50 protein-coding genes and 1 riboswitch (2 of these 51 running past the window's edge) are annotated in these 56,126 nt (G+C 73.0%); of the genes, 16 read left to right on the top strand and 34 right to left on the bottom strand.

Going from position 1 to position 56,126, the window contains the following annotated elements; translation table 11 throughout:
* The 3 genes from IF02_RS0108340 to IF02_RS0108330 form a co-directional block, all read right to left on the bottom strand.
* A protein-coding gene (locus IF02_RS0108340) for an ABC transporter substrate-binding protein (RefSeq protein ID WP_030154877.1) crosses the window boundary here: on the bottom strand, positions 1-1,439 show its 5' portion. The gene continues 124 nt to the left of window position 1, outside the view; the window shows 1,439 of its 1,563 coding nt (coding positions 1-1,439); it begins with the start codon at positions 1,437-1,439; its stop codon lies beyond the left edge, outside the window.
* Positions 1,440-1,579: 140 nt separating this feature from the next.
* A complete protein-coding gene (locus IF02_RS0108335; protein WP_030154875.1) occupies positions 1,580-2,986 on the bottom strand; it encodes a metallophosphoesterase in 1,407 nt (468 codons plus the stop codon).
* A 5-nt stretch (positions 2,987-2,991) separates the two neighbouring features.
* The gene (locus IF02_RS0108330) at positions 2,992-3,252 is read right to left on the bottom strand and encodes an SCO4848 family membrane protein (RefSeq protein WP_030154873.1); all 261 of its coding nucleotides are present in this window, start codon (positions 3,250-3,252) and stop codon (positions 2,992-2,994) included.
* 121 nt (positions 3,253-3,373) lie between these two features.
* Between IF02_RS0108330 and IF02_RS0108325 the strand changes: the two genes are divergently transcribed.
* Positions 3,374-4,624: a D-alanyl-D-alanine carboxypeptidase family protein gene (locus tag IF02_RS0108325; RefSeq protein ID WP_234318129.1), complete on the top strand. Its 1,251-nt coding sequence runs from the start codon at positions 3,374-3,376 to the stop codon at positions 4,622-4,624.
* Here the strand turns inward: IF02_RS0108325 and IF02_RS0108320 are convergent.
* From IF02_RS0108320 to glyA, 4 genes are all read right to left on the bottom strand, one after another.
* Complete coding sequence (locus IF02_RS0108320) at positions 4,621-5,559, bottom strand: YihY/virulence factor BrkB family protein (RefSeq protein ID WP_030154869.1); 939 nt, start codon at positions 5,557-5,559, stop codon at positions 4,621-4,623. The genes IF02_RS0108325 and IF02_RS0108320 overlap by 4 nt on opposite strands.
* A gap of 166 nt (positions 5,560-5,725) precedes the next feature.
* Positions 5,726-6,346: a 2'-5' RNA ligase family protein gene (locus IF02_RS0108315; protein WP_037835791.1), complete on the bottom strand. Its 621-nt coding sequence runs from the start codon at positions 6,344-6,346 to the stop codon at positions 5,726-5,728.
* 98 nt (positions 6,347-6,444) lie between these two features.
* Positions 6,445-7,458, bottom strand: a complete 1,014-nt coding sequence (gene trpS / locus IF02_RS0108310; RefSeq protein ID WP_030154865.1) for a tryptophan--tRNA ligase — start codon at positions 7,456-7,458, stop codon at positions 6,445-6,447.
* Positions 7,459-7,572: 114 nt separating this feature from the next.
* The gene (glyA, locus tag IF02_RS0108305; protein WP_030154863.1) at positions 7,573-8,841 is read right to left on the bottom strand and encodes a serine hydroxymethyltransferase; all 1,269 of its coding nucleotides are present in this window, start codon (positions 8,839-8,841) and stop codon (positions 7,573-7,575) included.
* Between the two features lie 35 nt (positions 8,842-8,876).
* A riboswitch (ZMP/ZTP riboswitch) is annotated at positions 8,877-8,967 on the bottom strand.
* A gap of 159 nt (positions 8,968-9,126) precedes the next feature.
* On the opposite strand from glyA, the gene rocD reads away from it, so the two are divergent.
* Complete coding sequence (gene rocD, locus IF02_RS0108300; RefSeq protein ID WP_030154861.1) at positions 9,127-10,335, top strand: ornithine--oxo-acid transaminase; 1,209 nt, start codon at positions 9,127-9,129, stop codon at positions 10,333-10,335.
* A 42-nt stretch (positions 10,336-10,377) separates the two neighbouring features.
* Here rocD and IF02_RS0108295 read toward each other — a convergent pair whose 3' ends face one another.
* A complete protein-coding gene (locus IF02_RS0108295; protein ID WP_030154859.1) occupies positions 10,378-11,571 on the bottom strand; it encodes a glutathionylspermidine synthase family protein in 1,194 nt (397 codons plus the stop codon).
* Positions 11,572-11,577: 6 nt separating this feature from the next.
* A complete protein-coding gene (locus IF02_RS0108290) occupies positions 11,578-11,913 on the bottom strand; it encodes a hypothetical protein (RefSeq protein WP_051695981.1) in 336 nt (111 codons plus the stop codon).
* A gap of 97 nt (positions 11,914-12,010) precedes the next feature.
* Between IF02_RS0108290 and IF02_RS0108285 the strand changes: the two genes are divergently transcribed.
* Positions 12,011-12,859: a hypothetical protein gene (locus IF02_RS0108285; protein WP_030154856.1), complete on the top strand. Its 849-nt coding sequence runs from the start codon at positions 12,011-12,013 to the stop codon at positions 12,857-12,859.
* 82 nt (positions 12,860-12,941) lie between these two features.
* Here the strand turns inward: IF02_RS0108285 and IF02_RS0108280 are convergent, their stop codons facing one another.
* A complete protein-coding gene (locus tag IF02_RS0108280; RefSeq protein WP_037835788.1) occupies positions 12,942-14,393 on the bottom strand; it encodes a PLP-dependent aminotransferase family protein in 1,452 nt (483 codons plus the stop codon).
* A gap of 46 nt (positions 14,394-14,439) precedes the next feature.
* Between IF02_RS0108280 and IF02_RS0108275 the strand changes: the two genes are divergently transcribed.
* Positions 14,440-14,943: a carboxymuconolactone decarboxylase family protein gene (locus IF02_RS0108275; RefSeq protein WP_030154852.1), complete on the top strand. Its 504-nt coding sequence runs from the start codon at positions 14,440-14,442 to the stop codon at positions 14,941-14,943.
* 45 nt (positions 14,944-14,988) lie between these two features.
* Here the strand turns inward: IF02_RS0108275 and IF02_RS0108270 are convergent, their stop codons facing one another.
* The 6 genes from IF02_RS0108270 to IF02_RS0108245 form a co-directional block, all read right to left on the bottom strand.
* Positions 14,989-15,783, bottom strand: coding sequence for a hypothetical protein (locus IF02_RS0108270; RefSeq protein ID WP_030154850.1), 795 nt, complete (start codon positions 15,781-15,783; stop codon positions 14,989-14,991).
* A gap of 3 nt (positions 15,784-15,786) precedes the next feature.
* On the bottom strand, positions 15,787-16,191 hold the full coding sequence (locus IF02_RS0108265; RefSeq protein WP_037835786.1) for a hypothetical protein: 405 nt from the start codon (positions 16,189-16,191) through the stop codon (positions 15,787-15,789).
* Positions 16,181-17,938, bottom strand: a complete 1,758-nt coding sequence (locus tag IF02_RS0108260) for a hypothetical protein (RefSeq protein ID WP_158708470.1) — start codon at positions 17,936-17,938, stop codon at positions 16,181-16,183. The genes IF02_RS0108265 and IF02_RS0108260 overlap by 11 nt, the downstream gene beginning before the upstream one ends.
* Positions 17,939-18,125: 187 nt before the next feature.
* The gene (locus IF02_RS0108255; RefSeq protein WP_030154844.1) at positions 18,126-19,115 is read right to left on the bottom strand and encodes a malate dehydrogenase; all 990 of its coding nucleotides are present in this window, start codon (positions 19,113-19,115) and stop codon (positions 18,126-18,128) included.
* A 292-nt stretch (positions 19,116-19,407) separates the two neighbouring features.
* A complete protein-coding gene (locus tag IF02_RS0108250) occupies positions 19,408-19,923 on the bottom strand; it encodes a DUF3017 domain-containing protein (protein WP_030154843.1) in 516 nt (171 codons plus the stop codon).
* Positions 19,913-20,776 (bottom strand): bifunctional methylenetetrahydrofolate dehydrogenase/methenyltetrahydrofolate cyclohydrolase, encoded by an 864-nt coding sequence (locus IF02_RS0108245; RefSeq protein WP_030154841.1) that lies wholly within the window; start codon positions 20,774-20,776, stop codon positions 19,913-19,915. The genes IF02_RS0108250 and IF02_RS0108245 overlap by 11 nt, the downstream gene beginning before the upstream one ends.
* Before the next feature lie 259 nt (positions 20,777-21,035).
* On the opposite strand from IF02_RS0108245, the gene IF02_RS0108240 reads away from it, so the two are divergent.
* A complete protein-coding gene (locus IF02_RS0108240; RefSeq protein ID WP_030154839.1) occupies positions 21,036-21,680 on the top strand; it encodes a hypothetical protein in 645 nt (214 codons plus the stop codon).
* 87 nt (positions 21,681-21,767) lie between these two features.
* On the opposite strand, the gene purH is transcribed toward IF02_RS0108240, so the two are convergent.
* Together purH and purN are read right to left on the bottom strand one after the other, a co-directional pair.
* The gene (gene purH / locus IF02_RS0108235; RefSeq protein ID WP_030154838.1) at positions 21,768-23,357 is read right to left on the bottom strand and encodes a bifunctional phosphoribosylaminoimidazolecarboxamide formyltransferase/IMP cyclohydrolase; all 1,590 of its coding nucleotides are present in this window, start codon (positions 23,355-23,357) and stop codon (positions 21,768-21,770) included.
* Positions 23,354-23,977 carry a phosphoribosylglycinamide formyltransferase gene (gene purN, locus IF02_RS0108230; protein ID WP_030154836.1) on the bottom strand — a complete coding sequence of 208 codons (624 nt, stop codon included), beginning with the start codon at positions 23,975-23,977 and terminating at the stop codon, positions 23,354-23,356. Before purN ends, purH begins: the two co-directional genes overlap by 4 nt.
* Positions 23,978-24,289: 312 nt before the next feature.
* On the opposite strand from purN, the gene IF02_RS0108225 reads away from it, so the two are divergent.
* A complete protein-coding gene (locus tag IF02_RS0108225) occupies positions 24,290-24,922 on the top strand; it encodes a hypothetical protein (protein WP_030154833.1) in 633 nt (210 codons plus the stop codon).
* Positions 24,923-24,932: 10 nt separating this feature from the next.
* Here the strand turns inward: IF02_RS0108225 and IF02_RS35405 are convergent, their stop codons facing one another.
* Positions 24,933-26,588: a DUF6350 family protein gene (locus tag IF02_RS35405; protein ID WP_158708469.1), complete on the bottom strand. Its 1,656-nt coding sequence runs from the start codon at positions 26,586-26,588 to the stop codon at positions 24,933-24,935.
* A gap of 123 nt (positions 26,589-26,711) precedes the next feature.
* Here IF02_RS35405 and IF02_RS0108215 point away from each other — a divergent pair, with 123 nt between their 5' ends.
* Positions 26,712-28,427: a helix-turn-helix domain-containing protein gene (locus IF02_RS0108215; protein ID WP_030154830.1), complete on the top strand. Its 1,716-nt coding sequence runs from the start codon at positions 26,712-26,714 to the stop codon at positions 28,425-28,427.
* A gap of 123 nt (positions 28,428-28,550) precedes the next feature.
* On the opposite strand, the gene sucD is transcribed toward IF02_RS0108215, so the two are convergent.
* The 5 genes from sucD to IF02_RS0108190 form a co-directional block, all read right to left on the bottom strand.
* Positions 28,551-29,441, bottom strand: a complete 891-nt coding sequence (gene sucD, locus IF02_RS0108210) for a succinate--CoA ligase subunit alpha (RefSeq protein WP_030154828.1) — start codon at positions 29,439-29,441, stop codon at positions 28,551-28,553.
* A 21-nt stretch (positions 29,442-29,462) separates the two neighbouring features.
* A complete protein-coding gene (gene sucC / locus IF02_RS0108205; RefSeq protein ID WP_030154827.1) occupies positions 29,463-30,641 on the bottom strand; it encodes an ADP-forming succinate--CoA ligase subunit beta in 1,179 nt (392 codons plus the stop codon).
* A 351-nt stretch (positions 30,642-30,992) separates the two neighbouring features.
* Positions 30,993-32,141 (bottom strand): VWA domain-containing protein, encoded by a 1,149-nt coding sequence (locus tag IF02_RS0108200; RefSeq protein WP_030154825.1) that lies wholly within the window; start codon positions 32,139-32,141, stop codon positions 30,993-30,995.
* 100 nt (positions 32,142-32,241) lie between these two features.
* Positions 32,242-34,584, bottom strand: a complete 2,343-nt coding sequence (locus IF02_RS0108195; protein ID WP_037835785.1) for a DUF5682 family protein — start codon at positions 34,582-34,584, stop codon at positions 32,242-32,244.
* Positions 34,581-35,687 (bottom strand): ATP-binding protein, encoded by a 1,107-nt coding sequence (locus tag IF02_RS0108190; protein WP_030154821.1) that lies wholly within the window; start codon positions 35,685-35,687, stop codon positions 34,581-34,583. Before IF02_RS0108190 ends, IF02_RS0108195 begins: the two co-directional genes overlap by 4 nt.
* Before the next feature lie 134 nt (positions 35,688-35,821).
* On the opposite strand from IF02_RS0108190, the gene IF02_RS0108185 reads away from it, so the two are divergent.
* Positions 35,822-37,183 (top strand): SWIM zinc finger family protein, encoded by a 1,362-nt coding sequence (locus tag IF02_RS0108185; protein ID WP_030154819.1) that lies wholly within the window; start codon positions 35,822-35,824, stop codon positions 37,181-37,183.
* A 220-nt stretch (positions 37,184-37,403) separates the two neighbouring features.
* Entirely contained in the window at positions 37,404-39,005 is a 1,602-nt protein-coding gene (locus IF02_RS0108180; protein ID WP_037835782.1) for a DUF5691 domain-containing protein, read from the top strand.
* A gap of 54 nt (positions 39,006-39,059) precedes the next feature.
* On the opposite strand, the gene IF02_RS0108175 is transcribed toward IF02_RS0108180, so the two are convergent.
* Complete coding sequence (locus tag IF02_RS0108175) at positions 39,060-39,464, bottom strand: cobalamin B12-binding domain-containing protein (protein WP_030154817.1); 405 nt, start codon at positions 39,462-39,464, stop codon at positions 39,060-39,062.
* 233 nt (positions 39,465-39,697) lie between these two features.
* Between IF02_RS0108175 and IF02_RS0108170 the strand changes: the two genes are divergently transcribed.
* Entirely contained in the window at positions 39,698-40,483 is a 786-nt protein-coding gene (locus tag IF02_RS0108170) for an esterase/lipase family protein (protein ID WP_030154816.1), read from the top strand.
* Between the two features lie 78 nt (positions 40,484-40,561).
* Positions 40,562-42,262 carry a M23 family metallopeptidase gene (locus IF02_RS0108165; RefSeq protein ID WP_199809194.1) on the top strand — a complete coding sequence of 567 codons (1,701 nt, stop codon included), beginning with the start codon at positions 40,562-40,564 and terminating at the stop codon, positions 42,260-42,262.
* A gap of 83 nt (positions 42,263-42,345) precedes the next feature.
* Here the strand turns inward: IF02_RS0108165 and pcrA are convergent, their stop codons facing one another.
* Together pcrA and IF02_RS0108155 are read right to left on the bottom strand one after the other, a co-directional pair.
* A complete protein-coding gene (pcrA, locus tag IF02_RS0108160) occupies positions 42,346-44,838 on the bottom strand; it encodes a DNA helicase PcrA (RefSeq protein ID WP_030154814.1) in 2,493 nt (830 codons plus the stop codon).
* The gene (locus IF02_RS0108155; protein WP_030154813.1) at positions 44,822-45,169 is read right to left on the bottom strand and encodes an ArsR/SmtB family transcription factor; all 348 of its coding nucleotides are present in this window, start codon (positions 45,167-45,169) and stop codon (positions 44,822-44,824) included. Before IF02_RS0108155 ends, pcrA begins: the two co-directional genes overlap by 17 nt.
* A gap of 127 nt (positions 45,170-45,296) precedes the next feature.
* Here IF02_RS0108155 and IF02_RS0108150 point away from each other — a divergent pair, with 127 nt between their 5' ends.
* From IF02_RS0108150 to IF02_RS0108140, 3 genes are all read left to right on the top strand, one after another.
* Positions 45,297-46,253, top strand: a complete 957-nt coding sequence (locus IF02_RS0108150) for an alpha/beta fold hydrolase (protein WP_030154811.1) — start codon at positions 45,297-45,299, stop codon at positions 46,251-46,253.
* A gap of 26 nt (positions 46,254-46,279) precedes the next feature.
* Positions 46,280-46,633 (top strand): hypothetical protein, encoded by a 354-nt coding sequence (locus IF02_RS0108145; protein WP_030154809.1) that lies wholly within the window; start codon positions 46,280-46,282, stop codon positions 46,631-46,633.
* Between the two features lie 148 nt (positions 46,634-46,781).
* Positions 46,782-47,834, top strand: a complete 1,053-nt coding sequence (locus IF02_RS0108140) for a C40 family peptidase (protein WP_030154808.1) — start codon at positions 46,782-46,784, stop codon at positions 47,832-47,834.
* A gap of 51 nt (positions 47,835-47,885) precedes the next feature.
* Here the strand turns inward: IF02_RS0108140 and IF02_RS0108135 are convergent, their stop codons facing one another.
* The 3 genes from IF02_RS0108135 to IF02_RS0108125 are packed head-to-tail and all read right to left on the bottom strand — an operon-like array spanning position 47,886 to position 51,046.
* On the bottom strand, positions 47,886-48,998 hold the full coding sequence (locus IF02_RS0108135; protein WP_030154806.1) for an alpha/beta hydrolase: 1,113 nt from the start codon (positions 48,996-48,998) through the stop codon (positions 47,886-47,888).
* A 60-nt stretch (positions 48,999-49,058) separates the two neighbouring features.
* Positions 49,059-49,754, bottom strand: coding sequence for a LuxR C-terminal-related transcriptional regulator (locus IF02_RS0108130; RefSeq protein ID WP_030154804.1), 696 nt, complete (start codon positions 49,752-49,754; stop codon positions 49,059-49,061).
* Positions 49,751-51,046, bottom strand: coding sequence for an ATP-binding protein (locus IF02_RS0108125; protein WP_030154803.1), 1,296 nt, complete (start codon positions 51,044-51,046; stop codon positions 49,751-49,753). The genes IF02_RS0108130 and IF02_RS0108125 overlap by 4 nt, the downstream gene beginning before the upstream one ends.
* Positions 51,047-51,177: 131 nt before the next feature.
* On the opposite strand from IF02_RS0108125, the gene IF02_RS0108120 reads away from it, so the two are divergent.
* Both IF02_RS0108120 and IF02_RS0108115 read left to right on the top strand, forming a co-directional pair.
* Complete coding sequence (locus IF02_RS0108120) at positions 51,178-52,539, top strand: PspC domain-containing protein (protein WP_078621956.1); 1,362 nt, start codon at positions 51,178-51,180, stop codon at positions 52,537-52,539.
* Complete coding sequence (locus tag IF02_RS0108115; protein WP_037835781.1) at positions 52,526-52,750, top strand: hypothetical protein; 225 nt, start codon at positions 52,526-52,528, stop codon at positions 52,748-52,750. The genes IF02_RS0108120 and IF02_RS0108115 overlap by 14 nt, the downstream gene beginning before the upstream one ends.
* Here IF02_RS0108115 and IF02_RS0108110 read toward each other — a convergent pair.
* The 4 genes from IF02_RS0108110 to guaA form a co-directional block, all read right to left on the bottom strand.
* Entirely contained in the window at positions 52,696-53,244 is a 549-nt protein-coding gene (locus IF02_RS0108110) for a TQO small subunit DoxD (RefSeq protein ID WP_030154797.1), read from the bottom strand. The two genes, IF02_RS0108115 and IF02_RS0108110, sit on opposite strands and share 55 nt — an antisense overlap.
* A gap of 19 nt (positions 53,245-53,263) precedes the next feature.
* Positions 53,264-54,514: a hypothetical protein gene (locus tag IF02_RS0108105; RefSeq protein ID WP_420708111.1), complete on the bottom strand. Its 1,251-nt coding sequence runs from the start codon at positions 54,512-54,514 to the stop codon at positions 53,264-53,266.
* Between the two features lie 153 nt (positions 54,515-54,667).
* The gene (locus IF02_RS0108100) at positions 54,668-55,438 is read right to left on the bottom strand and encodes a class II aldolase/adducin family protein (protein WP_030154793.1); all 771 of its coding nucleotides are present in this window, start codon (positions 55,436-55,438) and stop codon (positions 54,668-54,670) included.
* A 150-nt stretch (positions 55,439-55,588) separates the two neighbouring features.
* On the bottom strand, positions 55,589-56,126 hold the end of the coding sequence (gene guaA / locus IF02_RS0108095; RefSeq protein WP_030154791.1) for a glutamine-hydrolyzing GMP synthase. Its footprint extends 1,055 nt past the window's final position; the window shows 538 of its 1,593 coding nt (coding positions 1,056-1,593); its start codon lies off the right edge, out of view; the stop codon is at positions 55,589-55,591.

Here is a 56,126-nt window from a genome sequence, read left to right as displayed (position 1 = left end):
TGCTGGGAGACCAGCTTCTGGAGCTCGCGGAATTCGGCGGCGGCCTGGCCGCGGTCCGAGAAGGACTGGGTCCGGGCGATGAGCTCGTCGACGGCCTTGTCGGAGAAGCCGTTGTTCATGCTGGAGTCGGCGCCGACGAGCGGGGCGAGGAAGTTGTCCGCGTCCGGGAAGTCGGCGATCCAGCCGATGGTGTAGGCGTCGAACTCCCCGGCCGCGTAGGCCTTCTGGAAGTCGGCCCACTGGTCGACGGCCTTGATCTTGATCTGGAAGAGCCCGGTGGCCGTGAGCTGCTTCGCGATCTCGTCGGCCTCCGCGACGTTCGGGCCGCGCGTGTTGACACCGAGGGTGAGGGAGACCGGGGCGGTGATCCCGGCGTCCTTGAGCAGCTTCTTCGCGGTGGCGCCGTTGGGCGCCGGGTACGTGTCGAAGAACGGGGTGCTGTGCGAGGAGATGCCGGCCGGGACGAGGGAGTAGAGCGGGGTCACCGTGCCGTGGTGGATCTCGGCGGCCACCTTGGAGCGGTCGATGACGGCGGCGATCGCCTGGCGCACGGCGAGCGGGGCGGTCGTCGAGCCGGGGCGGACGTTGAAGACCATGCTGCGGGTCTCGGAGCCGCCGGAGGCCTGGTACTTGGTGTCCTTCAGGCCCGGGTTGAGCCCGGCGAGCACCTCGGGCGGCATGTCGCGGTGGGCGACCTCGATCTGGTGGTCGCTCCAGGCCTGGTTGAGCTGGGCGGAGTCCTTGTAGTACCGGACGGTGACGGCCGTCTTGGCGGGCTGCTTGGACTGGCCGCGGTAGGCCGGGTTCGGCTTGAGCTCGGCGCTGGTGCCGGCCCGGTACGCGCCGAGGGTGAAGGGGCCGGAGCCGTCGACCTTGCCGTCCTCGCGGAGGGTCTTCGCCGGGTACTTCTCCTTGTCGACGATCGAGGCGGCACCCGTCGCGATCTTGAAGGGGAAGGTGGCGTCGGGCGCGGAGAGCGTGAAGGTGACGGTGCGGCCCTCCGCCTTGACCGACTGCAGGGTGTTGAAGAGGGGCGCCGGACCCTGGTCGGAGTTGATCGCCTTGATCCGGTCGAAGGAGTGCTTGACGTCTTCGGCGGTGACGGCGCGCCCGTTCGAGAACTTCAGGTCGGGGCGGAGCTCGCACTGGTAGGTGGTGAGCTGCGCGCCCGTGAACTTGCAGGCGGAGGCCGCGTCCGGCACCGGGGTGTCGGAGCCGGTCTTGATGGACAGCAGCGACTGGTAGACGTTGCTGAACAGGGCCCAGGAGCCGGCGTCGTACGCCCCGGCGGGGTCGAGGGACGAGACCACGTCGCTCGTCCCGACCCGCAGGGCGGTCCCGCTGCCGCGGCCCTCCTCCGGGAGCAGCTGCCAGGCGCCGACACCGGCCACGCCGATCACCAGCCCGGCAGCGATGACCTTCGAGCGGACAGACTTCACCCTTGACCCCACCCCACCCATGGAAATGCCATGATTTGACTCGCCCACCGGATCCCCATGTCCGATTAACGGACATCCCATCATGGAAATTCGGCCTCGGGAAGGCCGATTCACGGCGGGTCGTTACCGGTTGCGCCCGGTCAGGCCTGGTATGAGGCGAGTTCTACGACCGTGATGTCGGACGGGGCCCCGACCCGGACCGGCGGCCCCCAGGCGCCGGCGCCGCGCGAGACGTAGAGCTGGGTGTCGCCGTAGCGCTCCAGCCCGGCGACGGTGGGGTTGGCGAGCTCGGCGAGGTAGGTGCCGGGCCAGAGCTGGCCGCCGTGGGTGTGGCCGGAGAGCTGGAGGTCGACGCCGTGGCGGACGGCGTCGTGGATGACGATCGGCTGGTGGGCCATGAGTACGGCGGTGCGGGCCGGGTCGCGGTCGCCGAGCGCGGCCGTGAAGTCCGGACCGTGGCCCTCCGTCTCACCCTGGACGTCGTTGACGCCGGCGAGGTCGAAGTACGGGAGGGGGCGGCGGGCGTTCTCCAGCGGGGTGAGGCCGAGCTCGCGGACGTGGTCGATCCACTGCTGGGCGCCGGAGAAGTACTCGTGGTTGCCGGTGACGAAGTACGAGCCGTGGCGGGCGGAGAGCCGGCGCAGGGGCTCGGCGGCGCTGCCGAGGTCGTGGACGCTGCCGTCCACGAGGTCGCCGACGACGGCGATGAGGTCGGGCTGGGTGCGGTTGATCGTCTCGACGATGCGGGTGGTGTGGGCGCGGCCGAGGATCGGGCCGAGGTGGATGTCGCTGACCACGGCGATGCGGAAGCCGTGCGCTGCGCGGGGCAGTTTGGCGAGGGGGACCTGGACGCGCTTGACGCGGGGGCCGCGGAGGACTCCGTAGGTGCCGGTGGCTACGGTTCCGGTCGCTGCGAGGGCGGCTGCGCCGCCGATCGCGCGTGCGACGAACTGGCGGCGGGTGGCTCCGCCGGGGGCTTCGGTCGGGGCTTCGGCCGGGTCTTCCGTCGGCTCGGCCGCTGCGGCGGGGGCGTGCGTCAGCGGGGCCGCTCCGGCGGGGGCCTGCGTCGGCGTGGCCGGGGTGGCCGGGCCGGTGGTGGGGGTGCCCTGCGGGGCCGGTCCCCTACCCGCCCTTCCACCGTTCCCCGGGCTCCGCCCGGACCCGGAAAGACCCGGGGGCTCCGCCCCCGGACCCTCCCCCTCGCTGCGCTGGGGGGACCCCCAGCGCCTCAAACGCCGGCGGGGCCGATGCTGCAGCAGCACCCGGACGGGCTCTGCCAGCAGCATCGCCAGGGTCAGGTACAGGAGGACCGCCAGCCACATGTAACCCGGCCAGGCCACGGACTGTTGGAGCCAGAAGGGGGCGCCTGCGCGGCCCGCGGTGAGGGCGGCCAGCGAGAGGAGCGGCAGCGTGAAGGCGAGGGTGGTGCCGATGCGGCGCGCCGTACCGCGCGGGCGCGTCGTATCGCGGACCAGCCGGACCCACAGCCAGCGGTGGACCAGCACCAGCAGGGCCAGGACCACCAGCGCGATCACCGCGAAGAGCAGGACCTTCACGCGTCCGGACCCCGGCGTGATTCACGCCGCAGCGCGAGGACTCCGCGCAACCCGATCACACCAACGGCCGTCCCCAGGAGAAAGGAGGCGATGGCCAGGAGAAGGTGTACCCAGAAGTAGGCCGTCGGCTCGCCCGCCGCGTCGAATGCCAGACCACTGGCGTCCTTCCACAGGTTCCGGACGAAAGTTGCCCAGATGAACCAGCTCCACACTCCGAAGGCGAGCAGGAACCAGGAGACGGCGCGGCTGAGTTTCATGCCCCCAGTATCGGTTTGGTCCCCAGGACGGACGCGTCGGGGTGGGCTGTACCGGCGGTGGTTCGGCCATGTTGGCCGGTCCCTGACGGCAGACAGCCGATCTGGATGTACTTTCACCTGCGTGTCTGCCAAGAAGACCGCGCTGACGGTCCTTTCCGCCGGGCTGCTGGTCCCCGCGATGCTCGTGGTGCCCGCGCACGCCGCGCCCACTCCGCCGTCGGACGGGAAGGCGCAGCCGCCCAAGGCCCCGGCCGCGGCCGCCCCGCCGGCGTCGATGTCCACCGTCGGCGGAGCGCTGCTCGGCAAGCCGGGGGTGCAGGTGAACCCCCTCGCCGGGGCGCCCGCGCTGCCGACGAGCCTGACGGGGCGTTCGTGGATCGTGGCCGACGCCGAGACCGGCGAGGTGCTGGCCGCCAACAACGCGCACTGGCGGCTGCCCCCGGCCTCCACCCTGAAGATGCTCTTCGCGGACACGGTGCTGCCGAGCCTCCCGAAGGACCAGGTCCACAAGGTCACCGAGCAGGAGATGGAGGGCATCGGCGCCGGCTCCAGCCTGGTCGGGGTCAAGGAGGACCACGAGTACTCGGTGCACGATCTGTGGCTCGGGGTGTTCCTGCGGTCCGGGAACGACGCGGTGCACGTACTGGCCGCCATGAACGGCGGCATCGACAAGACCGTCAAGGACATGCAGGCGCACGCCGAGGAGCTCCAGGCCCTCGACACGCACGTGGTCTCGCCGGACGGGTACGACGCCCCGGAGCAGGTGTCGAGCGCGTACGACCTCACCCTCATCGCCCGCTCCGGACTGCAGAAGCAGGACTTCCGGGAGTACTGCGGGACGGCGGAGGCGAAGTTCCCGGGGCACCAGGAGCCCGGGAAGCCGCGGGAGTACTTCGAGATCCAGAACACCAACCGGCTGATGACGGGCTCCGGCGGGCTCTCCCCCTACAAGGGCATCGCGGGGGTGAAGAACGGCAACACGACGATGGCCGGGTCGACCTTCACCGGCGCGGCACAGCAGGGCAACAAGAAGCTGCTGGTCACGGTGATGAACCCGGCCTCGGGCGGGCTGAACTCCGTCTACGAGGAGACCGCCGACCTCTTCGACTGGGGGTTCGCGGCGATCGGCAAGGTCAAGCCGGTGGGCGAGCTGGTCCCGCCGAAGAGCGCGGACACCTCCTCGCTCGGCTCCCCCGCCCAGTCGCACGAGAACAACGCGGCGGCCGGTGAGGGCGCGGGCGGCGGTGTCGGCACCGCGCTCGGGGTCGCGGGCGGGGCGCTGGCCGTGATCGCGGGCGGGGCGTACGCGGTCAACCGCCGCTGGCCGCGGGGGCCGCGCGGCCGCCGCACCGGCGGCGACCAGGCGTCCTAGGTGCCCTGGGTGCCCTGGGTGTTCTGGTCGCCCTGGGCGTCCGGCACCGCCCGCTCCTCCGGGTCCTCCGCGCCGTCTCCGTCCGCGTCGGCGCGGGTGGCCGTCCAGGCGGAGCAGAACAGCAGCAGCTTCGCCATGAGGTTGATCCAGATCAGCAGGGCGACGGGCACGCCGAAGGCCCCGTACATGCTCTTCGCGGCGACCCCGCGCATATAGCCGCTGAGCAGCAGTTTCAGCAGTTCGAAGCCGGCCGCGCCGAGGAGGGCGGCCTGGATCAGGCGGCGGCGCGGCGGTTCGACGCCGGGCAGCAAGGTCAGGACGTACAGCAGCATCAGGAAGGCGGCGAGGACGCCGACGAGGAAGGCGCCGGTGCGCAGGAGCGCGCCGCCCGCGCCGTGCTGCGGCACGCCCAGCCAGCCGCCGAACTTTCCGACCGCGCTGGAGCCGAGGATCGAGGCCGCCGCCGAGGCCAGGCCCACGCCGCCGAGGCCGACGAGTACGAGTGCGTCCTTGCCCTTGCGGACGATGGGGTTCCCCAGGTCCTCGTCGTCCTTCTCCCACACCGCGCGCAGGCAGTCCCGCATCGAGCCGACCCAACCGATGCCGGTGACGAGCAGCAGGGCGGCGGCGACGAGCCCGATCGTGCCCGCGTTGGCGACGAGGCCGTTGAGGTCGAGCTGGTCGGAGATGCCGGGGACCTGCTCCGCGAGGTTCTTCTGGAGCCGGTCCAGCTGCTCCTGGCTGAGCAGTGCGGCGCCGATGACGGCGGCCACGGTGATCAGCGGGAAGAGCGCGATGAAACTGATGAAGGTGATCGCCGAGGCGAGCCGGCTCCAGTGGACCCGGTCGAGGCGCTCGTAGGCACGCCAGGCGTGGGTCCGCATCAGCCGGACCGCGAGCGGGCCGATCACCGGGAGTTTCGTCAGCCAGTCCATGGGATCACGGTAAATGAGGCGACGGAAATAGCCGGGATTACCCGGTTCGGGCGCTACGGTCGTCGATTGTGACTTTTCGCGAAGCGCTTCCGACGGGCTGTCCCTTCCCCACCCTGCTCTTGCGTACGCTCCGCTTCCACGCCCGCCAGACCCTCAGGCCGCTGCGTCAGGAGCGCCGTACGGCCGTCTCGCCCGCGGGCCCCGCGGCAGGCTCCGCCTCATCGACCGGTGAGCCCGACTGCGCCGGGACTCCGGCGATCGGGCCGGTGCCGAAAGGGTATTCGCGCAGCTTGCGCCAGACCCCGTCCGAGCCCTGCTCGTAGAGCGCGAAGCCGGTGCAGGTCCACTGCGCCGCGTAGTCGGCGAGGGTGGCGAACGCCAGGTCCATCGCCTCCTCGGAGATCCCGTGGGCGACCGTGACGTGCGGGTGGTACGGGAACGCCAGCTCGCGGCTGAGCGGCCCGTCCGGGTCGCGGACCAGGCCCTGGAGCCGGGTGCAGCCCGTACCGCCCTCGACGACCTGGACGAAGACGACCGGCGAGAGCGGGCGGAAGGTTCCCGTGCCCGCCAGCCGCATCCCGAAGGGGCCGAAGGCGGCCGCGACCTCGGCCAGGTGGGCCCTGATCTCCGGCAGCCGGTCCGCGTCCACCTCGGTGGGCGGGACGAGGGTGACATGCGTGGGGATGCCGTGCGCGGCAACGTCCCCGAAGCCGGCGCGCAGCTCCTGGAGCTGGCTGCCGTACGGCTCCGGGACCGCGATCGAAACGCCGAGCGTTACGGTCCCCACGTATGTCTCCTCCGTCGTCTGGTGTGTACGGGTTGCGTACGGGTCCTGCCGACCCAGTGTGGGGCCAGCACCCCCCGGATTGCCAGGGCCTCCGGCGGTCAGTGCTTCGCGGGCACCAGACCGAGGCGGTCGTAGGCCTGCGCCAGGGTCTCGGCGGCGACCGCGCGGGCCTTCTCCGCACCCTTGGCCAGGATGGAATCCAGGGTCTCCGGGTCGTCCAGGTACTCCTGGGTGCGCTGCTTGAACGGTGTGACGAAATCGACCATCACGCCGGCCAGGTCCGTCTTGAGCGCGCCGTAGCCCTTGCCCTCGTAGCGGGCCTCCAGGGCCGGGATCGACTCCCCCGTGAGGGTGGAGTAGATCGTGAGCAGGTTGCTGACGCCGGGCTTGTTCTCCGTGTCGAAGCGGATCTCGGCCTCGGTGTCGGTGACCGCGCTCTTGATCTTCTTCTCGGTGACCTTGGGCTCGTCGAGGAGGTTGATCAGGCCCTTGGGGGAGGACGCGGACTTCGACATCTTGATCGAGGGGTCCTGGAGGTCGTAGATCTTCGCGACCTCCTTGACGATGTGCGCGGCGGGGAGCGTGAAGGTCTGGCCGAAGCGCTGGTTGAAGCGCTCGGCCAGGTCGCGGGTCAGCTCGATGTGCTGGCGCTGGTCCTCGCCGACGGGGACGGCGTTCGCCTGGTAGAGCAGGATGTCGGCGACCTGGAGGATCGGGTACGTGAACAGGCCGACGCTGGCGCTGTTCACACCGCCCTTGGCGGACTTGTCCTTGAACTGGGTCATCCGGCTGGCCTCGCCGAAGCCGGTGATGCAGTTCATGACCCAGCCGAGCTGGGCGTGCTCGGGCACGTGGCTCTGGATGAAGAGCGTGCAGCGGTCGGGGTCGAGACCGGCGGCGAGCAGCTGCGCGGCGGAGAGGCGGGTATTGGCGCGCAGGTCCTTCGGATCCTGCGGCACGGTGATCGCGTGCAGGTCGACGACCATGTAGAACGCGTCGTGCGTCTCCTGCAGGGCGACGTACTGGCGGATGGCTCCGAGGTAGTTCCCGAGGTGGAACGAGCCGGAGGTGGGCTGGATGCCGGAGAGCGCGCGAGGACGATCAGAAGCCATGGCTTCATTCTCTCAGGTACGGCGGCCGCGGCGGTCCCCACCTGTCCGAAACCCCCGGGGCGCGATCCCGGGGGTTTCGGACGGGTCGGGGACGGATCGAGTGAGTGGGACGGGTCAGGACAGCGGGAGGCCCGGGGCCGGGTGGGCCGACATCAGGTCCGCCACCTCGGTGCGGATGACGGCCAGGGCCGGTTCGTCCTGCTTCGCCGCGGCGTCCACGGCTCGGGAGATCCAGTCCGCCACGAGCGGCATGTGCTCCGTCCCCAGGCCCCGCGAGGTCAGCGACGGGGTGCCGATGCGGATGCCCGACGGGTCGAACGGCTTGCGGGGGTCGAACGGGACCGTGTTGTAGTTCACGACGATCCCGGCGCGGTCCAGCGCCTTGGCCGCCACCTTGCCCGGCACCCCCCGCGAGGTCAGGTCCATCAGGATCAGGTGGTTGTCCGTACCGCCCGACACCAGGTCGAAGCCCCGGGCCAGCAGCGCCGTCGCCAGCGCCTTCGCGTTGGCGACCACGGCGTGCGCGTACGACACGAACGACGGCTGCGCCGCCTCGTGCAGGGCCACCGCGATGCCCGCCGTCGTCTGGTTGTGCGGGCCGCCCTGGAGGCCCGGGAAGACCGCCTTGTCGATGGCCTTCGCGTGCTCCTCGCGGCACATCAGCATGGCGCCCCGCGGCCCGCGCAGCGTCTTGTGCGTGGTCGTGGAGACCACGTCGACGTGCCCGACCGGCGAGGGGTGCGCCCCGCCCGCGATCAGGCCCGCGATGTGCGCCACGTCGGCGACGAGGACCGAGCCGGCCTCCTGGGCGATCGAGGCGAACGCCTCGAAGTCGATCGTGCGCGGGAGCGCCGTACCGCCACAGAAGATGATCTTCGGGCGCTCCGCCAGCGCGAGATCGCGCACGGCGTCGTAGTCGATCAGACCCGTCTCGGCGGACACCCCGTACTGCACGCCCCGGAACCAGGACCCCGTCGCCGAGACCCCCCAGCCGTGCGTCAGGTGCCCGCCCATCGGCAGGGCCATGCCCATCACCGTGTCGCCCGGCTTCGCGAAGGCCAGGTACACCGCGAGGTTCGCCGGAGAGCCGGAGTACGGCTGGACGTTGGCGTGGTCCACCCCGAACAGGCCCTTCGCCCGCTCGACGGCCAGCGCCTCGACGCGGTCGATGTTCTGCTGGCCCTCGTAGTAGCGGCGGCCCGGGTAGCCCTCGCTGTACTTGTTCTGGAGCACCGTGCCGGAGGCTTCGAGCACGGCGGCGGACACGTAGTTCTCGCTCGGGATCAGGCGCAGGGTCTCCGCTTGGAGCGTTTCCTCGGCGGCGACGAAGGACGCCAGCTCGGGATCGACGGCGGTCAGGGCGGGGTGGCGGCTCGCGCTCATGGCGGCTCCTCCGGGGTCGATGTCGGTTCTCGTCCCCGCGAGGCCCAGGCGAGCGGCCCTGTGTGCGGTCGTGCGCGCACGACTCCCCCGGAGTTGGTTCTCCGTACGCCAGTCGCCGTGCGTACCGCTCACCTTAGCGGGCGGTCCACAAGAAAGGTTTCCCCGTCCGGTATACGAGCGACGTATAGCCGTATACAAGGTGACGTGACGCAGGTGACGACACCCCCGTCGCCTCCGTCACCCTCGTCACCTCCATCACGCCCGCCACCGACGATCGGAGACCCCGTGTCGACAACTGCTGAAGCCCTGCGCTCCGCCGAGGCGCACAGCGCGCACAACTACCACCCGCTGCCCGTCGTCGTGGCGTCCGCGGAAGGCGCGTGGATGACCGACGTGGAGGGCCGCCGGTTCCTGGACATGCTCGCGGGCTACTCGGCGCTCAACTTCGGCCACGGCAACCGCCGTCTGCTCGATGCGGCCAAGGCGCAGCTGGAGCGGGTCACCCTCACCTCGCGGGCCTTCCACCACGACCGGTTCGCCGATTTCTGCAGCGAGCTCGCCGCGCTGTGCGGCAAGGAGATGGTGCTGCCGATGAACACGGGCGCGGAGGCCGTGGAGACGGCGGTGAAGACCGCCCGCAAGTGGGGTTACGAGGTCAAGGGCGTGCCGGACGGGCAGGCCAAGATCGTGGTCGCGGCCAACAACTTCCACGGCCGTACGACGACCATCGTGAGCTTCTCGACGGACCACGAGGCGCGCGACCACTACGGGCCCTACACCCCCGGGTTCGAGATCGTTCCGTACGGGGACCTCACCGCGCTGGCGGCGGCCGTCACGGCCAACACCGTGGCCGTGCTGCTGGAGCCGATCCAGGGCGAGGCGGGGGTGCTGGTGCCGCCCCCCGGCTACTTCCAGGGTGTACGTGAGCTCACGCGCGAGCGGAACGTCCTGTTCATGGCGGACGAGATCCAGTCGGGGCTGGGCCGCACCGGCAAGACGTTCGCGTGCGAGCACGAGGACGTCGTACCGGACGTGTACATCCTCGGCAAGGCGCTGGGCGGCGGCGTGGTCCCGGTCTCGGCCGTCGTCGCCGACCGGGACGTGCTCGGGGTGTTCCGGCCCGGCGAGCACGGCTCCACCTTCGGCGGCAACCCGCTGGCCTGCGCGGTCGCCCTGGAGGTGATCGCGATGCTGCGCTCCGGCGAGCACCAGCAGCGCGCCGCCGAGCTCGGCGACCACCTGCACCGGGAGCTGAACCTGCTGGTCGGCGGGGGCGCGGTGACCGCCGTACGCGGGCGCGGGCTGTGGGCGGGCGTCGACATCGACCCGGCGCACGGCACGGGCCGGGAGATCTCGGAGCGGCTGATGGAGCGGGGCGTCCTGGTCAAGGACACCCACGGGTCGACGATCCGCATCGCGCCCCCGCTGGTGATCAGCAAGGAGGACCTGGACTGGGGTCTGGACCAGCTGCGGGAGGTGCTGGCCGCGGGCTGACGCAGTCCCGTCGGGGGCGCGGCCGCGCCCCCGACGGTGCGGCTACAGGATGACGTGGGGCAGGAAGCGGGCGTACTCGTCCGTGACCGGGCCCGCCGATTCGCGGATGCCCAGGCCCGCCGCCTCCTCCTCGACGACCCAGGCGCCGAGCACCACGCGGTTGCCGTCGAAGTCGGGGAGCGGGGCCAGGCCCTGGAAGACGTACGTCTCCCCCTCCGCCGGCGTGAACGGCTCGCCGCCGCCGGCCGGGTGCAGGGTGACCCCGGCGCCCTCGCGGCCCAGCAGCGGCTTCGCGGCGTACCCGGTGGTCCGCGCGAGCTCGCGCGGGCCGTCGAGGTAGGCGGGCAGCAGGTTCGGGTGCTCCGGGAAGAGCTCCCACAGGATCGCCAGCAGCGCCTTGTTGGACAGCAGCATCTTCCACAGCGGCTCGATCCAGGTGGTGCTCCCGGAGCCGCCGCCGTGGTCGTACGTGCCCAGGACCTGCGGGCCGAAGGCGTCGGTGGCCAGCCACTCCCACGGGTAGAGCTTGAAGCAGCCGCGGATGAAGCCGAGCTTCTGGTCGACGAACCGGCCCGACAGGCTGTCCCAGCCGATCTGTTCGACGGACAGCGCCTCCGTCTCCAGGCCCGCCTGCTCGGCGGTCTCCTGGAGGTAGGCGACCGTCATCAGGTCCTCGCCGAGCTCGTCGGTCTCGGAGTGCGCGAAGTGCAGCGGGCCGGGCGGCAGCAGTTCCGCCTGGCGGCGCCAGGCCTCGACGAGCCGCTCGTGGAGGGAGTTCCACTGGTCGGCGCCGGGGAAGCGCTCCTCCATCCAGAACCACTGCGGACTGGCCGCCTCCACGAGGGAGGTCGGGGTGTCGGCGTTGTACTCCAGCATCTTGGCCGGGCTGCCGGAGCCGTCGTAGCGCAGGTCGAACCGGCCGTAGAGGGAGGGCTGTTCGGCGCGCCGGCGCCAGGACTCGGCGATCAGAGCGGCCAGCTTGGGGTCGGTGATGCCGAGGTCGGCGAAGCGGTCGTGCTCGACGATGTGCGCGGCCGCGGCCAGGCACATGGCGTGCAGCTCCTCGACGACGTTCTCCAGCGCCTCCACCTCGGGGAGCGAGAAGGAGTAGTACGCGCTCTCGTCCCAGTAGGGGCGCAGGGAGTCGTCGGGGTAGCGGGTGAGGGGGTAGATCAGCCCCTGCTCCTCGACGGTCTTCTGCCAGTCGGGGCGCGGCTCGATGGTGTGGCGCTGCACGCTGGATCAGCCGCCCGAGGAGCTCTTGTGGCTGCCGCCGATGCCGCCGCGGGTGACGGCCGACTTGTCGAAGCTGCCGCCGCTGACGCGGTTGTTGGACGCGACGGAGCCGCCGTAGTAGTACGCGCCGCGGCCGCCGCTCTTGCACTCCTTGGTGTTCAGCTTCTCCAGGGTGACGCGGTCCGCGCAGCGCTTGTCGGGCTCGCTGCTGCTGCCGCAGGCCACGAGGGCGGCGGCGAGCAGGCCCATGCCGCCGAGGGCGACGCCGCCGGAGCGCATGCGGCGTCGGGCGGTGCCGGTGGTGCCGGTGGTGTCGTTGCTGCTCGTACTGCTGTCGTCCATGGCGGACAGACTAGAACGGGGCAGCGAACCGATGGAATCCGGCCGTCGAAACCCCCTCATGACCTCCATGATCTAGAGTCATTTCGTGCTCCTTGGGATGGTTTGCGCGCTCGGTGCGGCGGTCTGTTTCGGTACGGCGTCGGTGCTGCAGGCGATGGCCGCGCGGGCGGCGGAGCCGGGGACCGGGTCCGGGGTGGACGCGGCGCTGCTGCTGCGGGCGGCCCGGCAGTGGCGGTACGTGGCGGGTCTGGGGCTGGACGCGGCCGGGTTCGTCCTCCAGATCGTGGCGCTGCGGCACATCCCGATCTACACGGTGGGGGCGGCGCTGGCGGCGAGCCTCGCGGTGACGGCGGTGGTCTCGGCACGGCTGCTGCACGTACGGCTGAGCGGGGCCGAGTGGGGCGCGGTGGGGGTGGTGTGCGCGGGGCTGGCGATGCTGGCGCTGGCGTCGGGCGAAGAGGGCTCGGGGACGGGGTCGTTCGCGCTGAAGCTGGGGCTGCTGGGTGTGGCGGGACTGGTGCTGCTGGTGGGGGTGGTGGCCGGCGGGCTCCCGGACCGGTCGCGGGCGCTGGTCCTCGGCCTGGCGGCGGGGACGGGCTTCGGGGTCGTGGAGGTGGCGGTCCGCCTCATCGACGGCATCTCGCTCGCGTCGCTGGCGAATCCGGCGCTGTACGCACTGCTGCTGGGCGGGGGCGCGGCGTTCCTGCTGCTCACCTCGGCGCTCCAGCGCGGCTCGGTGACGGTGGCCACGGCGGGCATGGTGCTCGGCGAGACGATCGGCCCGGCGGTGGTGGGCGTGGTCTGGCTCGGCGACAGCACCCGCGAGGGCCTGGCCTGGCTGGCGGTCCTCGGCTTCGCGGTGGCGGTGGCCGGGGCCCTGGCCCTGGCCCGCTTCGGCGAACCGCCCGACCCCGAGCGGGCGCGATCCGGTCCCGTCGGCGTTTGAGGCGCCGGGGGTCCTCCGGCGCAGCGAGGGGGAGGGTCGGGAGCGCGCAGCCCCCGGCGGCGGCGCTGCCCGCGAACCCCCGCTACGGCAGGGCCGCGAGCAGGGCCGTCAGCGTCGCCGACCAGGCGCTCGTCGGCGGGGTTCCGTAGCCGACCACCAGCGCCTCCCGCCGGGGGAGCTCCGCGTCCGGGTGGGCGAAGAAGGACAGGGGTACCACCGCCAGGTCCTGCCAGGCCGCGGCCCGCAGGACCGCGGCCTCGGTCCCCGCCGGGAGGTCCAGCACCGCGTGCAGTCCCGCCGCGATGCCCGACACGGCCACCCGGCCGGAAACCGCCGCGACCAGCTCGTCCCGGCGCCGCCGGTAGCGCAGCCGCATGCCGCGTACGTGCCGGTCGTACGCCCCGGACCGGATGAACTCCGCCAGCGTCAGCTGGTCCACCGCGCTCGACGTCCAGTCGGTCGTCCCCTTCGCCGCGACGACCTCGTCCAGCAGCCCCGGCGGCACCACCATCCACCCCATCCGCAGCCCCGGCGCGAGCGACTTGCTCGCCGTACCGAGGTACACCACCCGGTCCGGATCCAGTCCCTGGAGCGCGCCCACCGACTGGCCGTCGTAGCGGAACTCGCCGTCGTAGTCGTCCTCCACGATGATCCCGCCCGTGCTGCGGGCCCAGTCGACCGCCGCCGCCCGGCGGGCCGGGGTCAGCGCCGCCCCGGTGGGGAACTGGTGCGCGGGGGTCAGCAGCACCGCCCCGGCGCCGGCGCCCACCGGCCCCGACAGGTCCGGGGTGCGCGCCCCCGCGTCGTCCACCGGGAGCGGCCGGGTCCGCAGCCCCGCCCGCGTCAGCGTGTCCCGGTGCATGTAGAGGCCGTACCCCTCCACCGCCACGTCCCGTACCCGGCGCGCCCGCAGCACCCCCGCCAGCAGCATCAGCGCGTGCGCGAACCCCGCGCACAGCACGATCCGCTCCGGGTCCGCGTACACCCCGCGCGCCCGCGCCAGGTACCCGGCGAGCGCCTCCCGCAGCTCCACCCGGCCGCGCGCGTCGATCGCGTACCCGAAGGCCTCGTTCGGCGCGTCCGTCAGCGCCCGCCGGGTCGCCGTCAGCCAGGCGGCGCGCGGGAAGGCGCCCAGGTCCGGGGTGCCGGGCACCAGGCTGTACGAGTGCCGCTTGGGTGCGGGGTGGCGGACCCGGGCGGACCCCGCGGGCCGCCGCGGCCGGGCCCGTTCCGCGACCCGGGTGCCCGAGCCCTGGCGGGCCGTCAGCCAGCCCTCGGCGACGAGCTCGGCGTACGCCTCCGCGACCGTGTTCCGGGCGATCCCGAGGTCGGCGGCGAAGGTCCGCGAGGACGGCAGCCGGGTCCCGGGCGCCAGCCGCCCGCTGCGCGCGGCCTCGCGCAGCGCTTCGACGAGCCCGGCGCGCAGGCCGCGCCCGGCGGAGAGGTCCAGATGCAGGTCAGCGCCGAAATCGGCACCGGCACCGCCGCCCGCGCCACCCGCGTCGGCATCGAAAGTGGCCCATGATTCCGTCATGGATATGGACCATACGGGCGGGCCGCCTGCTTCCTAAAGTGGACACATGACCACCACGTACGAAGACACCACCGCACACGCACCCGAGCACACCCCCCGCATGGGCTGGGCCAAGCACGCACCCGAGGTTTACAAGGCGATCGTCGGCCTGGAGATGGCCGCGAGGAAGGGCCTGGACCCGGCCCTGATCGAACTGGTCAAGATCCGCGCCTCGCAGCTGAACCACTGCGCGTTCTGCCTGGACATGCACACCAAGGACGCCATCGCCGCGGGCGAGAGCGTCGAGCGGATCATCCAGCTCACCGCCCTGGAGGAGTCGCGCCACTTCTACACCGAGAAGGAAGTGGCCGCGATCGAGCTGACCGAGGCCGTGACCGTCCTGACGGACGGGTTCGTTCCCGACGAGGTGTACGCGAAGGCCGCGAAGCACTTCGACGAGAAGGAGCTCTCCCACCTGATCGCCGTGATCGCGACGATCAACGTCTGGAACCGCTTCGCGGTCACCACGCGCATGGTCCCGGGCCACTACACGCCGGGCATGTTCAAGTAGCAGACGGGCAGACAGACGGCCGGACTGACGGACCGACGACCGTTCTCAGTCCGGCCGGAACGAGCCCAGGGCCGCCGCCATGCGCGCGCGGACGGCCTTGGGCTCGGTGGCCGGGCCGAAGCCCATCAGCACCCAGCGGCTGCCGCCGGACGCGACGGCGAGCCGCCCGATGGCGTGCACGGTCCCGTTCGTGCCCCCGCCGGGGACCTCGTAGACGATCTCGCAGCCGGTGGTGTCCACCGCTTCGAGCGAGATCCGCCGGTACCCCTCCCGGGAGCTCAGCTCCTTGGTGCCCTCGACCAGCACCTCGCACGGGTTGTCGGGGCCGCCGGTGACCCGGAAGACCTGGAGCAGGCTGTCGCTGCCCTGCTCGGGGCGGAACACCGTGCCGGCCGCGCTCCCGCTCTCCGACGTGCTGAGCTGCCAGTCCTTCGGGACCGCGACCTGGAACCCCGCCCCGGCGCTGCGCAGCACCTTGTAGCCGTCGGGCAGGGCCGTGGAATCCGCCATCAGGTACGGGGCGGCCAGCGCGGCCCCGCCTGCGACCACCGCCACGCCGATCGCGATCCCCAGCCCGAGCCGCCACCGGCGCCCCGTGCGCCGCGCGGGCGGGGCGTCGGCCGGGGCATCCTCGGAGGCGTACGCGTCCTCCGGGTCCGGCGGCTCCGTACCCGGCGGGTAGGAGGGCTTCGGCGGGAGCTTCGGCCGCTCGGGCCCCGGCTCCCCGCGCCCGGCCCCGGACTCGGGGCGCCCCCGTCGGCTCCGCCGCTGCGGATCCTCCTGGCGCTCCCACTGCTGCGACTGCGGGTTCCAGCGGGCGGGGCCGCTCCCCGGGGCCATGGATCACCCCCCGAACGAGGTCAGCAGGGCGGCCAGCGCGGTGGCCGCGCTCACCGAGTCCACCAGCGGGGCCCACCGTTCCAGCGCCCCGCGCAGCCGGGCGGGCAGGCCCGGCCGGACCTCCTCGCCGTCCGCCGACTCCAACTCCTCCGCCGCCGCGTCCAGTTCGGCGTCGAGCGCGGCCCTCCCGTCGCTCCGGGGCAGCCGTACCAGGGCCGCGCGGAGGTCTCGTACGGCCTCCAGCAGCTCCTGCGCGGTCGGCCCGGCCGCACTGGCGTCCGTCCCCGTACCGCCGTGGTTGACCGTGCTGTTGCTGACGTCCGTGCCGCCGATGCTGAAGGCGCTGCCCCGTACGTCGCCGATCCGCACCGAGGGCAGCCCGGCGCCTTCGCCCTCACTAATGGCCACTTCTGCTCTCCTTGCCCGCGCGCACGCGCCCGTCCTTCCGGTCCGACGTGTCGGAGCCCTGGTTCACCGTGCTGTTGTGGCTCACTCCGTTGATGCCGAAGGCGCTGTTGCTCACCGACTGGATGAACACCCCGCCTTCCGCGACGTTGACCGCGCGCTCCGCGAACTCCTCGGTGTGCCAGCCCGCGTCGTGCAGCGCCTGCGTCACCCCGCCGACGATGCGCTCCTGGATGGTCTTCACGTACCGGTCCATGTCCATCAGCTGGAACAGCGACAGATCCCGCTGCGAGGCGAGTTCGCGTACGGACGCGGCCGGCCCCGCCGCGTACGCGACGCCGTGCCCGGCGGTCGCCAGCCGCCACGGGACCCTGCATGCCCCGCCGAGGGTGGCGAGGGCCACGCCGAGCGATCCGGGGGCGTTGCTGAGGGCCAGCAGCACCTTGGCGAGGGGCGTGTTGCGGCGGTGGCGCCGGGCGATGTCGTCGGCGCGCTGGAAATCGGGGCGCACCGGCAGCAGCACGTGCGGGGCGACCTCCAGCATCAGCATGCCGCCCTGCGTGTGGACCCGGATGAAGACGGTGATGACGAGGTTCTCGTCCCAGCCGCCGATCCGGACGCGCAGGAAGTGCCGGCGCCGCTCTCCGCCCTCCTCGACCGCCGCGGCGCGGTGTTCGGCGAACGCCTCGTCGGACACGTCGACCGCGTCCACGTCGGGCAGTCCGGCGGCCGGCAGGAACACGCACTCGTCGATGACCAGCTCGCGCAGCCGGTCCAGTACGCTCGCCCCCGCCCGCTCGGGGCCGCCCGGCGAGGGCACCCGCAGGGCCTCCAGCCTGGGCCGGATCCGCTCGATGATCCCCGCGTTGTCGAGGCTGCGGGCCTCCTCGCCGGCGCGCGGGCGCAGCTCCACCGTCAGCTGCCACGGCAGACGGGCCTGGCCGGCCCCGCAGAACGGGTTGTCGATGTCGTACAGCACCACCTGCGCGTGCTGCATGCGCAGGATCCGGTCCTGCGCCCGGTGGAAGCGCGGGCCCCCGACCGGGTCGGCCTCCCAGTCCGCGTAGTGCGCGCGGCTGAGCGAGGAGTTGATGGTCTGCGCGAAGTGCCCGCGCTGGAAGTAGACGAGCACCGTGACCAGCACGGCGATCAGGACGACCGTCCACGAGTAGACCTCCCCGTAGTACTGGCCGATCCTGGGCACCTCCACGAAGATCATGAGCGGGTTGGTCTCGAGGACGTGCCCGAGGTAGTCGCCGAGGTAGCTCAGGTCCGGGCTGCCCAGGAAGCCCTCGAAGCCCGCGTCGTCCGAGAAGAAGCCGCGGAGCACGCCCCACAGGATCCGGCCGAGGAGGTACGCGGCGCAGGCGCGCAGGATCCATTCGAAGACCCTGCCGCCGCGGCCGGTCCGCTCGCGGCGCTTCTTGATCCGGCCGGCCCCGCTCAGGAGCAGCGCCGGGACGAGCAGGAAGAGGAAGAACGTGCGGGTGAGGAGGAAACCGAGGCCCCACACCGCGACGATCGCCGCCGACCAGGCCACTTCGGTGCGCAGGGCGCGCAGGGCGTGGCCGAGGACGCGGCCGGCGTCGAACCCGTAGGAGGGTGCGGGGAACCGTTCCTCGTGGACGTACAGCTCTTCGATCACCCGGTCGCGGTAGGCCGGGTCGAGGTAGGCGCCGGCGCACAGCAGGCGTCCCGCCTCCGTCGCCACCGGGTCCACGGGGGCCCTGCCGTCGGGTGTGCCACTCACGTGTTCTCCTCGCTCGGGAGGAGGGCAACCGTACGGCGCGCGGGGTACGCGGGACAGGGCACTTCACGCCAAAAAGCCCCGGCGCGCACGCCGGGGCCCTTCAGGTGGTGCGGGGTCGGATCAGCCGGGTCGGACGGGGCGGCCGGGTCGTCGGCCGGGGCCCGTCAGGCCGGTCGGATCAGGCCGCTCAGATCAGGCCGAGCTCGCGGACCGCGTCGCGCTCCTCGACGAGCTCCGCCACGGACGCGTCGATGCGCGCACGGGAGAACTCGTTGATGTCCAGGCCCTGGACGATCTCGTACTTGCCGTCCTTGGTGGTGACGGGGAAGGAGGAGATGATGCCCTCCGGGACGCCGTAGGAGCCGTCCGACGGGATGCCCATGGAGGTCCAGTCGCCCGCGGCGGTGCCGTTGACCCACGTGTGGACGTGGTCGATGGCGGCGTTCGCGGCGGAGGCGGCCGAGGACGCGCCACGGGCCTCGATGATCGCGGCGCCGCGCTTGGCGACGGTCGGGATGAAGGTGTCGGCGAGCCACAGCTCGTCGCTGACGACCTCGGCGGCGTTCTTGCCGGCGATCTCCGCGTGGAAGATGTCCGGGTACTGGGTCGCCGAGTGGTTGCCCCAGATGGTGAGGCGCTTGATGTCGGAGACGGCGGCACCGGTCTTGGCGGCCAGCTGCGAGATCGCGCGGTTGTGGTCGAGGCGGGTCATCGCGGTGAAGCGCTCGGCCGGTACGTCCGGGGCGGCGGCCTGCGCGATGAGCGCGTTGGTGTTGGCCGGGTTGCCGACGACCAGGACCTTGATGTCGTCCGCGGCGTGGTCGTTGATGGCCTTGCCCTGCGGCTTGAAGATGCCGCCGTTGGCGGAGAGCAGGTCGCCGCGCTCCATGCCCTTGGTGCGCGGGCGGGCGCCCACGAGCAGGGCGACGTTGGCACCCTCGAAGCCCGCGTTCGGGTCGTCGAAGATGTCGATGCCCTTGAGCAGCGGGAACGCGCAGTCGTCGAGCTCCATGGCGGTGCCCTCGGCGGCCTTCATGCCCTGGGGGATCTCCAGGAGGCGGAGCTTGACCGGCACGTCCGCGCCGAGCAGGTGGCCGGACGCGATGCGGAAGAGCAGCGCGTAGCCGATCTGGCCGGCGGCGCCGGTGACGGTGACATTCACGGGAGTGCGGGTCATGGCCTTCTCCGTTAGACAGCTGGCGGTGGGGCGTCGCTGCCCCATGTGCTGGCGGACGCCGCTCCCCTGCGAATCTTGACGTGAAGAGACATCCGGCGTCAGGCTATCCGACCTTCCGGCGACCCAATCCCCCGGTCCGTGTGGTGCAGGGCACACGGACCGGGAGTTCGAAGGCGTGGAGGGGGATTTCCCCGCTCTTTTCGACCGTCGGACACCGCCGGACGGGTGTACGAGTGGGTACGAGTACGTCAGGTCCTCGGGCCGGGCCGGGGCCGGGTCGGCCCGGGCCGGCTCAGCGGACGGTGAAGCGGACCGCGCTCTCCAGGAACGGGATGTGCAGCACCGGCTTGGGCTCCATCACGAGCGCGAGCAGTGTGATCGCCACGCCCAGCAGCCCGTACGTGACCATGTCCGTGAAGCGGGAGCGCACCGCGAGCATCCCCACCTGCGGCAGTACGCGCCGCAGCACGGAGGCCGCGATCAGGGCCACGCCCATCACCAGGCAGCCGACGCGGGGGTGGCCCAGCGCGGTCAGGAGCAGTCCGACCGCGGTGGCGGCGAGCACGCTGAGCATCGGCCACTGGCGGGCCGCGAGGGCGTCACCGGGCGCGGCCCGGCCGTGGCCCTCGGGGCGGGCGGTGTCCTTGGTGATGGAGGGGAAGCGGCGCGACTTGGCGGCCGCGGTCCCGGCTTCGGCGGCTCCGGGCGCGGCCCCGGCACCGGACTCGGACTCGGACCCGGCACCGGACTCGGACCCGGCACCGGACTCGGCGCCGGTCCCCGCTTCCGCTTCGTGCTCAGCCTGCACTGTTCGACGTCCGTTCCGCCGCCTCGACGACGTTCACGAGCAGCTGCGCCCGCGTCATCGGGCCGACACCGCCCGGGTTCGGGGAGATCCAGCCGGCCACCTCTGCGACGCCCGGGTGCACGTCGCCGACGATCTTGCCGTTCTCGTCGCGGCTGACGCCCACGTCGAGCACGGCCGCGCCGGGCTTCACATCCTCCGGCTTGACCAGGTGCGGGACGCCCGCGGCCGCCACGATGATGTCCGCCTGGCGCAGCTGGGCCGCCAGGTCGCGGGTGCCGGTGTGGCACAGGGTGACGGTGGCGTTCTCCGACTTGCGGGTCAGCAGCAGGCCCATGGAGCGCCCGACGGTGATGCCGCGGCCGAGGAGCACCACGTGCGCGCCGTTGATCTCGATGCCGTGGTGGCGCAGCAGCTGCACGATCCCGTACGGGGTGCAGGGCAGCGGACCCGGCTCGTTCAGCACCAGCCGGCCCAGCGACATCGGGTGCAGGCCGTCGGCGTCCTTGGCCGGGTCCATCAGCTCCAGGACCCGGTTGGTGTCGATGCCCTTGGGGAGCGGGAGTTGGACGATGTAGCCGGTGCACTCCGGGTTCGCGTTGAGTTCCCGTACGACCGCCTCGATGTCCTCCTGGGAGGCCGTCGCGGGCAGTTCGCGCTGGATGGACGCGATGCCGACCTCGGCGCAGTCCTTGTGCTTGCCGTTGACGTACCAGCGGCTGCCCGGGTCGTCGCCGACCAGCAGGGTGCCGAGGCCGGGGGTGATGCCCCTGGCCTTGAGAGCCGCCACGCGGGCGGTCAGTTCGGACTTGATCGCGGCGGCGGTGGCCTTGCCATCGAGAATCTGGGCGGTCATGGACCCATCCTCCCGGATGGACCGGCTTCGCTTCCAGTCGCGGGGCCCGGTCGGGCGCTCCGTAATGGCTTGACCCGTTCATTGCACTTGCACAACAAGTGACCGGCCCGGCGCGCCGTCGCTGGACAACTCCGGCCCGATCGGCCCACGATGAAGGATAAAGAGTGCCGCGGGCAGTGCCGGGGGGCGGACCGCACATCGCAGTGATTCCTCCGTGCGTGCCGTGCGTCCCCGCACTTCCACGGAGGAACACCCCAAGATGAGCTTCGGCGACCCGAACAACCCGTACGGGCAGCAGCAGCCGCCGGCCCCGCAGGGCCAGCCCGGTTACGGCTACCCGAACCAGGCCCCGCAGGGCATCCCGCCGCAGGGCGGTTACGCATACCCGCAGCAGGCCCCGCAGGGCCAGCCCGGCTACGGATACCCGAACCAGGCCTACCCGGGCGGCCCCGGCGGCTACCCGGGCATGCCCATGCAGATGCCGGGTCTGCTGAAGACCGCCCGCGTGCTCCTCTTCATCATCGCGGGCCTTCAGCTGATCGTCGGCGCGTTCGCCCTGCTGGGGGCGGCCTTCCTCTCCAGCAGCGACTACACCAGCAGCTCCGCGAGCGAGGTGGCGGCCGGTTTGATCGCCGCCCTCGCGCTGCTCGCCATCGCGTTCGCCGTGTGGGCGATCGTCCTGGGCGTGAAGTTCGGCAAGGGCGGCAACGCCACGCGGATCACGACGATCGTGTACTCCGTGCTCTTCCTGCTCAGCAGCCTCGCCAACTTCGCGAACACCGGCAGCAACGGCACCGCGGGCGCGGCGGCGGGCGGCGTGATCGGTCTCGCCATCGGCGTGGTCATCCTGATCGCCGCGGTCAACAAGGACTCGGTGGCCTGGTTCAACCGGCCGCGCTACTGATCCCCGTACGGACCTCGGCAGCACGGCGAAGGCCGCCACCCGCAGGGGGTGGCGGCCTTCGCCGTGTCCGGGGAGCCGGCTCGGGGCTCAGTGGAAGAAGTGCCGGGTCCCGGTGAAGTACATGGTCACGCCGGCCGCCTTCGCGGCCTCGACGACCTGCTCGTCACGGACCGAACCGCCGGGCTGGACCACGGCCTTGATGCCCGCGGCGGTCAGGATCTCCAGCCCGTCCGGGAACGGGAAGAAGGCGTCGGAGGCGGCGTACGAGCCCTGCGCGCGCTCGGCGCCCGCCCGCTCGACGGCCAGCTTCGCCGAGTCGACGCGGTTGACCTGGCCCATGCCGACGCCGACCGAGGCACCGTCCTTGGCGAGCAGGATCGCGTTGGACTTGACGGCCCGGCAGGCCTTCCACGCGAAGGCGAGCTCGGCGAGCTCCGCCGGGGAGAGGGCCTCGCCGGTGGCCAGGGTCCAGTTCGCCGGGTCGTCGCCCTCGGCCTGGAAGAGGTCGCTCTGCTGGAGCAGCGCGCCGCCGGAGATCGGCTTCAGGTCGCCCGGCTGGTGCGGGGTGCCGTCGACCTTGAGGACGCGGATGTTCTTCTTCTTGGCCAGGACCTCGACCGCGCCGTCCTCGTACGAGGGGGCGGCGATGACCTCGGTGAAGATCTCCGCGACCTGCTCGGCGAGCTCGACGGTCACCGGGCGGTTGACCGCGATGACGCCGCCGAAGGCCGACAGCGGGTCGCAGGCGTGCGCCTTGCGGTGGGCGGCGGCGACGTCCGCGCCGACGGCGATGCCGCACGGGTTGGCGTGCTTGATGATCGCGACGCAGGGCTCGTCGTGGTCGTACGCGGCGCGGCGGGCGGCCTCGGTGTCCACGTAGTTGTTGAAGGACATCTCCTTGCCGTGCAGCTGCTCGGCGTTGGCGAGCCCGCCCGGCTGGCCGTCCGTGTAGAGGGCGGCGGCCTGGTGCGGGTTCTCGCCGTAACGGAGGGTGGACTTGCGGTCCCAGGCGCCGGCCAGGAACTCGGGGAGCACGGCCTCCGGCTCCGGGGCGTACGCATTCGTGAACCAGGAGGCCACGGCGACGTCGTACGCGGCGGTGTGCTGGAAGGCCTCGGCGGCCAGCCGCTTGCGCGCGGTGAGGTCGAAGCCGCCGCCCTGCGCCGCGGCGAGGACGTCGGCGTACCGGGCGGGGCTGGTGACGACGGCGACCGAGGGGTGGTTCTTGGCGGCGGCGCGGACCATCGACGGGCCGCCGATGTCGATCTGCTCGACGCACTCGTCGGGGGTGGCGCCGGAGGCGACGGTCTCCCGGAACGGGTAGAGGTTGACGATCACCAGGTCGAAGGGCTCGATGCCGAGCTCGGCGAGCTGGTTGCGGTGGTCCTCCAGGCGCAGGTCGGCGAGGATGCCGGCGTGCACGCGCGGGTGCAGGGTCTTGACCCGGCCGTCCAGGCACTCGGGGAAGCCGGTGAGCTCCTCGACCTTGGTGACGGGCACGCCGGCCGCGGCGATCTTGGAGGCGGTGGAGCCGGTGGAGACGAGCGCGACGCCCGCCTCGTGCAGGCCGCGGGCCAGCTCCTCCAGTCCCGTCTTGTCGTAGACACTGACGAGAGCGCGCCGGATCGGCCGCTTCGACGAGCTCGACGAGGTGGTGCTGCTCTCTACGGCGGTCACTGGATCGTTACCTTTCGTCCCTCAATGCGGTAGCCGTGCCGGGCCAGGCGCCCCACGACGTCGACGAGCAGCTGGCGCTCGACTTCCTTGATGCGCTCGTGCAGAGCGGCTTCGTCGTCCCCGTCCCGGACCTCGACCACACCCTGGGCGATGATCGGACCGGTGTCCACGCCGGCGTCCACGAAGTGGACCGTGCAGCCGGTGACCTTCGCTCCGTAGGCGAGGGCGTCCCGTACGCCGTGGGCCCCCGGGAAGGCCGGGAGGAGGGCGGGGTGCGTGTTGACGAAGCGGCCGCCGAAGCGGCCGATGAACGAGGCGCCCACGATCTTCATGAACCCGGCGGACACGACGAGGTCCGGCGCGTGGGCGGCGGTCGCCTCGGTGAGGGCGGCGTCCCACTCCTCGCGGGTCGCGTACGCCTTCACCGGGCACACGAAGGTGGGGATCCCGGCCTTCTCGGCCCGCTCCAGGCCGGCGATGTTCTCGCGGTCGGCCCCCACGGCGACGACTTCGGCGCCGAAGCCCTCGGCTCCGCCGGGGTGGGCGTCGATGGCGTCGAGCAGGGCCTGGAGGTTGGTGCCGGAACCGGAGACCAGCACGACCAGGCGGGAGGCGGCCATGGGAGGCCCTTTCTGCGGGAATGCGTCCATACGTACTTCACGTACTTCCGTACATCTTGTGTGATCAGACGAAAGCAGGGCGCCCCGAAATACGGGTGACCCTACGAAGCCGTCGACCGCCTGCAACGATACCGGCACACCGCACGGCCCCCGAGGGACGGGGGGACGGGCGAGGGGTAGCGTCTGGCATACAAGCCGCATACGGCGCGGTGCGCAGCACCGGGCCGCACGTCAACAGCCCTTCGACGCACGCCGCTCACGAGGCCCACGGCGTCCTTGGACGTCCACGACACAGGGGAAGTAACGCACTCGATGCCGGATCGCCGCCAGCCCGACTCCTCCACCGACGACAACCCCTTCGCGGCTCCCCCGGAAGGCCGGCCCGACCAGCCGTGGCAGCCGCGCAGCAGTGGCGACGGCGACGGCGGCGGCCACCCGGGCGAGGACCCCGGATCCGGCCCCGGCGGGCCGGCGCGCTGGGACCCGACGGACCCGATCCAGCGGCGCGCCCGGTACGCGCTGCTGGCCGGCATGTGGGGCTTCTTCTTCGGGATCTTCGGGATCCCGTCGGTGGGGCTGCTGCTCGGCGCGCTCGCCCTGTACTGGGGGATCAGCGGGCTGCGCGGGAAGCCGGCGGCGGCAGCCTCCTCGTCCGCGGCCGCGGTGGACGCCCTGACGGGCCGCGCCCCCGCTCCCGCCCCCGCCCCCCAGGGCGGCCTGGCGGCCCTCGGGCCGGCGGCGCGCCCGCAGCGGACGGCGGCGATCGGCGGGCTGGTCACGGCCTCGCTGGCGATCCTGCTGGCGCTGAGCTCGTACGGCTTGCAGCTGGCCTACAAGGACTTCTACGTCTGCCGTGAGGACGCCCTCACCAAGTCGGCGGAGCTCCAGTGCAACAACCTGCTGCCGGACAACATGCTGGGCAAGATCCTGAAGGTCCAGCAGTAGGAGCGGGCTTTCAGGCCGGGGGCTTGCGGCGGGCCAGTACGCGGGCGCCGGCCACGGGCGGGACGAGGGGCCGGGGCGGCGCGTCGGCCGGTGCCGCCGGAATCGGAATCGGCGTCAGGTCCGGCGGCGTCAGGTCCGGCAGCGTCAGGTCCGGCGGCGTCAGGTCCAGGTGAAGCCCCGTCACGACGGTGAGCCGGCGCGGCGGTCTGGGTGCGGCGGCGACCGGTGCCGCGGGGGGCTCGGCCCGGGGCGGCGTCCGGGGCGGTTCCTGGGCCAGGTCCGGGACCAGGGCACCCGCCGCCCGGCGCAGGGCCTCCCAGCGCAGTTCCCGTACGCCGCTGTCGTGCCACTCGTCCTCGGCGTCCAGCGCGAGGGCGTCCGCCTGCCGGGCGGGCCGGGTCCGCCAGGAGTGCACCGCCACCGCGACCGGCACCGCCAGGAGCAGGGTCCAGGCGAAGGCCGCCGCGCCGGTCGCCCACCACACGGGGCCGAAGCTCGCCAGCCCCCGCGAGCCGAGCGGCCCCGAGGAGGCCGCGGCGAGCCCGGCCAGCAGCAGGGCGCACACCAGGGCGCCCAGAGCCGCCGTCAGGGCGGTTTCCTTGTACGAGACTTCACGCGCCCGGCGTACGGCGAACCACCCGACTGCCAGCCCGGCCAGCAGCGGCACCCCGGCGCTCGCACAGGTCAGCAGGGTCCCGGGCCCCTCCGGCGGCAGCGCCGCCAGCAGCGGGAACCTCGGCAGCGCGGGCGAACCGGCGAAGCCCAGCGGGGTCGCGGTCGCGCCGGCGCCGAGGGCGAAGCCGGGGCCGAGGGCGTAGGCGGCGCCCCAGACCACGGCGTTCGGGAGCAGCGCGAGGGCGAGGAGCAGGACCGCGAAGCGGCCGGACCAGACCCCGGTCAGCGCCAGGAAGGACGCCTGGACCTCGGCGGCGTGCCAGGCGAGCGAGGCCCCGACGAGCAGCGCGCCGCCGCCCAGCAGGACGAGGGCCCCGGCGGCTCCGGCGCGCAGCGCGAGGGGGTAGCGGGGGCGGGCGGCGGCCCGGCGTACGGCCCCCGGAACCCAGTGCGGCAGCGGCCCGACCGGACGCCCCTTGGCCGCCCAGACCCCGCCGGCGGCGGCGAGCACGGCGACGAGCGGGACGTGCCAGGCGGCGCTGAGGGGGTCGGCGGGCATGGGGCCGGCGGCCGCGTAGACGGTGGCGAGGGATCCGACGCAGAGGTATCCGCAGGTCACGGCGGAGAAGACGGCGGAGGCGGGCAGCACCTCATCCCCGTCCCCGCCTTCTCCGCCTTCTCCGCCGTCGCCGGAGACGCTGCCGAGCCGTGCCGCCCGGCGCATGAGCAGGGCGGGCAGCGCGACGAGCAGCAGCGGGGTCACGCCGACGGGGGCCGGCACGCCGGAGAGGGTGTCGTACCGGACGAGCTCGGTCCCGTGGGCGAGCAGCCAGAGCCCGGCGGCCAGGTGCAGAGCGCCGCCGGGGCCGCTGTCGGGGTACGGGGAGCTGATCCAGAGCACGATGACGAGCACGGCGAGGAAGCCGAGGCCGAGCCCGGCGGCGACGGCCCCGCCCAGCACGCAGGCGGCGGCGGCCGGCGAACGGCGCCGCCGGGCGGCGGCCCGGGGGGCCGCCGGCAACGGGGTCCCGCGTTCGGTCACTTGGGTCACCCCGCCATGGTGCCAACGACACGCGCTATGGGCGGGTAACAGGCGAATGCCCGTGGTGTCGCTCAATATACGTTTTATGTACTTTTTCGCCCAGGTCTGTCGGCAGGTCACGGGGAGTGTGGCATGACAGAGAGCGTCGAGGAGCCGAGGCTCCCCTCGCCCGAGGAACGCCGCGGACTGCGCGAGGCGGCCGGGCTGACGTACGAGGCCGTCGCGACCGCGGTGGGCGTCAGGGCCAGCACGGTCCGCTCCTGGGAATCGGGCCGCACCCACCCCCGGGGCCGCAAACGCGAGGCGTACGCCGCTTTCCTGAACTCCCTCGCCCCGGCCTCCGCGGAGCCGGGCGCGGCCCCCGCCGCTGCGGCGGGGGGCGCCCGGACGGCCCCGACGGCCGCCGCGCCCCGGGGCCCCGTCGCCGCGTCGGCAGAGGTGCCGGGCGCCGCGCCCTCCGCGGGAGCGCCAGACCCTGCGGGGGTGGTCGCCGACGGGACCCCGGCCGACGGGGCCGCGATGCGGATGCCCGGGGCCATGCGGCCCTTCGGCATGAGCGGGCACGGGCCGCGGACCCGGCCGCCGGTCGCGGCCAAGCGGGCCGCGAGGCCGCCGACGGGCGTGCCCCGCCACGAGGCGAGGTTCACCGTCAGAGCCACCGCCAGGGCCATCGGCACGCCCGGTCTCGCAACCCCCGGCCCGGCCGCCCCGCTCCCGCTCCCGTGCCCCGCCCCCGCCGGAGCGGAGGCCGCCGCAACGGCCGCCCCGGAGGCGTCCGGCCCGGAGAGCCACGGGCCCGCGCCCGGCGAGGCCCCGGGACAGGCCCCCACCGGAGCCACGACGGCCGGGCCCGGCAGCCCCGCGGCCGGGACCACGACCGCCACCCCGCAGGCGCACGGGCACGCGGCCGCAGGGACTCCGCCGCACCCCGCACCGACCGCCGAAGCCACGGCAGCCGAAGCCACCGCAGCCGACTCCGACCGTGCTGAACCGGCACCCGAGGAGCCCGGGCGGGCGGCCGCGGCGGCCGGGCCGCCGGGGCCCGGGGCCGTGTTCGATGCGCTGTACCAGTACGCCGCGCCCGCGCTCGCGCGCCAGGCGTACCTGCTCACCGGCCGCCGCCGGCTCGCCGAAGAAGCCGTCGAGCGGGCGTTCCAGCAGGCCTGGGCGCGGTGGCCCGAGGTGGCCGTCGATCCCGACCCCGTCGGCTGGGTGCGCGCAGCCGCGTACGAGTACGCCCTCTCCCCCTGGCACGGGCTCCGCCGCGCCCACAAGCACCCCGACAAGGCCCCGGCCGCCCCCGCCGACCGGATCCTGATGGACGCCATGCTGGCGCTCCCGCCGGCCCACCGCCGTACCGTCCTGCTCTACGACGGCGTCGGCCTCGACCTGCCCGACACCGCCGCCGAGACCGAGGCCAGCACCCCCACCACCGGCAACCGCCTCCTGCACGCGCACGCGGCCCTCGCCGACCGCATCCCGGAACTGGCCGCCGCGCCCGCCGAGAAGCAGTCCGCGGTGCTGCGCGAGCGGCTCGGCGCGGTCATTCCGGCCGTCCCGCTGGAGCCCCGCCCCGCAGCCGCCGTGCGCTTCGCCGCCGAGTACCGCGCCACGCGGTGGACCCGCGCGTTCCTCGGGCTGACCGCCGTGATCGCCGTCGCGACCGCGTACACCACCGCGACCGCGCCCCGCCAGTACGAGCCCCCCATCGCGCCGGGCGCGAGCGTCTCCGGGGTCCCCCCGCTGGCCGGTCCCCAGCGGCTCACCGACGAGACCCGGCTGCTGCGCGAAAGGCTCCGCGCGCACCCCGCCCACCGGCCCGAGCGGCTCGCCCCCAGCCTCGAATAGCCGCTCGGACGGCCGCTCGGACAGCCGCTCGACGGCCGACGGAAACGGGCGTGGCCCGCACCCCACTCGGGGATGCGGGCCACGCCCGTACAGCCGTACGCACACGTACGGCGGCGGCAAGCGTTACTTCGCGGCGTTCAGGATCTCGCGCGCCAGCTTGGCCGTCTCGGTCGGCGTCTTGCCGACCTTGACGCCGGCGGCCTCGAGGGCCTCCTTCTTGGCCTGCGCGGTGCCGGAGGAGCCGGAGACGATGGCGCCGGCGTGGCCCATGGTCTTGCCCTCGGGGGCGGTGAAGCCCGCGACGTAGCCGACGACCGGCTTGGTCACGTTCTTCGCGATGAAGTCCGCCGCACGCTCCTCGGCGTCGCCGCCGATCTCGCCGATCATGACGATGAGCTCGGTGTCCGGGTCGGCCTCGAAGGCCTCCAGGGCGTCGATGTGCGTGGTGCCGATGACCGGGTCGCCACCGATGCCGACGGCGGAGGTGAAGCCGATGTCGCGCAGCTCGTACATCATCTGGTAGGTCAGCGTGCCGGACTTGGACACGAGACCGATCTTGCCGGGCTTGGTGATGTCGCCCGGGATGATGCCGGCGTTGGACTGGCCGGGGGTGATCAAACCCGGGCAGTTCGGGCCGATGATCCGGGTCTTGTTGCCCTTGGCGGTCGCGTACGCCCAGAAGGCGGCGGAGTCGTGCACCGCGATGCCCTCGGTGATGACGACGGCCAGCGGGATCTCGGCGTCGATGGCCTCGACGACGGCGGCCTTGGCAAAGGCCGGCGGGACGAAGAGGACGGAGACGTTGGCGCCCGTCTCCTTCATCGCCTCGGCGACGGAGCCGAAGACCGGGACCTCGGTGCCGTCGAAGTCGACGGTCGTGCCGGCCTTGCGCGGGTTCACGCCGCCGACGATGTTGGTGCCGTCAGCCAGCATCAGCTTGGTGTGCTTCATGCCCGTGGCACCGGTCATGCCCTGGACGATGACCTTGCTGTCCTTGTTGAGGAAGATAGCCATGTGAGTCTGTGACCTCTGCCCTTACTTCGCAGCCGCGAGCTCGGCGGCCTTGTCGGCCGCGCCGTCCATGGTGTCCACGCGCTGGACCAGCGGGTGGTTGGCGTCCGAGAGGATCTTGCGACCCAGCTCGGCGTTGTTGCCGTCGAGACGGACGACGAGGGGCTTGGTGACCTCTTCGCCCTTGTCCTTCAGCAGCTGGAGCGCCTGGACGATGCCGTTGGCGACCTCGTCACACGCGGTGATGCCACCGAAGACGTTGACGAAGACGGACTTGACGTCCGGGTCGCCGAGGATGATCTCGAGACCGTTGGCCATGACGGCGGCGGAGGCGCCACCGCCGATGTCCAGGAAGTTGGCGGGCTTGACGCCGCCGTGGTTCTCGCCGGCGTACGCGACGACGTCGAGGGTGCTCATGACGAGACCCGCGCCGTTGCCGATGATGCCGACCTCGCCGTCGAGCTTCACGTAGTTGAGGTTCTTCGCCTTGGCGGCGGCCTCGAGCGGGTTCGCGGCCGCGTGGTCCACGAACTCCTCGTGGCCCGGCTGGCGGAACTCGGCGTTCTCGTCGAGCGAGACCTTGCCGTCGAGGGCGATGACGTCGCCGGAGGCGACCTTCGCGAGCGGGTTGACCTCGACGAGGAGCGCGTCCTCGGCGATGAAGGTGTCCCACAGGGTCACGAGGACCTCGGCGACCTTCTCGGCGACCTCGGCCGGGAACTGCGCCAGGGCGACGATCTCGCGGGCCTTCTCGATGGTCACGCCCTCGTTGGCGTTCACCGGGACCTTGGCGAGCTTCTCCGGGGTCTCCTCGGCGACCTGCTCGATGTCCATGCCACCCGCGACCGAGGCCATGGCCAGGAAGGTGCGGTTGGTGCGGTCCAGCAGGTACGAGACGTAGTACTCCTCGAGGATCTCGGGAGCGGTCTCGGCGATCATCACCTTGTGGACCGTGTGGCCCTTGATGTCCATGCCCAGGATGTCCGTCGCGCGGGCGACGGCCTCGTCCGGGGTGGCGGCGAGCTTGACGCCGCCGGCCTTGCCGCGGCCACCGACCTTCACCTGCGCCTTGACGACCGACTTGCCGCCCAGCCGCTCGGTGGCCTCGCGAGCCGCCTCAGGCGTGTCGATGACTTCACCGGCCAGCACCGGTACACCGTGCTTGGCGAAGAGGTCCCTCGCCTGGTACTCGAACAGGTCCACGCGCGTCCGTCCCTTGTCTTCAAAGATTCGCAGTGATTCGCGGTTGTCTGCGTGGGCGTGCCGCGGAGGGCAACGTGACGGCGCTGTCACTAGGGAGGCGCACACGGTGACCGTGGACGCGGCATGTCCGTCCCGCAGGTTATCCCCGTGGGACGTGGGTCCCTAAATCGCAGATCACACCTGAGCGGTGATACCTGTCACAGATCCCCTCACGGTTGAGCTGGATATTCGTGCGATTCGCCAGGCGCGGTGGCGCCCGGCGGGGACGGATCGCGACCCCGCCGCGGGAGGGACCGGGGCCGCGCGGCGGGGCGCGGCGCGGGGCCCGGCGGGAGGGGATCGGCAGGTCGGTCAGGGCGTGGGCAGGGGGCGCTTCTCCAGGGCCGCGGCCATCACGTCCGGGAACAGGCCGGGGGTGCAGGCGAAGGCGGGAGCCCCAAGTGCCGCAAGGGCTGCGGCGTGTTCGCGGTCGTAGGCGGGAGCCCCCTCGTCGGACAGTGCGAGCAGGGTCACGAACTCGACTCCGGACGCCTTCATCGCCGCGACGCGGCCCAGCATCTCGTTGCGTATGCCGCCCTCGTAGAGATCACTGATCAGGACGACGACGGTGTCGGCGGGGCGGGTGATCCTGGACTGGCAGTAGGCGAGGGCGCGGTTGATGTCGGTGCCGCCGCCGAGCTGCGTACCGAAGAGAACGTCGACCGGATCCGCCAGCTGATCCGTCAAGTCCACGACGGCGGTGTCGAACACGACGAGCCGGGTCGCGATCGAACGCATCGAGGCGAGCACCGCGCCGAAGACGGAGGCGTAGACGACGGAGGCCGCCATCGAGCCGGACTGGTCGATGCAGAGGATCACCTCCTTCTTCACCGCCCGGGCGGCGCGTCCGTATCCGATGAGCCGCTCGGGAACGACGGTGCGGTACTCGGGCAGGTAGTTCTTCAGATTCGCCCGGATGGTCCGGTCCCAGTCGATGTCCGCGTGCCGGGGGCGGCCGGTGCGGGCGGAGCGGTCGAGGGCGCCGGCAAGGGTGGCCCGGGTGCGGGACGCGAGCCGCTCCTCCAATTGCCCGACCACCTTGCGGACGACGGCGCGCGCCGTTTCGCGGGTGGTCTCGGGCATGGCCTTGTTGAGGGAGAGGAGGGTGCCGACGAGGTGTACGTCGGGCTCGACGGCCTCCAGCATCTCGGGCTCCAAGAGCAGCGAGGCGAGGCCGAGCCGCTCGATGGCGTCCCGCTGCATGATCTGGACGACGGAGCTCGGGAAGTACGTACGGATGTCCCCGAGCCAGCGGGCCACGTGCGGCGCGGAGCCGCCGAGCCCCGCACTGCGCTCCCCGCCCCTGCCGTAGAGCGCCGAGAGCGCGGTGTCCATCGCGGCGTCCCGCCCGTCCAGCACGCAGCCGGTCCCGTCCTCCTCCCCGCCGAGCACCATCCGCCACCTCCGCAGCCGGTCTGCCGTGGAGGCGTCCGCCACTGCCGGGTCCCCCGTACCGGTCATCTCCCCGTCCCCTTCCGCTGCTCGTCCTGTCCGCCTGTCCCGTCCTTCGCCCGTCGCCCACCGGATGTCCGCCCGCGGCCCGCCCGCGGCCCGGTGCCGGTCATGCCGGTGGGCCGGAGAGGAGGAGGGCGAGGACCGTGAGGACCGCGTCCGCGCGGGACGGGTCCAGGGCGGGGGCGAACCCCGCGGGGGCGTCGCCCGGCGTCGGCTTCGGCGAGCGGCCCCGGCGGACCAGCTCCCCCAGGCTCCGCTTGACGCCCGGCTCGTACGCCCCGAACGTCCGCCGCAGCAGCGGGAGTACGTCCGTGAAGGCCTGCTCCGGGACCCCGGCCAGCCAGGTGTCGATCAGCGCCAGCAGCCGCTCGTCGTGGACGAGGAGCGTGCCGTCCTGCGCGAAGCCCTCTATCCAGCCCGCCGCGTCGGGCGGCGGCGCCGCCGGGGACAGGGCCAGGCCCATCAGGCGCGCCGTCTCGTCGGCCGGCAGGCGTCCGTCGTCCAGGAGCAGCCGGGCCGCCCTGCCGCGGATCGGCCCGGGCACCCTGTCCCGGCCGGCCAGCACCCTCAGCACCGCCGACCAGCGCTCCCGCAGGCCCTCCTCGTCCAACAGCGCGATCGCGCCGTGCACGGCGTCCACATGGCCGCGCAGTTCCGTCGCCGCCTCCGCGTCCAGACCCGCCGCGCAGGCCGGCGGCAGTGCCACGCATATCCGCTCCGCGAGCCCGCCCGCGACCGTGGCCAGCGCCGACGCGTCCGTCCCCCGTACGTCCCCGTACCGCAGCGAACGGGCCAGCGCCGGCAGGGCCTTGGCGAGGCGCGCCACGTCGGTGTCCAGGGCGGCCCGGTCCGCGAGGGCGCGCAGTACGGCGGGCAGCGCCCCGGACAGCCCGGCCAGCAGGCACCGCTCGGCCAGCGCCGTCACCTCGCCGAGCTCCGCCGCCCCGGCCGCGTCCGCCTCGGCCTTGGCGGTGGCGGCCGCCAGGACCGTCGTGCCCCAGATCCCGGCCTCGGCGACCCGCACCGACAGCTCCGGCTCCCACCGCAGCCGCCATGTCTCGCGGAAGGTCCCCGTGCTCCCCCGCGAGGCCGCCGGCACGCCCCAGTCGATGCCGAGCAGCCGCAGCCGGTGCAGCAGCACGGACTTCGCCGCGTCGGTGTCCTTGCGCAGGTCGAGCTCCAGCTCGCGCTCCTGCGCCTCGGCCCTGAGCCGCAGCGAGCGCTGGCGCCGGGTCAGGTCCCGCTGCAACGGGACGGCGGGGGCCCCGTCGGGGACCTCGCCGAGCACGTCCCCGACGACCAGGCGGTCCTCGATCAGCGCGAGCGGTACGTCGGAGCCGTCGCACATCACCGCCCGGACCGCCTCCAGCGTCTCCGCCAGCCCGGGCAGGGGTCTTCCCCGCATCGCGGCCAGCGTCCCGGCCAGCCGGACCGCCTCGATGACGTGCGCCGGCGAGACCTGCCGGTCCTCCTCCCGGAGCAGTCCGGCGACCTTGGTCAGCCACCGCTCCACCGGCCGGTCCCGGGCCGCGAACAGGTGCGCGTACCAGCCGGGCGAGGTGATGCCCGCGCCGTACCCGCCGGCCCGGGCGAGCCGCCGGTGGGTCCAAGGCACCCAGGCGGTCTCCACCTTGACTTTGGGGAGCCCGGTCAGCAGCGCCTTGTCCGCGGCCGCCGTGGTCCTCGCGCCCAGCGCCGGCACGTGCCAGGCCCCGCACACCACGGCGTACGCGTCACCGAACTCCCGGCGGGCGGCCCGCATCCGCTGCCGCATGTACGCCTCGCGCACCCGGTCCCGGGCGTGGCCGCCGTCCCCGTACGCCTCGCGCAGGGCCTCCATGGCCTCCCCGAGCGCCTCGAACGCGCCGAGCGGATCCGTCGCCCCCGGGCCGCGGTGCTCGACCACGTCCTCCCACCAGCGCTCGGGGTCGTCGTACCCGGCGGTCTCGGCCAGCACCGCGAGCGGATCCAGCCGTACGGAGTCGCAGTCGCCGTCGGGGTCGGAGCCGGGCTCCGTGTCCGGGCCGGGCTCCGCGTCGGAGCCGGCGTCCGCGTTGGGGCCGGCGTCCTCGTCGGGACCGGCCGAGCCCCGGCCCGGCTCCGCGGCCAGCGTGTGCGCGGCCGGCAGGTCGATGAACCGGACAGGAACCGGTACTTCCTGCTCCTGCGCCCAGCGGATGGCGACCCACTCCGGCGAGAACGCGGCCAGCGGCCAGAACGCGGCCCTGCCCGGGTCGTCGGCGGCGTGCGCGAGCAGGGCGACGGGCGGCCGCATCCCGGGATCGGCGGCCAGCGCGAGCAGCGCGTCCCCCTCCGGCGGGCCCTCGATCAGCACGGCCGCCGGACGGGCCGCGTCCAGGGCCGCCCGCACCGCTCGGGCCGAGCCCGGCCCGTGGTGCCGTACGCCCAGCAGCAGCGGCCCCCGCCGCTCGGCGGCCGGCCCGCTCATGCCGTCACCTCCCGGCAGGCGCGGTAGAAGTCCTTCCAGCCCTCCCGCTCGCGCACCACGGCCTCCAGGTACTCCTGCCAGACGACCTGGTCGGCGGCCGGATCCCGGACCACGGCGCCGAGGATCCCGGCGGCCACGTCGGACGGGCGCAGGACGCCGTCCCCGAAGTGGGCGGCCAGCGCCAGGCCTCCGGTGACGACCGATATGGCCTCGGCGGTGGACAGCGTGCCGCTCGGCGACTTCACCTTCGTACGGCCGTCGGCGGTGACCCCGTCGCGCAGCTCGCGGAAGACGGTGACGACGCGGCGGATCTCCTCCAGCCCCTCGGGCACGGCCGGCAGGTCGAGGGCCAAGCCCATCTGGCCGACGCGGCGGGCGACGATGTCGACCTCGGCGTCGGCGGTGGCGGGCAGGGGCAGCACGACGGTGTTGAAGCGGCGGCGCAGTGCGCTGGAGAGCTCGTTGACCCCGCGGTCGCGGTCGTTGGCGGTGGCGATGAGGTTGAATCCGCGCACGGCCTGCACCTCCTGGCCGAGCTCCGGTATCGGGAGCGTCTTCTCGGACAGGACGGTGATGAGGGTGTCCTGGACGTCGGCCGGGATGCGGGTGAGCTCCTCGACGCGGGCGGTCGAGCCCTCGGCCATGGCCCGCATGACGGGGCTCGGTACGAGGGCCTCGCGGCTGGGCCCGTGGGCGAGGAGGCGGGCGTAGTTCCAGCCGTACCGGATCGCCTCCTCGGGGGTTCCGGCTGTGCCCTGGACGAGGAGGGTGGAGTCTCCGCTGACGGCGGCGGCCAGGTGCTCGGAGACCCAGGTCTTGGCGGTGCCGGGGACGCCGAGCAGGAGCAGGGCGCGGTCGGTGGCGAGGGTGGAGACGGCGACTTCGACGATGCGGCGCGGGCCGACGTACTTGGGCGTGATGACGGTGCCGTCTTCGAGGGTGCCGCCCAGGAGGTAGGTCGCGACGGCCCACGGGGAGAGCTTCCAGCGCGTCGGGCGGGGCCTGTCGTCGGCCGCCGCGAGGGCTTTCAGTTCTTCCGCGAAGGCGTCTTCGGCATGCGGCCGCAGCGCGTCCGCGCCCTTGTCGTTCTCGGGCATGGTCATGGTCCCCCTCCAATGCTCGCCAGCCGTTCCCGACTGCTGGAACAACCGTGCACCACGCCACTGACAACGCCCCTTACTCACAACGTTGTTGCAGGTCAGGGCGATTGTCAGTGGGGGTCTCTACGGTGGAACACATGACTGAGCAGGGGGTCCGCCAGACGGCGGAAGAGGTACTGGCTCTGGCTCCTGACGATGCGTCGCGCAAGGCGGGGGCCAAGCTGGGCGGGGCGGGGCCGTGGTCGCAAACCGGAGGTTCCGCTTCCGGTCTGGTGTGGGGTCTGTGCAAGGGCAGCGGCAGTACGCCGTACCGGACGGTCGTGGACCTGACGGGCCCGGCGTACTCGTGCTCCTGCCCGAGCCGGAAGTCCCCGTGCAAGCACGCGCTCGGGCTGCTGCTGCTCCGGGCGGCGGAGGGGTTCACCGAGACCGGTGAGACGGGCGGGGTGCCGGACTGGGCGGCGGAGTGGTCGGCGGGGCGGGCGGCGGGGCGGGCGGCGAAGGCCGCGCGCCCGGCGGCCGCGCCGGGCAGACCGGCGGACGAGGAGGCGGCGAAGCGCCGGGCCGAACGGAGGGCGGCCCGGATCGGCGCGGGGGTCACCGAGCTGGAACAGCGGCTGGAGGACGTACTGCGCAGCGGCCTGGCCGGCCAGCAGCAGTCGGGTTACGCGCCCTGGGAGGAGACCGCGGCCCGGATGGTCGACGCCCAGGCGCCGGGACTGGCGGCGCGGGTGCGGGAGTTGGGGACGATACCCAGTTGCGGTCCCGGATGGCCCGCCCGGATGCTGGAGGAGGGCGCGCTGCTGCACCTGCTGAACCGGGGCTGGCTCGGTTTGGCGGGCCTGCCGGAGCCGCTCGCCGCGACGGTCCGGAGCAGGGTGGGGCTTCCGGTTTCCGCCGCGGAGGGGGAGGTCGTACGGGACCGCTGGCTGGTCCTGGCCCAGTACGACTCGGTGTCACCGGACGGCAGGCTCACCACCCGCCGGACGTGGCTGATCGGGCTGGGGAGCGGGCGCCCGGCCCTGGTGCTGGACTTCGGACCGCCTGGGCGGCCTCCGGAGCTGGCACTGCCCGTGGGGCTGGCGGTGGAGGCGGAAGCTCGCTTCCGGCCCGGTACGGCGGGGCTGCGGGCGGATCTCGGGGAGAGATCCGCGGCGGCCGCACCGAGCCGGGCCCCGGCCGGGGTCGGTACGGGGGAGGCACTGGAGGCGTACGGGGCGGCGCTGCGGGAGGACCCGTGGCTCGACGCGTGGCCGGTGGTGCTGGGCCCGGTGATCCCGGTACCGGGGGAACTGGGCTGGCAGCTGGCGGACGCGGAGGGCACCTCCGCGCTGCCGGTCACTCCGGCCGGCGGTGGCGGATCGCGGTCCGGGCTGTGGCAGTTGGCCGCGCTCTCGGGCGGCGGCCCGGTCACGGTGTTCGGCGAATGCGGACACCGCGGATTCACTCCGTTGACGGCGTGGCATCCGGGCTGCCCGGAACCGGTCGCCCTGGGGTGACGGGGCCGGGGGGCCGGGCCCGCCCTGAGCCGAAAGACACGGCCCAGTAGGGGAGGGAACGTTGGCGCGGGGGCGCTGACGTGCACGAACGACGAAGCCGGGGGGCTTTTGTGAACGACAACCACGCAAGCTGAAGGGTCGACCGACGGGGCACGAAATCCGCTCCGGTCCCGCGCAGGGGGCGGGACCGGAGCACTGCACGACGAGAGGGAGGGGCACGGTGACCACGACGGGGACGACACCGGGCGCGGGATCGGGGGACGGCTACGGGGAGTGGGAGGAGTTGGTCGGGGTCGCGGTGCTGGGGACCGCGCGGCGGCAGGGGGATCCTGGGGCGCTGCTCGATGCGGCGGCGGTGGCGACCGTACGGCGGCGGGCCGGGCTGCGGCCCGCCGAGGCGGGGCCGCGGCCGGAGCCCGCGCCGCGGGATCCGCGGCCGGCTCCCCCGGCGGCGGCCCGGCTGCGGCTCGCCCAGCTGCTCGCCGGCCGGACCGGCGCGGGCAGCGGCGGCGGGCGCCGCGGGGCCGCCCCGGACCTGACGGAGCTGCTGCCGCAGTGGCTGGCCGCCGCCGGGCGGCACGGGTACCGGGCGCCGCACGCGCTGGTGCCGGCGCTGCTGGACGCGGCGCGGGCCCGTACGGACCTGCGCGCCCCGGCCTTGGCCCTGACCGGGGCGCGGGGGCTGTGGCTGGCCCGGCTGAATCCGGACTGGCGGTTCGCCCTGCGCGGCGGGGCGGGCGGCGCCGGGGAACTGCCCGACCCCGCGGACCGGGCGGGGGTGGAACGGCTGTGGCAGGAGGGGCTGTTCGCGGAGCGGGTGGCTCTCCTGGGCGCCGTACGCGCACACGAGGCGGCGGCTGCGACGCGGCTGCTGTCGACGACCTGGTCCACCGAACGGGCCGAGGACCGGCTGATGTTCCTCGACTCGCTGCGGGTGGGGCTGGCGGGAGGGGACGAGCCCTTCCTGGAGGCGGCCCTGGGCGACCGGAGCCGCAACGTCCGGGCGACGGCGGCCGAATTGCTGTCCGCGCTGCCCGAGTCGGCGTTGGCCGGACGGATGGCGGAGCGGGCGCTGGCCTGCGTGGGGCCGCAGGGGGTGACTCCGCCGGCCGGGTGCGATGCGGGGATGCTCCGTGACGGGGTGGTCGAACGGCCGCCCGCCGGGCGGGGGGAACGGGCCTGGTGGCTGGGCCAGCTGGTGGAGGCGGCGCCGCTGTCCTGCTGGCGGGAGCGGTTCGGGGGGCTCGGCCCGGCGGAGATCGTGGCACTGCCGGTGGCCGAGGGGGAGAGCTGGCGGGAGGAGCTGCACGCGGCGTGGTGCCGGGCGGCGGTGCGCCAGCGTGATCCGGAGTGGTCGAAGGCGCTGCTCGGCTCGGCGTCGGCGCCGCCCGCGACGGCACCGGGCACGGCGTCGCTCGCGGAGCGGGCGAAGCTGCTGTCGGTCCTGCCAGACGGGGAACGGGCGCAGTGGGTCGCGGAGTTCATACGGGCCCACGGCCTTTCGGAGGCCTTCCAGCTGCTCGGCGTGTGCGTGGTGCCGTGGGCGGGGACGCTGGGGCGGGCGGTGGTGGACGCGCTGGACGCCGCGCGGGAGGCGGGCAGCTACCCGTGGAGCTTCAGCGGGGTGATGGGACTGGCCGAGCGGTGCCTCGATCCTGCGGAGGCGGGGCGGCTGGAGGCGGTGGTGGCGCGGGGCGCCGGTTTCGCCGACCCGGCGGAGGCCTCTTCCGGCGCCGCCGCGTACTGGGCCGAGGCCTTCCAGCGCCTGGTCGCCACGCTGCGCCTGCGCGCCGCGATGCTTTCGGAACTCGCCCCCGCCTGACCGCTGCCGACGGCCCGACGACCCGGGCGGGGTCGGCGGGCCGGGCGTCGGGGGCTACGCGGTGCGGACGTGGGCGCGGACCCAGTCGACGATCGATGTCGTCGTCGCCCCGGGGGTGAAGATCTCGGCCACACCCTTGGCCTTCAGCGGGGCGATGTCGTCCTCCGGGATGATGCCGCCCCCGAAGACCTTGATGTCCTCCGCCTCGCGCTCCTTGAGGAGTTCCAGGACGCGCGCGAACAGCGTGTTGTGGGCGCCCGAGAGGATCGAGAGGCCGATCGCGTCGGCGTCTTCCTGGATGGCGGTGTCCACGATCTGCTCGGGGGTCTGGTGGAGGCCCGTGTAGATGACCTCCATACCCGCGTCCCGCAGCGCACGCGCGATCACCTTGGCCCCGCGGTCGTGGCCGTCGAGACCCGGCTTGGCCACCACCACACGGATCGGACCGGTCACACCCATCGCACTGCCTCCCGAGTGAACGAACGTTAAGTACAGCATCGCGCACACCCCCGTTTCACGGTCAACCACGAGGGGGAAATCACACGTGGGACGGCGTTGATTCACCGCCAGGGGAGCCGCACCGGGGGCGCCGCGTCACCGTACCGACAGCCGCACGGCACGGTGGCGCGGCCGGCCGCAGCCCAATGGCCCAGTCCAAAGGCGCCGTCCCAGAAGGCTGAGGGGGGCCGTCGATGGGGGTGTCCATACCCGTACCCGTTTCCGGGGCCGCACTGCGGGCGGGCGTGCTGGAGGCGGTGGTCCTCGGCGGCCACCTGCTGCTCTACCCGACCGGGATACGGTCCGAGAAGCCCGCCGAGGGCAGGAAAGAGAACCTCGGCCGGCCGCCCGTGCTCCTGCTGCACGGGTTCACCGACAACCGGTCCGTGTTCGTCCTGCTGCGCCGCACCCTCGCCGCGGGCGGGCGGCGGCACGTGGAGACGTACAACTACTCCCCCTTCACGCGCGACCTGCGCGTCACCGCCCGCCACCTCGCCCGGCGCGTCGAGGAGCTGTGCGAGCGCACCGGGCAGGAGCGGGTGGACCTGGTCGGGCACAGTCTGGGCGGGCTGGTCGGGCGGTACTACGTCCAGCGCCTCGGCGGCGAGGCCCGCGTCCGCACGCTCGTCACGCTGGGCACCCCGCATTCCGGTACGCGGGTCGCCCCCTTCATGAACGCCCACCCGCTGATCCGGCAGATACGCCCGGACTCCGAGGTGATGGCCGAGCTGCGGGCGCCCGCACCCGGCTGCCGGACCCGATGCGTGGCGTTCTGGAGCGAGTTCGACGAGCTGATGGACCCGACCGAGGCGGCCCGCATCGAGCACCCGGACCTCCAAGCGGAGAACGTGCAGGTCACCGGCATCGGGCACCTCGCCCTGCCCGCGCATCCCGCCGTCACGGCGGCGGTCCGGCGCGCGCTCGACGGTCCCGGTCCGGCCGCCCTCACGAGCCTCGGAGACGCCGCTTCCGTCGCGTGAACGCCAACCCGCCGAAACTCGAACGGATTTCGAACTCAAGGCCAAGGCTCGGCCTTGCCGCGACCGAAAGACGGCCGAATGCCCGGTTCCGCAAAGCCCGAAACCCCTGGAAGATTGTCGTTGCCAGTAACCGCCGGGTACAGTCACGCCACTGCTCTCCCCAAGGAACCTCCCGTTCCCTGGCCACCCAGGCCCCCCACTGCCGAGGCGAAAGAGAAGTTGGTGAACGACCGCCCCTCGTCGGGCCTGTACCCCGATTCCGGGTACGACGGCCTTTCCAACACCACTTTCGCTGGTGACTCGGCCTACGTTTCCTACGAAACGCAGGGTCAGGGGTACGACTACGCCTCCGCCTATCCCTCGTACGAGACCGGCGCGTACGACTCCACCGCCTGGTCCGCGCAGGACGGTTACGCGCAGGACGGTTACGCGCAGGACGGCGGCTACCTGTCGACGATCCCCACCCAGGGCGGCGTCCCGGAGGACGCCGGGACCGGGCAGTGGGACGCGAGTGCCTGGAACCAGCAGAGCGGCGGCACCGACTACCAGGCCACCGCCGCCACCACCCTCGGCTACGAGCAGACCGGGCAGTGGGCGATGCCGGGTTACGGCACCACGGGCACCGAGACCGGTGCGTACGACGCCACCGCCTGGAACACGGTCCCGCAGCACGAGCAGCAGACCCAGACCTTCTCGTACGACCACCACCAGTACGAGTACCAGCAGCAGCACCAAGAGACGGCTTACACCTACGAGGCCCCGGCCGCCGCCGTCTACAGCGAGACCGCCGTCTTCGAGGTCCTCGACACCGAGGGCGCCGCAGGCACCGAAAGCGCCGAAAGCGCCCCGTCGGACTTCGGTCTCGACCTCGACCTCGATGTCGATGTCGATGTCGATGTCGATGTCGATCTCGCGGCCGACCCCGTGCACGACCTGCCCACCCAGGCCATGCCGGTCACCCTGGACGCCCCGCCCGCGCCCCGCGCCTCGCGCCGTGCCGGTGCGAAGCCGAAGTCGGCGTCCGGCGCCGGCGCCAGCTCCCGGCGCCGCACCCCGGCGAAGCGTTCCGCCCTGCTGACCGTGGCCGTTCCGTCCGCCTGCGTGATGGGCGTCGCCGGTGTCGCGGCCGCCTCCGTCGGCGGGCTCACCGGCACGGAAAAGCCCGCCGAGGAAACCACCACGATGGCCGCGCCCGACCCGGCCTCGGTGAAGCCCGTCGCGGCGAACAGCAAGCTCGACACCCAGCTGACGGCGCTCAGCGCCGACGCGGGCGACTTCGCGGACCGCGCGAGCCGCACGCAGGAGCGCATCGACCTGCGCCAGCGCCAGGAAGACGAGAAGAAGCGGAAGGCGGACGAGGAGGCGGCCAAGGAAGCCGCCCGCCCCAAGTTCGCGATCCCGGTCGAACAGCACGGCCTCAGCGCCAGCTTCGGCCAGGCCGGCGGCATGTGGATGTCCGTGCACACCGGCATCGACTTCCCGGTCTCGTACGGCACCCCGGTCATGTCCGCCACCGACGGCACCGTGCGCACGCAGTGGAACAGCGCGTACGGCAACATGGCCATAGTGACCTCGCCCGACGGCACCGAGACCTGGTACTGCCACCTCAGCAGCACCAAGATCCGGTCCGGCAAGGTCAAGGCGGGCGACGTCATCGCCTACTCCGGCAACTCCGGCAACTCCACCGGCCCGCACCTCCACTTCGAGGTCCGGCCCGGCGGCGGCTCGGCGATCGACCCCCTGCCCTGGCTCCGCAGCCACGGCCTGGACCCGACCTGAGCCCCTTCGGCATGACGGCCCGGGCATGAGCCCGGGCGGCCGGGCGTGAGCCCGGGCCCGGCCCACCCCCCGCCGCGCCCCCGTTACAGCTTCTGCACCGGCGCGTAGCGCAGCAGCAGGCGCTTCGGCTTGTCGTCCCCGAAGTCGACGGTGGCCTGCGCGTCCGCGCCGGCGCCCTTGACCTCCATGACCGTGCCCAGCCCGAACTGGTCGTGCGTGACCCGGTCCCCGACCGACAGCGCGATGACCGGCTTGTCGGCGGCCCGGCGCGTCGCGAACCCGGACGGCCCCGACTTCGTACGCGACGAGGACAGGAACGCCTCCGGCGAGGTCCCGAACGTGGCCTTCCCGCCCCCCGAGCCGGAGGATCCGTACCCGGAGCCCGAACTGCGCATCGGGCCCGCCGGCTTCTGCGCCGCGCCCGTGCGCTTCCACTGCAGGTACTCGGCCGGGATCTCCTCCAGGAACCGCGACGGCGGGTTGTAGGAGGGCGTGCCCCACGCGCTGCGCATGCCGGAGCGGGTCAGGTACAGCCGCTCGCGCGCCCGCGTGATGCCGACGTAGGCGAGGCGGCGCTCCTCCTCCAGCTCCTTGGTCTGGCCCAGGGCCCGCATGTGCGGGAAGACCCCGTCCTCCATGCCGGTCAGGAAGACCACCGGGAACTCGAGGCCCTTGGCGGTGTGCAGGGTCATCAGCGTGATGACTCCCGATCCGTCCTCGTCCTCGTCCGGGATCTGGTCGGAGTCGGCGACGAGCGCGACCTGCTCCAGGAACTCCGCGAGCGTGCCGGGGTTTTCCTCTCCCCGCGCCTGCTCGAACTCCAGGGCCACGGCGGCGAGTTCCTGGAGGTTCTCGATGCGCGTCTCGTCCTGCGGGTCGGTCGAGGCCTGGAGCTCGGCGAGGTAGCCCGTACGCTCCAGCACCGCCTCCAGCACCACCGCCGGGCCCGCGCCCGAGTCGACGATCGTGCGGAGCTCCTCCATCAGCACGTTGAACCGCTTCACCGCGTTGGTCGAACGCGCGGCCATGCCGAACGCCTCGTCCACGCGCCGCAGCGCCTGCGGGAAGGTGATCTTCTCGCGCATCGCGAGCGCGTCGACCATCGCTTCCGCGCGCTCGCCGATGCCGCGCTTGGGTACGTTCAGGATCCGGCGGAGCGGGACGTTGTCCTCCGGGTTCGCGAGGACGCGCAGGTACGCGAGGACGTCCCGGACCTCCTTGCGCTCGTAGAAGCGGACGCCGCCGACGACCTTGTACGGGAGTCCGACGCGGATGAAGATCTCCTCGAACACGCGCGACTGCGCGTTCGTCCGGTAGAAGATCGCGACGTCGCCCGCCTTGGCGTCCCCGGCGTCCGTCAGCCGGTCGATCTCGTCGGCGACGAACTGCGCCTCGTCGTGCTCGGTGTCCGCGACGTAGCCGGTGATGACGGCGCCGGTGCCGGCCTGGGTCCACAGGTTCTTGGCGCGGCGGTTCTCGTTGCGCTCGATGACCGCGTTGGCGGCGGAGAGGATCGTCTGCGTGGAGCGGTAGTTCTGCTCCAGCAGGATCGTCGTCGCGTCCTTGTAGTCCTCCTCGAACTGGAGGATGTTGCGGATGGTCGCGCCGCGGAAGGCGTAGATCGACTGGTCGGCGTCGCCCACCACGCACAGCTCGGCCGGCGGCAGGTCCGGGTAGCCGGTGCCGACGAGCTCGCGCACCAGCGTGTACTGGGCGTGGTTGGTGTCCTGGTACTCGTCCACCAGGACGTGGCGGAAGCGCCGCCGGTAGTGCTCGGCTACGTCCGGGAACGCCTGGAGCAGGTGGACGGTCGTCATGATGATGTCGTCGAAGTCGAGCGCGTTGGCCTCGCGCAGCCGCCCCTGGTACATCGCGTACGCCTGGGCGAGCGTCTTCTCGAAGCCGTCGGCGGCCTGCCCGGCGAAGGCGTCCTCGTCGATGAGCTCGTTCTTGAGGTTCGAGATCTTGGCGTTGAAGGCCTTGGGCGGGAACTTCTTCGGGTCCAGGTCCAGGTCGCGGCAGACGAGCGCCATCAGGCGCTTCGAGTCGGCCGCGTCGTAGATCGAGAAGGACGAGGTGAAACCGAGGCGCTTCGACTCGCGGCGCAGGATCCGTACGCACGCGCTGTGGAAGGTGGACACCCACATGGCGTTGGCGCGCGGGCCGACCAGGCTCTCGACGCGCTCCTTCATCTCGCCGGCGGCCTTGTTGGTGAAGGTGATCGCCAGGATCTGGCCGGGGTGGACGCCCCGCGCGGCCAGCAGGTGGCCGATGCGGTGGGTCAGGACCCGGGTCTTGCCGGAGCCGGCGCCGGCCACGATGAGCAGCGGGGAGCCGGCGTGCACGACGGCCGCGGCCTGCTGCTCGTTCAGCCCGTCCAGGAGCGTCGCGGGGTCGATGACGGGCTTGGGGGCGCCGTCCCGGTAGTACGCGTCGCCGCTCATGGGCATGTCGAACCGGCCCCCGAAGAGATCGTCCGCGCCCTCGTCGGGGGCGGGGTGATCCTCGGGCGGCGGGGGGACCTCGTCGGAGGGGGTGAGGTCCGCCAGGAAACTGTCGTCAAAGAGGCTGCTCATCGCTTTCCGAGTCTAGGGGTCGGGACCGACACGCCAGTACGAGTTCCAGGAGACCGGGGAAGCGCAGTTCCAGATCGTCACGGCGCAGGGCGAGGTAGAGCTTGCGGCCCTGCGGGCGCTGGCAGATCACCCCGCCCTCGCGGAGCGTCTTGAGGTGGTGCGTGACGCTCGATCGGGGCAGGTCGGGCACCACTTCTCCGCAGAACGTCTCCTCGCCGGAGGCGAGCTTGCGGACGATCTCGAGGCGGACGGGGTGGCCCAGGGCCGCGAGCACCTCGGCCAGGTCGAGGTCCTCGGCGGAGGGGTGGGTCAGCTCGGCGGCGGCAGGCATGCCCTCACTGTACGCAGATCTCGTACGGACATTGCCAGACCGTTCGAAGATCTCGTACAGTCATGCCCACCGGGACCGTACGAAATCTTCGAATGGTCGGTCGACGCACCAGCAGGAGGGGCCTCCCATGCCCAGCAGCACCACCAGCCCGCTCGACGAGACCCCGCTCACCGAGACCCCGCTCGACCAGACCCCGCTCGACCAGACCCCGCTCGACGACGCCGCACTCGCCGCCTCCCTCGACGGCGGCTTCACCAGCCACCACGCCGACGTCAACGGCACCCGGCTGCACTACGTCGAGGGCGGCCGCGGCGAGCCGCTCGTCCTGCTCGGCGGCTGGCCGCAGACCTGGTGGCAGTGGCGCAAGGTGCTGCCCGCCCTGGCGGCCCGCCACCGCGTGATCGCCGTCGACCTGCGCGGCATGGGCGGCTCCGCCAAACCCGCCACCGGGTACGACAAGAAGACCCTGGCCCGCGACATCCACGCGCTGGTCGGCCGGCTCGGCATCGCGAGCGCCCACGTCGTGGGCCACGACATCGGCGCGATGGTGGCCTACGCGTTCGCCGCCAACCACCCCGAGGCCACCCGGAAGATCGCCCTCCTGGACGTCTCCCACCCCGAGGAGAGCTGGGCCCGGCAGACCCTGCTCCCCCGGCAGGGGCAGCGCCACAAGTGGTGGTTCGCCTTCAACCAGGTCCACGGCCTCCCCGAGCAGCTGCTCGCCGGCCGCTTCCACCTCCTGCTGGACTGGCTGTTCGAGAACGCGGCCGCCGACCCCGGCTCCGTCGACGCGCACGCCCGCGCGGTGTACGCCCGCGCCTACGAGGCACCGGAGGCCGTGCGCGCCGCCAACGACTGGTACCGGACCTTCACCCGGGACATCGCCGACCTGGCGGCCTACGCCCCGGTGACCGCGCCGGTCCTGGCCCTGGGCGGCGAGTACAGCAACTACGAGAGCCTCGTGACCGCCGTCCCCGCCCTCGGCACCGACACCCGCGTGGTCCGCGTCGACGGCAGCGGGCACTACCTCCCGGAGGAGCGGCCGGAGGTGGTCATCGAGGAGCTGACCCGCTTCCTGGGCTGACCGGGAGCCCCCGTACGCTCGACGCCATGGACGTACTCATCAGTGTCTTCGTGGGCCTGCACATCATCGGGATCGCCGCCCTCCTGGGCGGTTTCCTGACCCAGATGAAGGCGATGAGCGCCGGCACCGCCCGCTTCGTGCCCGCGATGCTGCACGGCGCGCTGACGATGCTCGTCACCGGCGTCCTGCTGGTCGGCTTCCGCGAGATGGACGGCGGCCACGTCAACAACATCAAGATCGGCGTGAAGCTCGCCGTCCTCTTCGTGATCCTCGCGCTCGTCTACGTGAAGCGGGACGAGGAGCACGTGGAGAAGGCTCTGTTCGGTGCGGTCGGCGGGCTGACCGTGGTCAATATCTTCATCGCCGTCCTCTGGCACTGATCCCGACACCGAGCCACAACAGCCACATCCGTTCACGTCAGGTCACGTCGGGGCACTTGCGATCATCTCGTCATCCGGCCGTTACCTTCCGGTCTAGCGTCCTCCTCCAAGCACCGAGCTCCCGAGCGAGGAAGGACGTGAGGCCCTCGTGGCCAGTCACCGAAAGCCCAGGCAGCGCCCGCTCCATCCGCTCTCCCGCGGCACCGTGCGGACCGCCGCGACGCTCGCCCTCGCGGGCGCTGCCACCGCCACCGCCTTCGAAGGCACCTCGCAGGCCGAGCCCCAGCAGACGCCCTCCCAGGTGAAGGCCGAGGTCGACCGGCTCTACGAGGAGGCCGAGGAGACGGCCGAGCGGTACAACGGGGCGAAGGAGCAGGCCGACGGGGCCCAGCGCGCGCTCGACGCCCTGCGCGACGAGACCGCCCGCAAGACCGACCGGCTCAACACCGCCCGCCGGGCGCTCGGTTCCCTGGCCGCCGGCCAGTACCGCACCGGCGGCCTGGGGCCCGCCATGCGGCTGGCGCTGGCCGAGAACCCCGAGGACTACCTGGACCAGGCCTCGTTCCTCACCCGGACCGGCGACCGCAGCGCCGCCGAGGTCTCCTCCGTACGACGCCAGCTCGACGAGGTCCGGCAGCTCAAGGACAAGGCCTCCGGCCGGCTCGCCGACCTGCGCGCCCGCGAGGGCGAACTCGCCGGGTACAAGGCCACCGTCGAGGGCAAGCTCGACACCGCCAAGCGGCTGCTGGCCAAGCTCACCGCCGAGGAGCGGGCCGCTTACGAGGCGCAGTCGGGCGGCGCGGGCCCGGCCGGTCCGCGTGCCACGACCCCGCCGCCGGCGCCCTCGGACGGTACGCGCGCGGCCCGCGCGGTGGCCTTCGCGTACGGGGCGATCGGCAAGCCGTACGTCTGGGGCGCGACGGGACCGGGCTCGTTCGACTGCTCCGGCCTGACCCAGGCGGCCTGGCGCTCGGCCGGGGTCTCCCTGCCCCGCACCACCTACACCCAGATCAACGCGGGGCAGCGGGTCTCCCGCGACCAGCTGGCCCCCGGTGACCTGGTGTTCTTCTACTCCGGGGTCACCCACGTCGGCCTGTACATCGGCAACGGCCAGATGATCCACGCCCCGCGCCCCGGGTCCACGGTCCGCGTGGCCCCGATCGACTCGATGCCCTGGGCGGGCGCCTCCCGCCCGGCGTGAGGCTGCCGCCCGGCGTGAGGCTGCCGCCCGAAGGCCTTATGGCGCTTGGCCCTACGGTGCCTTGACCTGCGTGGTCAGCCAGGTGAAGGCCTGCGGGAGCTGCTTCGACCACGAGTCGAGGTTGTGCCCGCCGGTGACCTTCTCCGCGTGCACCGCGGTCGGGGTCTGCGCGATGGCCTTGAGGTCCGTGCCGGACAGGTAGCCGTCCTGCTCGGCGCCCGACATCCACAGCGAGACCGCCGGCGGCGTGGGCGCGGCCTTGAGCAGGGCCTTCAGGTTGTGGGTGCGCCGCATCTCCGGGTCCTGGGCGACCAGCGAGGTGGGCTCCTGGCCCGGGTCGTTGTAGCCGGAGAGGGAGACGGCCGCGCTGTAGCGGTCGGGGTGCAGGATCGCCAGCTTGGCGGCGCAGTACGCGCCCGCCGAGTACCCGGCCACGCCCCAGGTGCGGGCCTCGTCGGAGGCCCGGAAGTTGTCGACGACCATCTTGCGGACGTCGACGCTGAACCAGCTGTCCGCGTTGACCTTGCCGGGGATGTTCGCGCATCCGGTGTCGCCGTTGCCCAGCAGCATGGCGCGCGGCGAGACCAGGATGAACGGCTGCACCTTGCCGCTCTTCATCAGCGGCTCCAGCACCTCTGCCGCCTTGAGCCCCTGGAACCAGGACTTGCCCGTCCCCGGTATGCCCGGGATCAGCTCGACCACCGGGAACTTCTTGTTCTTGAACGCCGGGTCGTCGTACTGCGGCGGGAGCCACACCATGACGTCGCCCTTGACCCCGGAGATCTTGCCGTCGAGCTCGGTCTTCTTGACCCGGCCGCCGAGGCCGTCGACCGGCTGGAAGTTCTGGAGCACCTTCGGCTCCGCCTTGACCTCCGCGGCCTTCTTCCCGCCGAGCCCGTCCGCGCCGAGGTCGGGAGCGGCCGTGACGTACTTCCCGGTGCCGAGCAGATCGCCCCAGGAAGCGTAGAAGGTCTCCTGCCGGTTCACCGAGATGAACACCAGCGCGACGGCGGTGACCTGGGCGAACACGATCATCAGGGCCCGGGTCGACACCCGTACGACGGCGGGGCCGCGCACCTTGCTCCACACGGCCAGCGGCAGGAGAACGGCGATCGCCGTGAGGGCGATCGCCGTCGCGAACAGGGGGAACCCGGTCAAGCTCATCACGCCACCCAAGAGGGCGCCGCGGCGCCCCGCGGTTGCCCCCGCCCCCTGCGGCGTCGGTCACACCAGGCGGCGCGCCGTCGCCCAGCGGGTCAGTTCGTGCCGGTTGGAGAGCTGGAGCTTCCTGAGCACCGCCGAGACGTGGGACTCCACGGTCTTCACCGAGATGAAGAGCTGCTTGGCGATCTCCTTGTACGCGTACCCGCGCGCGATCAGCCGCAGCACCTCGCGCTCGCGCTGCGTGAGGCGGTCCAGGTCCTCGTCGACCGGCGGGGCGTCCGTCGAGGCGAAGGCGTCGAGCACGAAGCCCGCCAGCCGCGGCGAGAACACCGCGTCGCCCTCCTGCACCCGGAAGACCGAGTTCACCAGGTCGGTCCCGGTGATGGTCTTGGTGACGTACCCGCGCGCGCCGCCCCGGATGACCCCGATGACGTCCTCGGCGGCGTCCGACACGGACAGGGCCAGGAACCGCACCGGGTTCTCGGCGGCCGCCATCAGCGGGGCGCAGCGCCGCAGCACCTCGACCCCGCCGCCGCCGGGCAGGTGCACGTCGAGCAGGACCACCTCGGGCCGGGTGGCGGTGATGACGGTGACGGCCTGGTCCACGTCGGCCGCCTCGCCGACGACCTCGACCCCGGTCCGGGCGGTCTCGCCGATCTCGGCCTGCACGCCCGCGCGGAACATCCGGTGGTCGTCGACGAGCACCACCCGGACGTGCCTGTCCGCTGCCGCGCTGCCGGTCGTCTCCTCGGTCATGCTGCGTTCGCCGCCCTCTCCATCTCCAGCTCGACTTCCGTGCCGCCGTCGGGCGCGGACCGCAGCCGTGCGGTCCCGCCGTTGCGCTGCATCCGGCCGATGATCGATTCTCGTACGCCCATGCGGTCGTCCGGTACCGCGTCGATGTCGAAGCCCGGCCCCCGGTCCCGTACGGACACGAACACCGTCTGCCCCTCCACCTCGGCGTACACCTGCACCGGCCCGCCCTCGCCACCGTACTTGGCGGCGTTGACCATCGCCTCGCGCGCGGCCTGGATCTGTGCACCCAGCCCGTCGTCGAGCGGGCAGTCGCCGACCACGACGACCTCGATGGGGACCCCGTGGTGGTCCTCCACCTCGGCGGCCGTCTTCTTGACGGCCTCCGCGAGGGTGGTGGGCTCCTCGGCCTCGTCCTTGCCGGTGCCCTCCGGCTTGTACAGCCAGTTCCGCAGCTCCCGCTCCTGCGCGCGGGCCAGGCGGCGCACCTCGCCGACGTCCTCCGCGTTGCGCTGGATCAGGGTCAGGGTGTGCAGCACCGAGTCGTGCACGTGGGCGGCGACCTCGGCGCGCTCCTGGGCCCGGATGCGCATGAGGCGCTCCTCGGAGAGGTCCTGGGTCATCCGGATCAGCCAGGGGCCGGCGAGCAGGGCCGTGCCGACGAGGACGGCGAGGGCCGCGGTCAGTACGTTGCCGAGCTGCGCGGCCGAGCCGCGGACGACGATGAAGACGGTCAGGCCGACGCCGACCAGGGCGACCCCGGCGAACCCGCGGGCCATCTGGAGCAGGCGCGCGTTGCGCCCGGCGGCGGCGCCCCAGTGGGCACGGCGGGCGTTGTCGGCCTGGCGCCAGACGAGGACCACACCGGCGCCGACGAGCAGCGTCGGCCACACGTACCGGCCGGAGGTGCCGCCGAGCTGGACCTTGGAGATGAAGATGCCGGCGCCGATGCACAGGGCTATGAGGGCGGTGATCTGCCCCCGGTCGGGTTTGCGCAGGCGGCGGCTGCCGTCGGAGAGGGTCTCGAAGAAGGAGCGGTGTCCGGTGCGCCCGCCGACCCCCAGCGGTACGAAGACCCAGAACGCGGCGTACAGCAGTACGCCGAGTCCGTCGCCCCACATGAACAGGCCGAGGAACGCGAGCCGGACCCAGACGACCGGCAGCCCGAGGTGCCCGGCGAGACCGCGCGCGACACCGCCGAGCATCCGGCCGTCGGCGCTGCGGTAGAGCTTGCGCTGCGGCGGTTCTTCGGCGTCTGCTGCGTGCGGGGGACGGGGGGCGGTGGCGACGGGCATGCCATTGATGGTCACACGCGGGCGGCGTACGGGACATCAGGGCAGCCCCCCAGTTCTGTCGGGGGGATATCAGGGTTGCGCCAGGGTCGGGCCCGGTGCCGCGGGGCGCGGCGGGTTGCCACCATGGAGCCATGACCAAGCACGACTCCCCGCCGCCGGCCGGTACGGCACCGCCGCCGGGCGACCGGGCCGCAGACCGGCCCGCAGACCGGCCCGCAGACCGCGCCGCCGACCGGCCGCCGCTGCGCCGCAGCAAGCGCGACAAGGTCCTCGCGGGCGTGTGCGGCGGCCTCGGCCGGTACTTCGACCTGGACCCGGTGATCTTCCGGATCGTGCTCGGCGTCCTCGCGGTCACCGGCGGGGTCGGCCTGATCTTCTACGGCTTCGCCTGGCTGCTGCTGCCGGTGGAGGGCGAGGAGGACAGCGAGGCGAAGAAGCTGCTGACCGGCCGGGTCGAGGGCGCCACCCTGGCCGCCGTGTTCGCGGCCCTGGTCGGCTGCGCGCTGTTCCTGTCGATGCTGGACAACGGCGGGCTGGCCGTGTTCTCCGTCCTGGTGATCCTGGCCCTCGGCGGGGCCTCGTACTGGTCGCAGCGCCGCCGGAAGGCCGCCGCCCCCGAGGCCGAGCCGCAGGCGGTGCACCGTCCTGCCCCCGCCCCGCCGGAGACCCAGGCTCCGCCCGTGCCCGGCAGTCCGTCCTGGTGGCGGGACCCGCTGGTCAAGGACGGCACGACCGGCCCCGTGGGATCCTCCGGGTACCTGTGGGGGCCGGACGACTCGGCCGACGCCAACGCCGCGCGGAACATCGGGGACGGCCGCGCCCCGGACGCCCCCGGGCGGGCCGCCGCCCCGAAGGTCCCGCGCGGGGGCATCGGCGGCCGGGTGTTCGTCCTGGCCCTGCTGGCCGGGGGCGCCGCCACCGCCGCCGTGTGGCAGGGCAGCACCCTCTCGCACGCGTTGCAGATGGGTCTGGCCTCGGCGCTCGCCGTCTTCGGGCTCGGCCTCGCGGTCAGCTCGGTCAAGGGCCGCACCGGCTTCGGCACCGTCCTGCTCGCGGTGATCACCGCCGGGCTGCTGGCCGGCGCCTCCGCGCTGCCCCGCGAGATCGGCACCGACTGGAAGTCCGTGGAATGGCGGCCGGCCGCGGTGGCCGACGTCAGACCCGTCTATACGGCGGGCACCGGGCTGGCCACGCTGGACCTGAGCCGGCTGGACGTGCCGAAGGGCACCACGCTGTCCGTCCGCGCCAGCGTGGAGGCGGGCCGGCTCAAGGTGATCGTGCCCCGCGAGGTCACCGCGCAGGCCGACGTCTCGGTGAAGCTGGGCGACATCCACATGCCCGGGGAGACCAGCCAGGACGTACGCGTCAAGAGCGGCGGCGAAACCCAGCAGGCGACCCTGAAGCCGTCCGCCGGCACCGAGGCCGGGGGAACGATCGAGCTGCACCTGAACGCAGGTGTCGGACAGGTGGAGGTGGCCCGTGCCGCGTCATGAGTTCCAGCCCGGCCGGCTGCTGGCCGGCCTGACCCTGGTGGCCGCGGGCGTGCTGTACCTGCTCGACGCGACCGGGGAGGCCGATCTGCCCTGGTTCCTGGTCATCCCGATGACCGTGGGCGGGCTCTGCCTGGCCGCGCTGGTGGGGGTGGTGACCTACGCCGTGCGCCGGGACCGGCGCGACCGGATCAGCGAATCCAGCGAGAGATAGGGCGCACCGGCCAGGATCATCGGGATCCAGGCCATCAGGTAGACCAGGTCGTTGCCGTAGTAGTACGGGGTCACCTGCCAGGACACCGTGAGCCACAGGCTGAGCGAGATCAGCGCTCCGCCGGTGGCCGCGATCCGGGTCAGCAGGCCGGCCAGGGTGCCCAGGCCCACGAGGAGCTCCCCGACGGCCAGCACCGCCCCGAACCCGACGGGCGAGAGCAGCGCCCAGTCCACCAGGGCGGGGATCGCGGAGGTGTCGCGCACACCGTGCATCTGCTCGCCGATGGAGCCGGCGCCGGAGGCGGACAGGAACGCGGAGTCGGTCAGCTTGTCCAGGCCCGCGTAGACGAAGGTCACACCGAGGAAGATCCGCAGCGGCAGCAGGGCGTACCGGGCGGCCCGTTCCCGCAGTCCGGAACGGCCGGACGGGCCGGGCGCGCCGGTCGACCCGGACGAGCCGGAGGGACCGACGGAAGGGACATCAGTTCGGGTCACGTCCCATGTGTACCCCGGTTCACTCGGCCACGTCGATGGTGCAGCGGTTGGATTCCACTCCGGCGGCCGTCACCACCTGCACCTCGATGCGGCCGGGTTCCACCTCCGCCGGGACCGGCACCGTCAGCACCGAGTCCGAGGGGTTGGTGAACCCGCCCGCGACCGGCACCAGCGGCACGTGCACGTGGACCGCCCCGACCCGTACGACCAACCGGGCGAGCATCTCCGGCGTCTGCGCCCCGGGCGGTACGAAGCCCACACCGCGGATCTCGATGTCGTCGCCCGGCCGGATGGCCGCGTCGAGGTCGCCGGGCTCCCTCCTGCGCACCACCGACAGGATCAGCGGGCGGGTCACCTCGGCGTACTTCGCCGCCAGGTACACCGCAGCCGACAGGGCCACCAGCATGGCCAGCGCCCACGGCAGCCGCGGCAGCCGGTCCGGGAACCGGGCCATCGACACCGCCGCGAAGGCCAGCACCACCGTGGAGACCAGCACGTACTGCGCGTCCGGGAAGCTCCCCCGGCCCGCGTCGTCCGTCAGCAGGTCCACCCCGCGCGGCCGGTCCGCCGGCAGCTTCTGCATCCGCTGGCCCATGATCCGTACGGTGACCACCCGGCGCACCAGCACCGCCACGGCCGAGGTCAGCGCGACCACCGCCAGCAGCGGCAGCGCCCGCCCGAGCGCCAGCCCCGCGTACAGGGCCTGGCGCCCCGGGCCGGGCGGCGAGGCCGCCAGCCGCAGCGCGGGCAGCAGCGCGGCGAACGCGGTCAGCACCACCCAGGCGCTCGGCACCGCCTTCGAGGTGGACAGCCGGTTGTCCTCGCCGACCAGCGGGGCGAGCAGCCCGCCGCGCAGTGACTGGGCGCGGGCGGCGACCGTCAGCAGCCCGGCCAGGACCACCGCCGCGAGCAGCCCGGCGGTGCGGGCCGTGGACCAGCCGGTGCCGAGCGCGGTGCCGACCTGCACCAGCAGCAGCACCCCGGCGGCGATCCACACGGCGAGCACGGCCCGCCGGGAGAACAGGTACAGCCAGGAGTTGCCGGCCTCCCGGCCCCGGTCGGCGACCGTACGGGCCGACAGGGTCAGCTCGTCGGAGACCCACTGCCGGGACGCCCCGGCGGACCGGGCCACGGCGGCCGGCAGCCCCTGGCCGGCCGCGAACTCGTCCCGCTTCTCGGTGAACGCGGCGACGGCGCGCCGGTGCCCCTCCTGCGCGCCGTGCGGGCAGTCGTCGCAGGTGCAGGCGCCGCCGTGGGTGCTTCGGGACATCTCTTGGACAGCCACGTGCGTGCCGCCTCTCTGAACTACGGTGCAATGCCAGCGAATTGTGCACCACTGCGGCAGTGCTCCGGATTGCGCACGATGTCAGAGCAGGTGATTAACCGTTCATGATGTTGACGTCACCCGCCCGGCCCAGCCGTGTCAGGGGGCGACGGTCTGCCAGAGGGGCTGGTAGCTGACCCAGGCGGCGAGATCCGTGCCGAAACGCTCCCGGGCGGCGAGCGCAGCGCGGTGGTCGATCGGCACCGGCTTCCCGGCGGCCCGCGCGATCAGCTGCACCTGCGCCGCCCGCTCCGCCGCGATGAACCACCAGGCCGCCGCGTCCACGGAGTCGCCGACCGTCAGCAGCCCGCGGTTGCGCAGGACGAGCGCCTTGTACGGGCCCAGGGCGCGGGCGATCCGCCCGCCGTCCTGCGGCCCGGCGAACCCGTCGAGGAGCGCGTGGTCCTCGTAGAAGGCGCAGGCCTCCTCGCTGATGGGGGCGAGCAGCTCGCCGAGCGCGGCCAGTGCCCTGCCGTACGGGGCGTGCGCGTGCACCACCGCCACCGCGTCGGGGCGGGCCCGGTGCACGGCCGCGTGCACGGCGAAGGCCAGCTCGTTGACCCGGCGCGCGCCCCGGCGCACGCACCCGTCCCCGTCGACGAGCAGCAGGTCGGCGGCGGTGAGTGCGGACAGGGCCTGCCCGAACGGGTTCACCCAGTGGCAGTCCGCGAACTCCGGGTCCCGCACGGTGATGTGCCCGGCGACCCCGTCCTCGTACCCGAGGCGGCCGAACAGCCGCAGCGCCCCGGCGAGCCGCTCCTTGCGGTACGCGCGCTCCTCGGCCGGGTCGGCGTGGACGGGCGGCAGCGCGAACCGCAGCCGGTCCACCGGTACGGGTGCCGGTACGGGTGCCGGTACGGGTACGGGCACCGGTGCGGGTACGGGTTCGGGCTGATCCGGCATGACCCCCTCCTTCGGCTCGCCGCGCAAGGTACCGGCGGCCGCGCCAACTGGCCATACACGCGGCGAAGCCGCCGCTCCCGGGGGAACGGCGGCTTCGTCACGGGCGTCGGGCGGGGACTACTCCCACTCGATGGTGCCCGGGGGCTTGCTCGTGCAGTCGAGGACGACGCGGTTCACGTCCGGCACCTCGTTGGTGATGCGGGTGGAGATCCGCGCGAGCACCTCGTACGGCATGCGCGTCCAGTCCGCGGTCATCGCGTCCTCGGAGGAGACGGGGCGCAGCACGATCGGGTGGCCGTACGTGCGGCCGTCGCCCTGGACACCGACGCTGCGGACGTCCGCGAGCAGGACGACCGGGCACTGCCAGATCTCGCGGTCCAGACCGGCCGCGGTCAGCTCGTGGCGGGCGATGGCGTCGGCCTCGCGGAGCAGGTCCAGGCGCTCCTTGGTGACCTCGCCGACGATGCGGATGCCCAGGCCGGGGCCCGGGAAGGGCTGGCGCTGGACGATCTCCTCGGGCAGGCCGAGCTCCTGGCCGACCATCCGGACCTCGTCCTTGAACAGCTGGCGCAGCGGCTCGACGAGCTCGAACTCGATGTCGTCGGGCAGGCCGCCCACGTTGTGGTGGGACTTGATGTTCGCGGTGCCGGTGCCG

Source organism: Streptomyces sp. NRRL S-244 (assembly GCF_000717915.1).
In the GTDB taxonomy this organism is placed as follows: domain Bacteria; phylum Actinomycetota; class Actinomycetes; order Streptomycetales; family Streptomycetaceae; genus Streptomyces.
Note: the sequence above shows the minus strand (reverse complement) of the source record. Positions and strands in the feature narration are given on the sequence as shown.

Coding starts and splice junctions, on each gene's coding strand:
- IF02_RS0108280 (WP_037835788.1), bottom strand. CDS start 14,393: ATGACGGAATCATGGGCCACTTTCGATGCCGACGCGGGTGGCGCGGGC.
- IF02_RS0108270 (WP_030154850.1), bottom strand. CDS start 15,783: ATGGCCCCGGGGAGCGGCCCCGCCCGCTGGAACCCGCAGTCGCAGCAG.
- IF02_RS0108275 (WP_030154852.1), top strand. CDS start 14,440: ATGACCACCACGTACGAAGACACCACCGCACACGCACCCGAGCACACC.
- IF02_RS0108120 (WP_078621956.1), top strand. CDS start 51,178: ATGACCAAGCACGACTCCCCGCCGCCGGCCGGTACGGCACCGCCGCCG.
- glyA (WP_030154863.1), bottom strand. CDS start 8,841: ATGAGCGCGAGCCGCCACCCCGCCCTGACCGCCGTCGATCCCGAGCTG.
- IF02_RS0108215 (WP_030154830.1), top strand. CDS start 26,712: ATGACAGAGAGCGTCGAGGAGCCGAGGCTCCCCTCGCCCGAGGAACGC.
- IF02_RS0108185 (WP_030154819.1), top strand. CDS start 35,822: ATGACTGAGCAGGGGGTCCGCCAGACGGCGGAAGAGGTACTGGCTCTG.
- IF02_RS0108225 (WP_030154833.1), top strand. CDS start 24,290: ATGCCGGATCGCCGCCAGCCCGACTCCTCCACCGACGACAACCCCTTC.
- IF02_RS0108150 (WP_030154811.1), top strand. CDS start 45,297: ATGCCCAGCAGCACCACCAGCCCGCTCGACGAGACCCCGCTCACCGAG.
- IF02_RS0108165 (WP_199809194.1), top strand. CDS start 40,562: ATGCCCGGTTCCGCAAAGCCCGAAACCCCTGGAAGATTGTCGTTGCCA.
- IF02_RS0108290 (WP_051695981.1), bottom strand. CDS start 11,913: ATGGACGACAGCAGTACGAGCAGCAACGACACCACCGGCACCACCGGC.
- IF02_RS0108245 (WP_030154841.1), bottom strand. CDS start 20,776: ATGACCGCCCAGATTCTCGATGGCAAGGCCACCGCCGCCGCGATCAAG.
- trpS (WP_030154865.1), bottom strand. CDS start 7,458: ATGGCTTCTGATCGTCCTCGCGCGCTCTCCGGCATCCAGCCCACCTCC.
- IF02_RS0108105 (WP_420708111.1), bottom strand. CDS start 54,514: ATGTCCCGAAGCACCCACGGCGGCGCCTGCACCTGCGACGACTGCCCG.
- pcrA (WP_030154814.1), bottom strand. CDS start 44,838: ATGAGCAGCCTCTTTGACGACAGTTTCCTGGCGGACCTCACCCCCTCC.
- IF02_RS0108285 (WP_030154856.1), top strand. CDS start 12,011: ATGGTTTGCGCGCTCGGTGCGGCGGTCTGTTTCGGTACGGCGTCGGTG.
- IF02_RS0108240 (WP_030154839.1), top strand. CDS start 21,036: ATGAGCTTCGGCGACCCGAACAACCCGTACGGGCAGCAGCAGCCGCCG.
- IF02_RS0108195 (WP_037835785.1), bottom strand. CDS start 34,584: ATGAGCGGGCCGGCCGCCGAGCGGCGGGGGCCGCTGCTGCTGGGCGTA.
- IF02_RS0108135 (WP_030154806.1), bottom strand. CDS start 48,998: ATGAGCTTGACCGGGTTCCCCCTGTTCGCGACGGCGATCGCCCTCACG.
- IF02_RS0108125 (WP_030154803.1), bottom strand. CDS start 51,046: ATGCCCGTCGCCACCGCCCCCCGTCCCCCGCACGCAGCAGACGCCGAA.
- IF02_RS0108190 (WP_030154821.1), bottom strand. CDS start 35,687: ATGACCATGCCCGAGAACGACAAGGGCGCGGACGCGCTGCGGCCGCAT.
- IF02_RS0108330 (WP_030154873.1), bottom strand. CDS start 3,252: ATGAAACTCAGCCGCGCCGTCTCCTGGTTCCTGCTCGCCTTCGGAGTG.
- purN (WP_030154836.1), bottom strand. CDS start 23,977: ATGGCCGCCTCCCGCCTGGTCGTGCTGGTCTCCGGTTCCGGCACCAAC.
- IF02_RS0108175 (WP_030154817.1), bottom strand. CDS start 39,464: ATGGGTGTGACCGGTCCGATCCGTGTGGTGGTGGCCAAGCCGGGTCTC.
- IF02_RS0108145 (WP_030154809.1), top strand. CDS start 46,280: ATGGACGTACTCATCAGTGTCTTCGTGGGCCTGCACATCATCGGGATC.
- sucD (WP_030154828.1), bottom strand. CDS start 29,441: ATGGCTATCTTCCTCAACAAGGACAGCAAGGTCATCGTCCAGGGCATG.
- IF02_RS0108255 (WP_030154844.1), bottom strand. CDS start 19,115: ATGACCCGCACTCCCGTGAATGTCACCGTCACCGGCGCCGCCGGCCAG.
- IF02_RS0108130 (WP_030154804.1), bottom strand. CDS start 49,754: ATGACCGAGGAGACGACCGGCAGCGCGGCAGCGGACAGGCACGTCCGG.
- IF02_RS0108170 (WP_030154816.1), top strand. CDS start 39,698: ATGGGGGTGTCCATACCCGTACCCGTTTCCGGGGCCGCACTGCGGGCG.
- IF02_RS0108200 (WP_030154825.1), bottom strand. CDS start 32,141: ATGACCGGTACGGGGGACCCGGCAGTGGCGGACGCCTCCACGGCAGAC.
- IF02_RS0108320 (WP_030154869.1), bottom strand. CDS start 5,559: ATGGACTGGCTGACGAAACTCCCGGTGATCGGCCCGCTCGCGGTCCGG.
- IF02_RS0108155 (WP_030154813.1), bottom strand. CDS start 45,169: ATGCCTGCCGCCGCCGAGCTGACCCACCCCTCCGCCGAGGACCTCGAC.